The organism is Bacillus sp. FH (genome assembly GCF_052216825.1).
GTDB lineage: Bacteria > Bacillota > Bacilli > Bacillales > Bacillaceae_G > Bacillus_A > Bacillus_A paranthracis.
Window position 1 is genome coordinate 1,959,329 of the sequence record NZ_JBQOUU010000001.1, and the last position, 55,197, is coordinate 2,014,525.

General features: G+C 35.0%; 66 protein-coding genes, 3 pseudogenes and 2 riboswitches (2 of these 71 only partly in view). Of the genes and pseudogenes, 29 read left to right on the forward strand and 40 right to left on the reverse strand.

Annotated features, from left to right (window positions below):
* Positions 1 to 762: the 3' portion of a PepSY-associated TM helix domain-containing protein gene (locus tag ACTT1L_RS10400; RefSeq protein ID WP_442821896.1), read on the forward strand. Its footprint begins 540 nt before the window's first position; the window shows 762 of its 1,302 coding nt (coding positions 541–1,302); the start codon falls outside the window, past its left edge; the stop codon is at positions 760 to 762.
* 36 nt (positions 763 to 798) lie between these two features.
* Here the strand turns inward: ACTT1L_RS10400 and ACTT1L_RS10405 are convergent, their stop codons facing one another.
* The 3 genes from ACTT1L_RS10405 to ACTT1L_RS10415 are packed head-to-tail and all read right to left on the reverse strand — an operon-like array spanning position 799 to position 2,979.
* Positions 799 to 1,032, reverse strand: coding sequence for a hypothetical protein (locus ACTT1L_RS10405; protein WP_001998481.1), 234 nt, complete (start codon positions 1,030 to 1,032; stop codon positions 799 to 801).
* A 41-nt stretch (positions 1,033 to 1,073) separates the two neighbouring features.
* On the reverse strand, positions 1,074 to 2,138 hold the full coding sequence (locus tag ACTT1L_RS10410) for a tetraprenyl-beta-curcumene synthase family protein (RefSeq protein WP_001102457.1): 1,065 nt from the start codon (positions 2,136 to 2,138) through the stop codon (positions 1,074 to 1,076).
* Between the two features lie 37 nt (positions 2,139 to 2,175).
* On the reverse strand, positions 2,176 to 2,979 hold the full coding sequence (locus ACTT1L_RS10415; protein WP_442821897.1) for an alpha/beta hydrolase: 804 nt from the start codon (positions 2,977 to 2,979) through the stop codon (positions 2,176 to 2,178).
* Between the two features lie 74 nt (positions 2,980 to 3,053).
* Between ACTT1L_RS10415 and ACTT1L_RS10420 the strand changes: the two genes are divergently transcribed.
* The 3 genes from ACTT1L_RS10420 (at position 3,054) to ACTT1L_RS10430 (ending at position 5,398) form a co-directional block, all read left to right on the forward strand.
* A complete protein-coding gene (locus ACTT1L_RS10420) occupies positions 3,054 to 3,566 on the forward strand; it encodes a gamma carbonic anhydrase (protein WP_000640211.1) in 513 nt (170 codons plus the stop codon).
* A gap of 143 nt (positions 3,567 to 3,709) precedes the next feature.
* The gene (locus tag ACTT1L_RS10425) at positions 3,710 to 4,243 is read left to right on the forward strand and encodes a phosphatase PAP2 family protein (protein WP_000868600.1); all 534 of its coding nucleotides are present in this window, start codon (positions 3,710 to 3,712) and stop codon (positions 4,241 to 4,243) included.
* A 12-nt stretch (positions 4,244 to 4,255) separates the two neighbouring features.
* Positions 4,256 to 5,398, forward strand: coding sequence for a glycosyltransferase family 4 protein (locus ACTT1L_RS10430; RefSeq protein WP_074542747.1), 1,143 nt, complete (start codon positions 4,256 to 4,258; stop codon positions 5,396 to 5,398).
* A 433-nt stretch (positions 5,399 to 5,831) separates the two neighbouring features.
* Here ACTT1L_RS10430 and ACTT1L_RS10435 read toward each other — a convergent pair whose 3' ends face one another.
* Both ACTT1L_RS10435 and ACTT1L_RS10440 read right to left on the reverse strand, forming a co-directional pair.
* The gene (locus ACTT1L_RS10435; RefSeq protein WP_076873760.1) at positions 5,832 to 6,434 is read right to left on the reverse strand and encodes a molybdenum cofactor guanylyltransferase; all 603 of its coding nucleotides are present in this window, start codon (positions 6,432 to 6,434) and stop codon (positions 5,832 to 5,834) included.
* Positions 6,431 to 6,940 carry a MogA/MoaB family molybdenum cofactor biosynthesis protein gene (locus ACTT1L_RS10440; RefSeq protein ID WP_000117140.1) on the reverse strand — a complete coding sequence of 170 codons (510 nt, stop codon included), beginning with the start codon at positions 6,938 to 6,940 and terminating at the stop codon, positions 6,431 to 6,433. The genes ACTT1L_RS10435 and ACTT1L_RS10440 overlap by 4 nt, the downstream gene beginning before the upstream one ends.
* Before the next feature lie 239 nt (positions 6,941 to 7,179).
* On the opposite strand from ACTT1L_RS10440, the gene ACTT1L_RS10445 reads away from it, so the two are divergent.
* Complete coding sequence (locus ACTT1L_RS10445; RefSeq protein ID WP_000424795.1) at positions 7,180 to 7,359, forward strand: hypothetical protein; 180 nt, start codon at positions 7,180 to 7,182, stop codon at positions 7,357 to 7,359.
* A 6-nt stretch (positions 7,360 to 7,365) separates the two neighbouring features.
* Positions 7,366 to 7,545 carry a hypothetical protein gene (locus ACTT1L_RS10450; protein ID WP_061185182.1) on the forward strand — a complete coding sequence of 60 codons (180 nt, stop codon included), beginning with the start codon at positions 7,366 to 7,368 and terminating at the stop codon, positions 7,543 to 7,545.
* A gap of 41 nt (positions 7,546 to 7,586) precedes the next feature.
* Here the strand turns inward: ACTT1L_RS10450 and metK are convergent, their stop codons facing one another.
* Positions 7,587 to 8,786 carry a methionine adenosyltransferase gene (metK, locus tag ACTT1L_RS10455; protein WP_000163125.1) on the reverse strand — a complete coding sequence of 400 codons (1,200 nt, stop codon included), beginning with the start codon at positions 8,784 to 8,786 and terminating at the stop codon, positions 7,587 to 7,589.
* Between the two features lie 169 nt (positions 8,787 to 8,955).
* A riboswitch (SAM riboswitch) is annotated at positions 8,956 to 9,077 on the reverse strand.
* A 228-nt stretch (positions 9,078 to 9,305) separates the two neighbouring features.
* Between metK and pckA the strand changes: the two genes are divergently transcribed.
* Positions 9,306 to 10,892, forward strand: coding sequence for a phosphoenolpyruvate carboxykinase (ATP) (gene pckA, locus ACTT1L_RS10460; protein WP_000108804.1), 1,587 nt, complete (start codon positions 9,306 to 9,308; stop codon positions 10,890 to 10,892).
* Positions 10,893 to 11,182: 290 nt separating this feature from the next.
* Positions 11,183 to 11,380 carry a hypothetical protein gene (locus ACTT1L_RS10465; protein WP_000788116.1) on the forward strand — a complete coding sequence of 66 codons (198 nt, stop codon included), beginning with the start codon at positions 11,183 to 11,185 and terminating at the stop codon, positions 11,378 to 11,380.
* A 234-nt stretch (positions 11,381 to 11,614) separates the two neighbouring features.
* Here ACTT1L_RS10465 and ACTT1L_RS10470 read toward each other — a convergent pair whose 3' ends face one another.
* Positions 11,615 to 11,998, reverse strand: a complete 384-nt coding sequence (locus ACTT1L_RS10470; protein WP_000624930.1) for an ATP synthase subunit I — start codon at positions 11,996 to 11,998, stop codon at positions 11,615 to 11,617.
* Between the two features lie 278 nt (positions 11,999 to 12,276).
* Here ACTT1L_RS10470 and ACTT1L_RS10475 point away from each other — a divergent pair, with 278 nt between their 5' ends.
* Entirely contained in the window at positions 12,277 to 12,498 is a 222-nt protein-coding gene (locus ACTT1L_RS10475; protein WP_000639042.1) for a hypothetical protein, read from the forward strand.
* A gap of 28 nt (positions 12,499 to 12,526) precedes the next feature.
* Here ACTT1L_RS10475 and ACTT1L_RS10480 read toward each other — a convergent pair whose 3' ends face one another.
* Together ACTT1L_RS10480 and ACTT1L_RS10485 are read right to left on the reverse strand one after the other, a co-directional pair.
* Entirely contained in the window at positions 12,527 to 13,432 is a 906-nt protein-coding gene (locus ACTT1L_RS10480) for a DMT family transporter (protein WP_001255398.1), read from the reverse strand.
* 299 nt (positions 13,433 to 13,731) lie between these two features.
* The gene (locus ACTT1L_RS10485) at positions 13,732 to 14,055 is read right to left on the reverse strand and encodes an iron-sulfur cluster biosynthesis family protein (RefSeq protein WP_000289578.1); all 324 of its coding nucleotides are present in this window, start codon (positions 14,053 to 14,055) and stop codon (positions 13,732 to 13,734) included.
* A gap of 123 nt (positions 14,056 to 14,178) precedes the next feature.
* On the opposite strand from ACTT1L_RS10485, the gene ACTT1L_RS10490 reads away from it, so the two are divergent.
* Positions 14,179 to 14,352, forward strand: coding sequence for a hypothetical protein (locus ACTT1L_RS10490; RefSeq protein ID WP_000916136.1), 174 nt, complete (start codon positions 14,179 to 14,181; stop codon positions 14,350 to 14,352).
* A gap of 24 nt (positions 14,353 to 14,376) precedes the next feature.
* On the forward strand, positions 14,377 to 15,297 hold the full coding sequence (locus tag ACTT1L_RS10495) for a Nif3-like dinuclear metal center hexameric protein (RefSeq protein WP_074542750.1): 921 nt from the start codon (positions 14,377 to 14,379) through the stop codon (positions 15,295 to 15,297).
* A 21-nt stretch (positions 15,298 to 15,318) separates the two neighbouring features.
* Here ACTT1L_RS10495 and ACTT1L_RS10500 read toward each other — a convergent pair whose 3' ends face one another.
* Together ACTT1L_RS10500 and ACTT1L_RS10505 are read right to left on the reverse strand one after the other, a co-directional pair.
* On the reverse strand, positions 15,319 to 15,945 hold the full coding sequence (locus tag ACTT1L_RS10500) for an HAD family hydrolase (protein WP_000676034.1): 627 nt from the start codon (positions 15,943 to 15,945) through the stop codon (positions 15,319 to 15,321).
* A 14-nt stretch (positions 15,946 to 15,959) separates the two neighbouring features.
* Positions 15,960 to 16,721: a DeoR/GlpR family DNA-binding transcription regulator gene (locus ACTT1L_RS10505; RefSeq protein WP_048551248.1), complete on the reverse strand. Its 762-nt coding sequence runs from the start codon at positions 16,719 to 16,721 to the stop codon at positions 15,960 to 15,962.
* A gap of 108 nt (positions 16,722 to 16,829) precedes the next feature.
* Between ACTT1L_RS10505 and ACTT1L_RS10510 the strand changes: the two genes are divergently transcribed.
* Positions 16,830 to 17,480, forward strand: a complete 651-nt coding sequence (locus ACTT1L_RS10510) for an HAD family hydrolase (RefSeq protein ID WP_000946538.1) — start codon at positions 16,830 to 16,832, stop codon at positions 17,478 to 17,480.
* 416 nt (positions 17,481 to 17,896) lie between these two features.
* Here the strand turns inward: ACTT1L_RS10510 and ACTT1L_RS10515 are convergent, their stop codons facing one another.
* Positions 17,897 to 19,117: an ATP-binding protein gene (locus tag ACTT1L_RS10515; protein WP_220779591.1), complete on the reverse strand. Its 1,221-nt coding sequence runs from the start codon at positions 19,115 to 19,117 to the stop codon at positions 17,897 to 17,899.
* On the reverse strand, positions 19,114 to 20,367 hold the full coding sequence (locus ACTT1L_RS10520; RefSeq protein WP_000664875.1) for an ATP-binding protein: 1,254 nt from the start codon (positions 20,365 to 20,367) through the stop codon (positions 19,114 to 19,116). Before ACTT1L_RS10520 ends, ACTT1L_RS10515 begins: the two co-directional genes overlap by 4 nt.
* Positions 20,368 to 20,635: 268 nt before the next feature.
* Between ACTT1L_RS10520 and ACTT1L_RS10525 the strand changes: the two genes are divergently transcribed.
* The gene (locus ACTT1L_RS10525) at positions 20,636 to 21,445 is read left to right on the forward strand and encodes an alpha/beta fold hydrolase (protein ID WP_000498295.1); all 810 of its coding nucleotides are present in this window, start codon (positions 20,636 to 20,638) and stop codon (positions 21,443 to 21,445) included.
* Between the two features lie 357 nt (positions 21,446 to 21,802).
* On the opposite strand, the gene ACTT1L_RS10530 is transcribed toward ACTT1L_RS10525, so the two are convergent.
* A complete protein-coding gene (locus tag ACTT1L_RS10530) occupies positions 21,803 to 23,872 on the reverse strand; it encodes an LTA synthase family protein (protein WP_000873612.1) in 2,070 nt (689 codons plus the stop codon).
* A 290-nt stretch (positions 23,873 to 24,162) separates the two neighbouring features.
* Between ACTT1L_RS10530 and ACTT1L_RS10535 the strand changes: the two genes are divergently transcribed.
* Positions 24,163 to 25,416 carry a glycosyltransferase family 39 protein gene (locus ACTT1L_RS10535; RefSeq protein WP_000956217.1) on the forward strand — a complete coding sequence of 418 codons (1,254 nt, stop codon included), beginning with the start codon at positions 24,163 to 24,165 and terminating at the stop codon, positions 25,414 to 25,416.
* A gap of 82 nt (positions 25,417 to 25,498) precedes the next feature.
* Here ACTT1L_RS10535 and ACTT1L_RS10540 read toward each other — a convergent pair.
* The 3 genes and pseudogenes from ACTT1L_RS10540 to ACTT1L_RS10550 all read right to left on the reverse strand — a co-directional run.
* Positions 25,499 to 25,573 (reverse strand): annotated as a pseudogene (locus tag ACTT1L_RS10540) (YwbE family protein); the annotation flags it as partial.
* Positions 25,574 to 25,679: 106 nt separating this feature from the next.
* Positions 25,680 to 25,910, reverse strand: a complete 231-nt coding sequence (locus tag ACTT1L_RS10545) for a hypothetical protein (protein ID WP_000227427.1) — start codon at positions 25,908 to 25,910, stop codon at positions 25,680 to 25,682.
* An 11-nt stretch (positions 25,911 to 25,921) separates the two neighbouring features.
* Positions 25,922 to 26,218, reverse strand: a complete 297-nt coding sequence (locus ACTT1L_RS10550) for a DUF3986 family protein (protein WP_000455572.1) — start codon at positions 26,216 to 26,218, stop codon at positions 25,922 to 25,924.
* Positions 26,219 to 26,338: 120 nt separating this feature from the next.
* Between ACTT1L_RS10550 and ACTT1L_RS10555 the strand changes: the two genes are divergently transcribed.
* The 3 genes from ACTT1L_RS10555 to ACTT1L_RS10565 are packed head-to-tail and all read left to right on the forward strand — an operon-like array spanning position 26,339 to position 28,921.
* On the forward strand, positions 26,339 to 27,346 hold the full coding sequence (locus ACTT1L_RS10555) for an ABC transporter substrate-binding protein (protein ID WP_000733213.1): 1,008 nt from the start codon (positions 26,339 to 26,341) through the stop codon (positions 27,344 to 27,346).
* Positions 27,347 to 27,357: 11 nt separating this feature from the next.
* Positions 27,358 to 28,122, forward strand: coding sequence for an ABC transporter ATP-binding protein (locus ACTT1L_RS10560; RefSeq protein WP_000009050.1), 765 nt, complete (start codon positions 27,358 to 27,360; stop codon positions 28,120 to 28,122).
* Positions 28,115 to 28,921, forward strand: coding sequence for an ABC transporter permease (locus ACTT1L_RS10565; RefSeq protein WP_073541066.1), 807 nt, complete (start codon positions 28,115 to 28,117; stop codon positions 28,919 to 28,921). Before ACTT1L_RS10560 ends, ACTT1L_RS10565 begins: the two co-directional genes overlap by 8 nt.
* Before the next feature lie 34 nt (positions 28,922 to 28,955).
* Here the strand turns inward: ACTT1L_RS10565 and ACTT1L_RS10570 are convergent, their stop codons facing one another.
* From ACTT1L_RS10570 to ACTT1L_RS10590, 5 genes are all read right to left on the reverse strand, one after another.
* Positions 28,956 to 29,183 (reverse strand): hypothetical protein, encoded by a 228-nt coding sequence (locus ACTT1L_RS10570; RefSeq protein ID WP_000849109.1) that lies wholly within the window; start codon positions 29,181 to 29,183, stop codon positions 28,956 to 28,958.
* 214 nt (positions 29,184 to 29,397) lie between these two features.
* Positions 29,398 to 30,513 (reverse strand): recombinase family protein, encoded by a 1,116-nt coding sequence (locus ACTT1L_RS10575; protein WP_242302491.1) that lies wholly within the window; start codon positions 30,511 to 30,513, stop codon positions 29,398 to 29,400.
* A 254-nt stretch (positions 30,514 to 30,767) separates the two neighbouring features.
* On the reverse strand, positions 30,768 to 31,304 hold the full coding sequence (locus ACTT1L_RS10580) for a DUF3267 domain-containing protein (protein ID WP_257811269.1): 537 nt from the start codon (positions 31,302 to 31,304) through the stop codon (positions 30,768 to 30,770).
* A gap of 108 nt (positions 31,305 to 31,412) precedes the next feature.
* Positions 31,413 to 31,892, reverse strand: coding sequence for an antimutator 8-oxo-(dGTP/GTP)ase (gene mutTA / locus ACTT1L_RS10585; protein WP_000276388.1), 480 nt, complete (start codon positions 31,890 to 31,892; stop codon positions 31,413 to 31,415).
* An 84-nt stretch (positions 31,893 to 31,976) separates the two neighbouring features.
* Complete coding sequence (locus ACTT1L_RS10590; RefSeq protein WP_000435818.1) at positions 31,977 to 32,294, reverse strand: hypothetical protein; 318 nt, start codon at positions 32,292 to 32,294, stop codon at positions 31,977 to 31,979.
* Between the two features lie 83 nt (positions 32,295 to 32,377).
* Between ACTT1L_RS10590 and ytzI the strand changes: the two genes are divergently transcribed.
* The 3 genes and pseudogenes from ytzI (at position 32,378) to ACTT1L_RS10605 (ending at position 32,960) form a co-directional block, all read left to right on the forward strand.
* A complete protein-coding gene (gene ytzI, locus ACTT1L_RS10595; protein ID WP_000472802.1) occupies positions 32,378 to 32,527 on the forward strand; it encodes a YtzI protein in 150 nt (49 codons plus the stop codon).
* Positions 32,520 to 32,715: pseudogene (locus ACTT1L_RS10600) on the forward strand (hypothetical protein). The gene ytzI and the pseudogene ACTT1L_RS10600 overlap by 8 nt, the downstream one beginning before the upstream one ends.
* A gap of 14 nt (positions 32,716 to 32,729) precedes the next feature.
* Positions 32,730 to 32,960, forward strand: coding sequence for a YczI family protein (locus tag ACTT1L_RS10605; protein WP_442821898.1), 231 nt, complete (start codon positions 32,730 to 32,732; stop codon positions 32,958 to 32,960).
* Positions 32,961 to 33,442: 482 nt separating this feature from the next.
* On the opposite strand, the gene luxS is transcribed toward ACTT1L_RS10605, so the two are convergent.
* Positions 33,443 to 33,916, reverse strand: coding sequence for an S-ribosylhomocysteine lyase LuxS (luxS, locus tag ACTT1L_RS10610; RefSeq protein ID WP_001141369.1), 474 nt, complete (start codon positions 33,914 to 33,916; stop codon positions 33,443 to 33,445).
* A 128-nt stretch (positions 33,917 to 34,044) separates the two neighbouring features.
* On the opposite strand from luxS, the gene yidD reads away from it, so the two are divergent.
* Positions 34,045 to 34,281: a membrane protein insertion efficiency factor YidD gene (gene yidD, locus ACTT1L_RS10615; protein ID WP_000809333.1), complete on the forward strand. Its 237-nt coding sequence runs from the start codon at positions 34,045 to 34,047 to the stop codon at positions 34,279 to 34,281.
* On the opposite strand, the gene ACTT1L_RS10620 is transcribed toward yidD, so the two are convergent.
* Positions 34,278 to 34,841 (reverse strand): beta-class carbonic anhydrase, encoded by a 564-nt coding sequence (locus tag ACTT1L_RS10620; protein ID WP_000838159.1) that lies wholly within the window; start codon positions 34,839 to 34,841, stop codon positions 34,278 to 34,280. The genes yidD and ACTT1L_RS10620 overlap by 4 nt on opposite strands.
* 224 nt (positions 34,842 to 35,065) lie before the next feature.
* Here ACTT1L_RS10620 and cydA point away from each other — a divergent pair, with 224 nt between their 5' ends.
* Positions 35,066 to 36,415 (forward strand): cytochrome ubiquinol oxidase subunit I, encoded by a 1,350-nt coding sequence (gene cydA / locus ACTT1L_RS10625; RefSeq protein ID WP_071743412.1) that lies wholly within the window; start codon positions 35,066 to 35,068, stop codon positions 36,413 to 36,415.
* Positions 36,405 to 37,433 carry a cytochrome d ubiquinol oxidase subunit II gene (cydB, locus tag ACTT1L_RS10630; RefSeq protein ID WP_071743410.1) on the forward strand — a complete coding sequence of 343 codons (1,029 nt, stop codon included), beginning with the start codon at positions 36,405 to 36,407 and terminating at the stop codon, positions 37,431 to 37,433. Before cydA ends, cydB begins: the two co-directional genes overlap by 11 nt.
* 166 nt (positions 37,434 to 37,599) lie before the next feature.
* On the opposite strand, the gene ACTT1L_RS10635 is transcribed toward cydB, so the two are convergent.
* Both ACTT1L_RS10635 and ACTT1L_RS10640 read right to left on the reverse strand, forming a co-directional pair.
* On the reverse strand, positions 37,600 to 37,833 hold the full coding sequence (locus ACTT1L_RS10635) for a spore germination protein (RefSeq protein WP_001998505.1): 234 nt from the start codon (positions 37,831 to 37,833) through the stop codon (positions 37,600 to 37,602).
* Between the two features lie 84 nt (positions 37,834 to 37,917).
* Entirely contained in the window at positions 37,918 to 38,730 is an 813-nt protein-coding gene (locus tag ACTT1L_RS10640; protein WP_071743409.1) for an S-layer homology domain-containing protein, read from the reverse strand.
* Positions 38,731 to 39,439: 709 nt separating this feature from the next.
* On the opposite strand from ACTT1L_RS10640, the gene ACTT1L_RS10645 reads away from it, so the two are divergent.
* Together ACTT1L_RS10645 and ACTT1L_RS10650 are read left to right on the forward strand one after the other, a co-directional pair.
* The gene (locus ACTT1L_RS10645; RefSeq protein ID WP_000007818.1) at positions 39,440 to 40,474 is read left to right on the forward strand and encodes a YdcF family protein; all 1,035 of its coding nucleotides are present in this window, start codon (positions 39,440 to 39,442) and stop codon (positions 40,472 to 40,474) included.
* Positions 40,475 to 40,661: 187 nt separating this feature from the next.
* Complete coding sequence (locus tag ACTT1L_RS10650; RefSeq protein ID WP_000411240.1) at positions 40,662 to 41,534, forward strand: YitT family protein; 873 nt, start codon at positions 40,662 to 40,664, stop codon at positions 41,532 to 41,534.
* Between the two features lie 169 nt (positions 41,535 to 41,703).
* On the opposite strand, the gene ACTT1L_RS10655 is transcribed toward ACTT1L_RS10650, so the two are convergent.
* The 5 genes from ACTT1L_RS10655 to ACTT1L_RS10675 form a co-directional block, all read right to left on the reverse strand.
* Complete coding sequence (locus ACTT1L_RS10655) at positions 41,704 to 41,922, reverse strand: hypothetical protein (protein WP_000180109.1); 219 nt, start codon at positions 41,920 to 41,922, stop codon at positions 41,704 to 41,706.
* A 98-nt stretch (positions 41,923 to 42,020) separates the two neighbouring features.
* Complete coding sequence (locus ACTT1L_RS10660; RefSeq protein ID WP_442821899.1) at positions 42,021 to 42,836, reverse strand: DUF4247 domain-containing protein; 816 nt, start codon at positions 42,834 to 42,836, stop codon at positions 42,021 to 42,023.
* A 12-nt stretch (positions 42,837 to 42,848) separates the two neighbouring features.
* Entirely contained in the window at positions 42,849 to 43,355 is a 507-nt protein-coding gene (locus ACTT1L_RS10665; protein ID WP_442821900.1) for a DUF4178 domain-containing protein, read from the reverse strand.
* Positions 43,356 to 43,376: 21 nt separating this feature from the next.
* Positions 43,377 to 43,781, reverse strand: coding sequence for a DUF350 domain-containing protein (locus ACTT1L_RS10670; RefSeq protein WP_000220322.1), 405 nt, complete (start codon positions 43,779 to 43,781; stop codon positions 43,377 to 43,379).
* An 80-nt stretch (positions 43,782 to 43,861) separates the two neighbouring features.
* Positions 43,862 to 44,527, reverse strand: coding sequence for a PspA/IM30 family protein (locus ACTT1L_RS10675; protein ID WP_000110284.1), 666 nt, complete (start codon positions 44,525 to 44,527; stop codon positions 43,862 to 43,864).
* A gap of 403 nt (positions 44,528 to 44,930) precedes the next feature.
* On the opposite strand from ACTT1L_RS10675, the gene ACTT1L_RS10680 reads away from it, so the two are divergent.
* Entirely contained in the window at positions 44,931 to 45,509 is a 579-nt protein-coding gene (locus tag ACTT1L_RS10680; RefSeq protein WP_046198253.1) for a lipoprotein BA_5634 family protein, read from the forward strand.
* Positions 45,510 to 45,541: 32 nt separating this feature from the next.
* Here ACTT1L_RS10680 and ACTT1L_RS10685 read toward each other — a convergent pair whose 3' ends face one another.
* From ACTT1L_RS10685 to ACTT1L_RS10695, 3 genes are read right to left on the reverse strand one after another with little or no spacing between them, the layout of a single operon-like run.
* Positions 45,542 to 45,709, reverse strand: a complete 168-nt coding sequence (locus ACTT1L_RS10685) for a FeoB-associated Cys-rich membrane protein (protein WP_000989595.1) — start codon at positions 45,707 to 45,709, stop codon at positions 45,542 to 45,544.
* Between the two features lie 16 nt (positions 45,710 to 45,725).
* The gene (feoB, locus tag ACTT1L_RS10690) at positions 45,726 to 47,714 is read right to left on the reverse strand and encodes a ferrous iron transport protein B (RefSeq protein ID WP_071743402.1); all 1,989 of its coding nucleotides are present in this window, start codon (positions 47,712 to 47,714) and stop codon (positions 45,726 to 45,728) included.
* Positions 47,711 to 47,938, reverse strand: a complete 228-nt coding sequence (locus tag ACTT1L_RS10695) for a FeoA family protein (RefSeq protein ID WP_000060519.1) — start codon at positions 47,936 to 47,938, stop codon at positions 47,711 to 47,713. The genes feoB and ACTT1L_RS10695 overlap by 4 nt, the downstream gene beginning before the upstream one ends.
* Before the next feature lie 194 nt (positions 47,939 to 48,132).
* Positions 48,133 to 48,234, forward strand: a riboswitch (TPP riboswitch).
* An 85-nt stretch (positions 48,235 to 48,319) separates the two neighbouring features.
* Here ACTT1L_RS10695 and thiT point away from each other — a divergent pair.
* Positions 48,320 to 48,988, forward strand: coding sequence for an energy-coupled thiamine transporter ThiT (gene thiT, locus ACTT1L_RS10700; RefSeq protein WP_087953082.1), 669 nt, complete (start codon positions 48,320 to 48,322; stop codon positions 48,986 to 48,988).
* 207 nt (positions 48,989 to 49,195) lie between these two features.
* Here the strand turns inward: thiT and ACTT1L_RS10705 are convergent, their stop codons facing one another.
* The 6 genes and pseudogenes from ACTT1L_RS10705 to ACTT1L_RS10730 all read right to left on the reverse strand — a co-directional run bounded on the left by ACTT1L_RS10705 (position 49,196) and on the right by ACTT1L_RS10730 (position 53,886).
* The gene (locus ACTT1L_RS10705; protein WP_442821901.1) at positions 49,196 to 51,049 is read right to left on the reverse strand and encodes a sensor histidine kinase; all 1,854 of its coding nucleotides are present in this window, start codon (positions 51,047 to 51,049) and stop codon (positions 49,196 to 49,198) included.
* Positions 51,046 to 51,735 (reverse strand): response regulator transcription factor, encoded by a 690-nt coding sequence (locus ACTT1L_RS10710; protein ID WP_061131994.1) that lies wholly within the window; start codon positions 51,733 to 51,735, stop codon positions 51,046 to 51,048. The genes ACTT1L_RS10705 and ACTT1L_RS10710 overlap by 4 nt, the downstream gene beginning before the upstream one ends.
* Positions 51,736 to 51,772: 37 nt before the next feature.
* Positions 51,773 to 52,393: a class D sortase gene (locus ACTT1L_RS10715; protein ID WP_242303127.1), complete on the reverse strand. Its 621-nt coding sequence runs from the start codon at positions 52,391 to 52,393 to the stop codon at positions 51,773 to 51,775.
* A gap of 89 nt (positions 52,394 to 52,482) precedes the next feature.
* Positions 52,483 to 52,975, reverse strand: a pseudogene (locus tag ACTT1L_RS10720) (LPXTG cell wall anchor domain-containing protein).
* A gap of 178 nt (positions 52,976 to 53,153) precedes the next feature.
* The gene (locus ACTT1L_RS10725) at positions 53,154 to 53,486 is read right to left on the reverse strand and encodes a hypothetical protein (RefSeq protein WP_000415594.1); all 333 of its coding nucleotides are present in this window, start codon (positions 53,484 to 53,486) and stop codon (positions 53,154 to 53,156) included.
* Between the two features lie 184 nt (positions 53,487 to 53,670).
* Complete coding sequence (locus ACTT1L_RS10730; RefSeq protein WP_003267904.1) at positions 53,671 to 53,886, reverse strand: hypothetical protein; 216 nt, start codon at positions 53,884 to 53,886, stop codon at positions 53,671 to 53,673.
* A gap of 161 nt (positions 53,887 to 54,047) precedes the next feature.
* Here ACTT1L_RS10730 and hpt point away from each other — a divergent pair, with 161 nt between their 5' ends.
* Positions 54,048 to 54,575, forward strand: a complete 528-nt coding sequence (hpt, locus tag ACTT1L_RS10735; protein ID WP_001019304.1) for a hypoxanthine phosphoribosyltransferase — start codon at positions 54,048 to 54,050, stop codon at positions 54,573 to 54,575.
* A 175-nt stretch (positions 54,576 to 54,750) separates the two neighbouring features.
* A protein-coding gene (locus ACTT1L_RS10740) for a diacylglycerol/lipid kinase family protein (RefSeq protein WP_442821902.1) crosses the window boundary here: on the forward strand, positions 54,751 to 55,197 show its start. Its footprint extends 456 nt past the window's final position; the window shows 447 of its 903 coding nt (coding positions 1–447); it begins with the start codon at positions 54,751 to 54,753; its stop codon lies off the right edge, out of view.

A 55,197-nucleotide genomic window follows, 5' to 3' on the forward strand; every position in this document is an offset into this window, starting at 1 on the left:
AAACGACGTCATTCTATTATCGGTATTATATTTACAATTCCTCTCGTTTTGTTAGTTGCATCTGGGTTGCCATGGTCAGGATTTATGGGTAACCAAATTTATAAAATTGCATCGTCAAATGAATCACTCGGATATCCAAAATTGTATATGGCACCTCCTGAATCGAAGGTAAAAGAATTGCCGTGGGCAACTAGAAAAGAAGCACCTCCTGAATCGAATTCGAATGAGCCAAAAGCAATTTCTGTCGATGAATTGCGAAACGGAATTAAAATAAAGAAACCATATGTTATTTCACTACCAGCTGATCCAAAAGGTGTGTTCACTGTTTCGAAATCGAGCGGTTCTGGTATTACAGGTATGCATGTTGCACCAAATGAAGAAATAACAGCTTATTTTGATCAATATAGCGGAGAGCTCATTTCCAAAACGGACTATCGTGATTATGGATTACTTGCGCAATGGTTCACTTACGGTATCCCGCTTCACGAAGGTCATTTATTCGGATGGCCAAATAAAATATTATGCTTACTAACGACATTATCTTTATTACTTCTTATTTATTACGGAATAAAAATGTGGTTAGCAAGAAAGCCGAAAGGAAAATTAGCAGCACCGCCAAAGCAAAGAGATAAGAAAAGCATAATCGTTTTCTTTATCATGATGGTTATACTAGGCGCTGTCATGCCTTTATTCGGACTATCTGTTTTAGCTATTTTTGTGATTGAACTTCTTATATATGTATTTTCAAAAATACGCTCATAGTAAAAAAGCATTTGTACTCCCTTGTACAAATGCTTTTTATTTACTATTTTCTTTTTTTCTATCACTTATTAAAAAGACAATATCTACTATAATAATCAATACAATAATAACTTGAGCTACATAATCCATCGTTGTAGGACCACCGGCTTTATTCATCATCATATACATTCCAGTTACAAATGAAATGGAGAGTAGCACGAGTAATGTTATTTCAATATGGTTATACAGCTTTTGAAACAATTGCTTCATTTCTGTCACCACCTTTACCATATTATAACAAAAAAACCACTCTACATGAGTGGTTTTCTTTATCACTGCGCCGTTTTCTTTCGGTACATCTTCCCGTTCCAATAGAAGAATCGTGAAGTGAGACCACCGTATTTTACAATGCGCCTTGCCATTTTGTGCATATTCTTTTGTGCTGATACTTTTTGGTCTGATAAATAAATACCAAGTAATCCTCGGCTTATGAGACGATGAAACTTCGCATGAGGCAAATCACCAATGCTCTTCTCTGCTTCTTCTACAAAATGTTTCATACGATCTAATATCACTTGCTCGTTTTCATAATAACTACAGAAATTCAAATCCCCGCCGATGCGGTCTTCTTCTTGATCAATGAAATAATCAAGTAAGATATGAAGTCCTTGTACGTAAGGAAAATATCCTTGTCTAATTTTCGCAATATCTTCATCATGTAATTCATCATGAAAGGCATATGCGACAAGACAGAAGATTCCAAGCGTAGAACCGGCACATGCTGAAAATTCAAACCAACTCATCTCCGGTAAGTTTTCTTTATGTGCTTCAAACCATGTTTGTAATCTTGGTTCTCTTTCTTCTAATTTCACATGTTTATGAATTTGCAGATCACAATAATAACAAGCAAGTTCATGAAGAATAGGAGCAATTTTGTCATAGTGCTTCGTTTTCTTTAAAACATCTTGGCATGTTTCAACAAGTTCATCTAAATAACCACCATCATCTTGATCATCACGATAGCGATAATAATTACCGCCACCTTCTACTTCAGGTGATAATGCCATTAACATAGATTCATGCAGTGCGGCAAAATCATTCGGATCAAGTGATGTACTGCGATCACATAAATTATCTAAGTAGTCACTAATCGTTTGATATGCGACGATAAAACGAATACATTCCTCACGGTGTTCATTTGCTAATAGTGCTAAAATGCCACCGCCTTCGCAATGAAACGTTTTATGCTCAATACTTGCGATTGCCTGACTATGAAGCTCATCATTCGGAATATGGTAGGCACGCTCTTTCCACATCGCTAGCTCATGGTGTACAACCGGAAACACATCACGGTATACTTTCGCCATGAGCGTTATGGGATTACTCGGTACGTTCACTTCTTCCTTCATCTCCTCTATTCAATGTACAAATAATTTACTTATTTGTTTCTATTATGTTATTGATGCGTATTTCAGTAAATGACTGAATATAATTCAAAATTTCATCACGCTCATACTCATTTAATAACTCATGATAACAATTCGGCCATTCTTTAAAAGCCTTATCACTTATTTTAACATTATTAAACCAAGTGCGGACACGTATTTTATCTACAAGTTTATCCTCACATGCTTGCATTAGCAAGAGCGGAACATCTGGAAAATCATCTATTTTTTTATGAGCGATTTCAATAGACTTAATCAATTCACTATACCAACGTACTGATACTTTGCGCAAGAACAATGAATCGTTCTCCATCGCATCTCTCACCTCATGATTACGCGTTGACATTTCCACTGTAAGATTCGTTGCAAATTGTAACTTCGGAGCGATAATATTTAATATTTTTGAGGCAGCTTGAAGCGGTGCAGAAGGTCCAGCTAATACACCTAAACATGGCGAACTTAAAATAATGCCGTCTACATCTTCTCTCTTCGTCTCTTGCATCATACGAATGACGATAAGACCACCCATACTATGACCAAATAGAAAAATAGGTAATCGATACTTTCTTGCCTCTTTCACCCATAATTTAACTTCCTCTATGTATTCATCAAACGAATCAATATGTCCTCTATTTCTTGAAGTCGTTCCATGTGACGGAAGGTCCCCCATCACGACGTGATAGCCGATATGATTCCACATTTCCGCAACAGCTTCATAACGTCCGTGATATTCCATTGCGCCGTGCACAATAACGATGACAGCCTTTGCTTGCTCAGCTTCATAATTCCACATACGGCTCTCCTCCATTTCACTCTTTCTCATAATTTGATACACTGAAACTAGTCTCTAGGAAAGGAAGGCTTTACATGATATATCCTTACAAAGAAAAAAATCCGAAAATTGCGAGTAGTGCTTTTATCGCTGACTACGTAACCATTACTGGTGATGTGACAATTGGCGAGGAATCAAGTATTTGGTTTAATACAGTCATACGTGGTGATGTGTCACCGACAATTATTGGAGACCGAGTAAATGTACAAGACCAATGTACACTCCACCAAAGCCCGCAATATCCTCTTATTTTAGAAGATGACGTAACAATTGGGCATCAAGTGATTTTACATAGCTGCCATATTAAGAAAGATGCTTTAATTGGAATGGGATCTATTATATTAGATGGTGCTGAAATTGGCGAAGGAGCCTTTATCGGTGCTGGAAGCCTCGTTTCACAAGGAAAGAAAATCCCGCCGAATACATTAGCTTTCGGTCGTCCAGCGAAAGTCGTTCGTGAGTTAACAGAAGAAGACCGTAAAGACATGGAGCGAATTCGCACGCAATACGTTGAAAAAGGCCAATATTATAAATCACTACAAAAATGATTTTACAGCTGCCATAATACTGGCAGTTTTTTTATATAAAATCTAACTTTTTCTTTACAAAACATTATTACTCCCTCAACAAAATCTTATTAAAATAAAAGCTAATATCTCCATATATATGTAGATGAGGGAGGAGAATTTTCATGAAGGTCAGTGGATTATATAAAATAGAATGTTACATTTTCAGAGGAATTAACCGCTACTTTGATCAAAAAACGTTAAATCTCTTTTTCAGCAATATTACTCATATCGGTGGCGCGACTTTCTCTATCGCACTCACACTGTTCTTTTTAATTTTCGCAAGTGGAACTTTGCATCAAGCTGCAATTGCAACTGCTATTTCGCTAGCAATTAGCCATATTCCTGTGCAAATATTAAAAAGATGGTATCCACGAAAACGTCCTTATTTAACAATTCAGGATGCAAAATATCCAGTCCATCCATTACAAGACCACTCTTTCCCGTCTGGTCATACAACAGCCGTTTTCTCTGTCTTTATTCCATTTATTTGCTATAATCCAAGCTTACTTATTTTCCTATTACCGTTAGCATTATGCGTCGGTATTTCTCGCATTTATTTAGGGCTTCACTATCCATCTGATGTATTCGTCGGTATGTGTCTCGGCACTTGCTCTGGCATCATCTCTTTTTATCAATTCATCCCACTTTTCACATAAAGGAGTGATATGATGAGAGTCGCCATTTTTACCGATACTTTTACGCCACAAGTGAACGGGGTTGCGAAAACGTTAGAGCGGTTAACACGATATTTTCAGAAAGAAAAAATCGCCTATTCTGTTTTCGCCCCTCAGCATACAGCTGAAGATAATTTCGTAGCGAATGTGAACAAGATGAGAAGTATCCCGTTAACAATATTATATCCAGAATGTCGCTTTTCTTTTCCTACTCCGCGCATTAAGCGAGAACTTCTTTCCTTTAAACCTGACATAATTCACATTGCTACACCTTTCAACATGGGACTTTGTGGATTGTATTATGCGAAAAAGTTAAACATCCCAGTTGTCGGTTCTTATCATACTGATTTCGATGCTTATTTGCGCTATTACAAAATCGAATTTCTCTCCAATATGCTTTGGAACTATTTAAAATGGTTTCATAGTCATATGCAAAAAAATTTTGTCCCTTCTCCTGAAACATTACATCAATTAAAACATAAAGGCTTTCAGGCCCTCTCTATTTGGGGGCGGGGTGTAGATTGCACACTCTTTCATCCAGCTTACAATACAGAAGTATTCCGGAAAAAATATAATATTACAGCGAAGTATGTCCTTTCCTATGTTGGACGGATTGCTCCTGAGAAAGATATTGATACGTTGCAAAATCTTATCGTTAAATCAGCGCATACTCGAAACGATATTCATTGGCTTATAGCAGGAGACGGTCCTCTAGCAACAAGTCTTCGTGAAGCTGTTCCGAAAACAAATGTCACGTTTACTGGCTATTTACAAGGCGGGGATTTAGCTGAAGCATATGCTTGTTCTAACATGATGGTATTTCCATCAGCCACTGAAACATTCGGAAATGTTGTACTTGAATCGCTTGCATGCGGCACACCTGTCATCGGTGCAAATAGTGGCGGGGTTAAAAATATTATTACAGATGGAAAAACGGGAGTTCTTTGCCCGCCCAAAAATGAGGACGCATTTCTATCATCCATTTATTTTTTATTGCAAAATGAAGAAAAATTGGAGCAGATGGGAGTAGCAGCTTTATCTTATGCGAAATCAAAAAGCTGGGATGAGATCTTTCGTGGCTTGCTTAACGAATATGAGGAAGTACTTCAGCATAACGCATCAGAGTTACTTGCTTAAACAGAAAAACTCCCTTCAAAAAACGAAGGGAGTTTATTATACAATTGTAAAATTTACTTAAATAAAGTGAAACTTTAATCAGTGGGGGTTTTCTTCATCCCCCACTGATTATCAGCCCTCACCAATCGGACTTTTATGGGCAGTTGATCCCCCACCTAACTTCTTTGCTTTTCCTGAATGTTGAGGTGGGGATCTTACTGCCCATTAAAGTCGGATAAATGATACACAAGGTGAAATATTATATTATTTCTATATTCATTATAACAAAAACAAACATAAACAAATAGACTTGTAATAAAAACCCATAAAAATTAATATATGGTTATACAGTATTTTAACTGTATAGTGATTTTAAGAATTCCCCTTAAAATCAACTTACTCACATACCTTTATACAGTAATTGTTCCCCAATTTCTGTATACAAAAAAACCTTTCATTCATTTGAAAGGTCTTTTTGAGCCTGCACATATTCTTCTTTCGTATTCACATTTATAAACCAATCCGCATTTGCTTGTATATCTTCACCAGCAATATATTTCACATTACATTGTGATAAAAGCTGACCCATACTTCTTTTTTCTTCTTGAAGCAAAGTATAAATCTTTTCTTTCACGCGGTTATGGTACGCTGCAAGTAGCGGTTGTTTCCTTCCATTAATAATAGGTACAACTGCATCATACTCATTGCTTGTTTGCTCCAGTAAAATGGTAAACCACTCATGCGAAACATTTGGCGCATCACATGGCATAATAGCATACCAATCTGCTTCTATATATTCCATACCTGATACAATTCCAGCAAGTGGCCCGTTCCCTTTATAGTGCGGAATATCTTCTATAACAGGAACTTGTACGAGTTTCTCTACTCGCTCTTTTATATCAGAATGACTAATGACTACAACTTCTTGGAGCGTACTTGTCATCACTTTCAAAATATGCTCAATAAAAGTACTATCTTGCCAGCTCGCTAACGCTTTTGGTTCACCGAATCGACTCGACATACCTCCTGCCAATACAATTCCAGCATACTTACTCATTGGCGATGCAACTCAAATGTAATATGACCTAATTCTGGTAAAATTAATTTATTCATCGCAAGGCGAACTGCTCCGCTAGATCCTGGCATCGAGAAGACTACTTTGCGCCCAATTGTGCCGCCGATCGCTCTACTTAACATTGCGCTGCTTCCGATATCTTCTAAATAACTAATCATGCGGAACAACTCACCAAATCCGACAATTTCTTTATGTAATAACGCTGATACTGCTTCAATCGTTACATCACGCTTCGTGATACCAGTACCGCCATTTGTTAACACGACATCAACATCTTCCCTATGATAACCAGCTAACACTGCTTGCTGAATACTTTCTTTATCATCTTTCACAATTTCATAAGAAGTCACTGTATGGCCTGCTTCTTTTAACAATGTATGTAATAGTTGCCCGCTCTTATCTGTCTCTTCTGTACGTGTATCGGAAATCGTTACAATCTTGCAGCGCACTTCTTTTGGCGCTTGTTTTTTATGTTCGGTTACGCTCATTTTTTCATCTTTCCTTCCTTAAAGACTTTTCTTCATTTTATCATACATATGTTTACACAATTATGTATGAAGCCAACAATACACCATGATACAATATAAATATACTAACCCACAAAAAGGAAACTGCACTTTCTTATACTCCTTAGACTACATACCTTTAGCTACTCTTTATATTTTCTACATACATAGAATTCAATTTTAAAACTTGTACTAAAAAATAAATTGGAGGTCTACCTATTATGGAACTATACAAAAAATTAACAACAACATTCATCCTCTTATTTATCGCTTCCATCACTGTCGGCTTTTCTCTAAAAGGCGCAATTCCATACGCTACATTAGTAAGTATTATATGCGCCACGCTATTTTTACTAAGCAGTGCATTTTGCGCGGGCAAAGCACGTCAAATGAAAGGTTGATTTCACATGTTTCAAAAAAAGCCAACTGTTTGTAAATCATGCCAAAAAGAAATGCAAACATATGAAAAAGCATGGATTCATATGCCGCTTCCGGCAAATGGCATGACGAATATGAAAAAGTATATTGAGCTAGATGGAGAAGTATATTGCAAATCATGCATTCAAATTGTAAATAAAACGAAATAAAAAAAGCTTTGCGCTCACCGCGCAAAGCTTTTTTTCATATATTATAGACCAGCTTGCTCTTTTAAAGCTGCAGCTTTGTCTGTACGTTCCCATGATAGATCTACATCAGTACGTCCGAAGTGGCCGTAAGCTGCTGTTTGTTTGTAAATTGGGCGACGTAAGTCTAGCATTTTAATAATACCAGCTGGGCGAAGATCGAAGTTGTTACGAACTAGTTCTACTAATACGTCTTCAGATACTTTACCAGTGCCGAATGTATCAACTGAAATTGATACTGGTTGTGCTACACCGATTGCGTATGCAAGTTGTACTTCTGCTTTCTCAGCAAGACCAGCTGCTACGATGTTTTTCGCAACATAACGAGCTGCATATGCTGCAGAACGGTCAACTTTCGTTGCATCTTTACCAGAGAATGCACCGCCACCGTGGCGAGCGTATCCACCGTAAGTATCAACGATGATTTTACGTCCTGTTAAACCAGCATCACCTTGTGGTCCACCAATTACGAAGCGGCCAGTTGGGTTAATGAAGAATTTTGTTTCTCCATCGATTAATTCTGCTGGTACTACAGCTTTAATTACGTGCTCTTTTAAATCGCGATCGATTTCTTCCCATGTAACATCTGGGTGATGTTGTGTAGAAATTACGATAGTATCAACACGTACTGGTTTACCATTTTCATCATACTCAACTGTAACTTGCGTTTTTCCATCCGGACGTAGGTATGATAATGTATCATTTTTACGTACTTCAGTTAAACGGCGAGCTAATTTGTGAGCAAGCGAGATTGGAAGTGGCATTAACTCTTGTGTTTCATTACATGCGAAACCAAACATTAAACCTTGGTCTCCTGCACCAATTGCCTCAATCTCAGCGTCAGTCATTTGACCTTCGCGTGCTTCTAGCGCTTGGTCAACACCCATAGCGATGTCAGCAGATTGCTCATCGATAGATGTTAAAACTGCACAAGTTTCTGCATCGAATCCATATTTTGCGCGTGTGTAACCAATGCCTTGAATTGTTTCACGAACGATTTTTGGAATATCTACGTAAGTAGAAGTCGTAATTTCCCCCGCTACCAATACTAAACCAGTTGTTACAGTTGTTTCACAAGCTACACGTGCATTTGCGTCTTTTGATAAGATCGCATCTAAAATTGAATCAGAAATTTGGTCACAAATTTTATCTGGATGTCCTTCAGTTACAGACTCAGATGTGAACAGATGACGTTTTTTTGTCATGTGGTAAACCTCCCTACAGTAATTGTATATATTGTACGGAACTCATCCTTAATTTGCCACAGATTGCGACATACATTTATTCTCCCACACAAGCATACAGAAAAACCTTTCCTACATAATAGAGAGGAAAGGTTTAATTTGCTACTTGCATACTGCTTTTTGCCCTTCGCTCTTATCGTTCGAGACCTGTAGCCTCGCACAGGTTTTAGCACCTATTCACTTGTGTTTACCAATACAAGTGAGGTTGCTGGGCTTCATCGGGCCTGTCCCTCCGCCAGCTCGGGATAAGAGAGTATCCGTCCCAACCTATACTAAAGAAATGATATTCATTTGTCAATTAATATTCACATTTTCGTGAAAGTTTTTCTCAATGCGCCTAAAATGAAATATTAATAAGGAAATAATGTATTCACACAAACAAAAAGAAATAAATAGTATACATTATTTATATAATTGTGTTATACTCTTGTTGGGGATTACGAGAAATATTTCATTAAATGAAAAGGATGGTATATAAATATGAGTACTGTGAATGTCCAAATTGGTTTACACGAATTATTGAACGGAAGCAATGCACAGATTCAACTAAGTGTTCCGCAATTAGTGGAAAAAGTATTAATGCGAAATGAAGGGAAATTAACTTCGACTGGTGCCGTTTCTGCTTCAACTGGAAAATATACAGGACGTTCTCCTAAAGATAAATTTATTGTGAAAGAAGCATCGGTTGCTGACAAAATTGCTTGGGGAGCAGTGAACCAACCGATTTCTGAAGAACATTTTAATAAATTATATACGAAAGTTTTAGAATACTTAAAAGAGAAAGAAGAGTTATTCGTCTTCAAAGGATTTGCAGGCGCTGACCGCAATTACCGCCTACCAATTCAAGTTATTAATGAATATGCATGGCACAATTTATTTGTACATCAACTATTCATTCGTCCAACTGAAGAAGAATTAACAACTCATGAATCAGAGTTCACAATTGTTTCTGCACCGAATTTCAAAGCTGATCCAGCTGTTGACGGTACAAACTCTGAAGCATTCATTATGGTTTCATTCGAAAAACGTATCGTACTAATTGGTGGTACAGAATACGCTGGAGAAATGAAAAAATCAATCTTCTCTATTATGAACTTCTTATTACCTGAACAAGATATCCTTTCTATGCATTGCTCTGCAAACGTAGGTGAAGAAGGCGATGTAGCATTATTCTTCGGTTTATCTGGAACAGGTAAAACAACATTATCTGCTGATCCAAACCGTAAATTAATCGGTGATGATGAGCACGGTTGGTCTGATAACGGTGTATTCAATATTGAAGGCGGTTGCTACGCGAAATGTGTAAACCTTTCTCACGAGAAAGAACCACAAATTTTCGATGCAATCACATTTGGATCTGTTTTAGAAAACGTTATCATTAATGACCAAACGCGTATCGCAGACTATAACGATACTACTTTAACAGAAAATACTCGTGCTGCATACCCTATGCATGCGATTGACAATATCGTACTGCCAAGTGTTGCAGGACACCCAAATACAATTATCTTCTTAACTGCTGATGCATCTGGCGTATTGCCTCCAATCAGTAAGTTATCAAAAGAACAAGCTATGTATCACTTCTTAAGTGGTTACACTAGTAAACTAGCAGGAACAGAGCGCGGTGTTACATCTCCGCAAGCAACATTCTCAACTTGCTTCGGTTCACCATTCTTACCACTTGATGCATCTCGCTATGCTGAAATGCTTGGTGAAAAAATTGAGAAACACGATGCGAAAGTATTCTTAGTAAACACTGGCTGGACTGGTGGCGAATACGGCGTTGGTAAACGTATGAACTTAGGTTACACTCGTGCAATGATTCAAGCAGCATTAAGCGGTGAACTTGCGAAAACTGAAACAGCTAAACATGACATCTTCGGTCTTGAAGTTCCACTTCACGTACCAGGTGTACCTGACGAAGTGTTAATGCCTGAACAAACTTGGGCTGATAAAGCTGCTTATAAAGCAAAAGCAATCGAACTTGCAAATGAATTCAAAGCTAACTTCAAAAAGTTCGACAGCGTATCTGAAGACATTATTAACTTAGGCGGCCCAATCGCTTAAGCGCAAACTTTCTGTTGGAATAACCCTTTACTCATATGAATAAGTGTCGTGTAACCGTAAAGTTTCGCGTACTCACCGACAAAACCCAATGCGGCTTAACGGTTACACACACTTACATAAAAAAGAAGCTTACGTTTTTTACGTAAGCTTCTTTCTATATCTTATATAAAGTAAAACGTTACTCTCTTCATCTGTGACTTCGTTTGTTAATTTACAGAATTTTCACTTTATATTTACTTATTTTTAGTTTTTCATGATATAATTTACATATATAGGAAGGGGTGAAACCTATGAAAAATTTTTCTCGTACAGGAAAAATTTTATTCAGTTATGGAGCGATTCAAATGTTTTGGGGACTTGTAATGCTTAACGTTAATTTATTTGAGCATACAAGTGAAACGATAAAATATATTATTCTAATTACCGGAATAGTTTTTTGTATTATATCCAACTTTTTTAAAGAACATAAAAGTCATACTAATACGTAATTTCATGTTAACTTATCGGAAGCAAAAACCTGTATTTTATGCAATGTTTCGCTTCCTGTTGTACTATTCATCGCTGGATTCCTTATTCTAGGGTAAATTCATTTTTACACATACAACTTACGGATTCGAACATATAAATTACATCCCTCTAGTTTCACAACGTATGGAGCTAAAAAAGGATTTAAACGCTTCTATCCCTCGCTAGATCCTCTATTCCATCTAAAAAGAGGCTTTTTATCTTTTTGTTAGTTCCTTTTCATCTTTCATACTATAATAACCTAAGTTCACAACGATTAAAAAATAACCGCCCATAATCCCTACTGCAAATGCCCACATTACCATATGGTGCTCAATTTCGTACATAATAATAGCGCCTAAAATAGCAGCCGCAAAACGATTAAACATACCGAGCGTCGGCGCTTTCGTTTTCTTTACGATACTATCTCCAAGCTTCTCAATTCGTCTCCCTAAAAGCCAAACGCAATACATACTTACGATAAGTCCAATTCCTGCACCTAAAAAATGTGCTGAAAACGGCGTTACCATCCAGCCTAGTAAAAGAATACCTAGTATATAATACGATTGAATTTTAAACGACCTTAATGACATACTAATCATGATGTTCTCCTCTTCCGTAATTTTTATCTATCCAACAATAAATTTTTTCAAGTCTATACTACTTACATTCATTTCACTCAAATTAAAAACAACATAAACGGTATGTTTATGTTGTTTAAATATTTTTAGAAAATAATATTATACAAGATTTCAAAGATCATCCCCCCATAATTTGTGACGTTTTTTCAAACATTTTTCGTCCATTTATGAAAAAATTGATATCAATCTATGAACATACGGATATGATGTAATAAGTACACAAATAAAGGGGGCGTCTAATGATTTATTTTTTAATGGCTCTCATTCACCTCATTATCCCTGCACTTATTGGACTTTCATTATATTGGTACACGAAAAACCATAGTATTTTCTACGCTGTCCTCGGTGTCCTTCTTCCGGGTATTATTCTTATTACACTCTTCCGTATTCCATTTTTAAACTTAATTCCACTTATTACTGCGATCTTATTTCTCATCTTCTTACCAAAAATAAAAAAATAGGAAAGCAGATCATAGGTGATCTGTTTTCCTATTTTGATATAGGTTCCCCCGCAGTAGAATGCACTTTTACTTTCTCCGATTTCACAAACCATAAACCGAAGAAAATAATAATTCCACCGATTATTTGTTGAAACGATACGTATTCATTTGCCCATACAGCTGCAAATAAAACAGCTACAAGTGGCGTTATATACATATATACCATCGTATGTGATGCTCCAATTTTTTGAACGCCTACATACCACATTACTAAACCAAATACTGTTACAAAGAAAATAGAATATAGTAAAGCGAATAGTGTTATTCCATGTGTAATATGAAATGGCATTATAAATACGTATGGTCCACTTAAAAGCAAGAGTGGAATCGCGCCAACTAGTGCTGACCATGCGGTAACACGTAGCGCTGAATATTTTTTAATTAATGGACCAGCTAAAACAGGATAAAGCCCCCAACATATTGATGTAATGAGTCCAATCCCATTCCCGTAAAAAGAACTAGCCAGTGAATGCCCTGCTACTAAAACTAAGGCTGCACCACAAAAGGCAATAATCGAACCGATAAGCTTTCGAGAAGAAAACTTTTCTTGTTTTAAGATAATCGCAAATACAGTTGTAAAAATAGGTGAAATAGAAATGAGTAAAGAGGCATTTGTAGCGGATGTATATTTAACAGTTTCCATAAATAACGTTTGATACAGTACAATACCTACAACGCTAACGATGATTAATCTAGGTATATCTTTTCTCTCCATATAAACCGACTTTTCAATAAAAAATGTAAGGAGTAACATAAGCGGTGCCGCCGATATCATCCGAAGTGCAGTAAACTCAATTGCTGTAAATTCTAAAAGTCCATATTTCGCAATCGTAAAATTAATCCCCCAAATAATAACGACTGCTAAAATTAATAACTCAATTCCCCATCTTCTCATGCGTATCCCCTCCGCAAATAAAATTATACAGAAAATTCAATCATATGTACATTTCATTATGTGAAAAAAATCTTTTTATTGTATGAAACGTTTGGGGGCATGAAATTATATCAGCGATTTTCTGAATATATCAGCGCAACTCTGATTATATCGGCGATTTTCAAAATATATCGGCGCAACTCGAATTATATCAGCGATTTTTTAAATATATCGACTTATCAACAAAAAACGACAAGAATAGCGACTTATACAATAAAAAAGGTGGTTCCAAAATACGTTTTGGAACCACCTTTTCTTTACTACACTCGAACGTGTAACTTCATATTTGGATTATAAAATTGGCTCGGGCTCTTCAGCTGAAACGTCCCTCCACCTTCATGCCAATCAACTGTTAATTTATCATCCATAAATACAAGCTTTGTGCGATCTGCGATAAAATTCATTGTGCTAGATTCGATATCCACATCGCGCTCATCTTTTTCTGCTACAGCTACTAAATCGATAATTCCGCTCATTACACAACCGCAACCTTCATTATCGTAAAATAACTTTATATATTTCGCTTCATTTGGAATCGTATCCACAATCTTTTTATATGCTGCTTCTGTTACAGTAACGTACATACTCTAATCTTCATCCTCTCTTCTCGTATCCTTCATATATTGTACCACCATTTTTCTTTAAAAATATATACAGAAAATTACGAACAATATACAATGTATGTAGTAAAGGAGGTTGTATCACTCATGCTCAAATTACTGCGATACCCCATCTTCCTAGGTCTACTCGGTAGCTTTTTTATTTCTAGCGGTATGATATTACAACATATACTTCCTTATTCTCCTTCTATTGGTTGGATTTTAGGTTTTATTTGTTTCCTAACCGCTTCTTATTTCGCTGTGAAGAACAAAAACATCTAATTAGTTCAAGGAGGATAACATAACATGCCAGCTTTAAAAGAAATAGAACAATCACTCAATCATTTGTTCCAAATCAAAAAATATGGAAAAGATAGTGCCTTTAGTCGATTTATCCCATCCGTATATGATCCTATCCACTTTCCGTGGCAACAATTTTTCGAAACCAATTTTGTAGAGCTATTTAACGGTCTTATGATACGAGGAGCTGAAACTGTAAATAACGTATTTTTAGCTGTTTTTCCTACAAATGATGTTCTTGAAACATTCATTTCACAGTCCACATCTGGTGATTTACTTTTTATGCACCACCCACTTGTAATGGAATGCGGTGATCCGCTTGGAAAATCAGGTCGTGGTTTTATTCCAATACCTGAAAAATATTTGCAAGCAATAAAAGAAAAACAACTTTCTATATATACATGTCACGGACCAATGGATATTCATCAAACGCATGGAACGAGCATTTCAATTGCAAAAGTCTTAGATGCTCACGTAGTTGACGGCTTTGCATATGAAGGCCCCGAACAAGAGCCAGTTGGCCTTATTTGTGAAATGGATGAAACATCCACAGAAGCACTCCAAAAACGTCTAAAAAATCTCTTCCATATTCCTTATACAGACTTCGAAGGTAAACAACATGATTCTATCAAAAAAATTGCAATTATTGCAGGATGTGGTGATGTCGTGTCTCTCATGAAAGAAGCAGAAGCAAAAGGTGCGGAAGCATATATTACTGGGGAAATCCATTGCCATATCGACAATGATTACGGTAAACAGAAATACTCGCTCATTATGGATTACGTAAAAGAAACGAATATGTCACTCATCGGTGTATCACACTCTGCCTCTGAATATTTAGTGAAAGAAACATTGATATATAATTGGTTTAAAGAAAATTTTGAAGTGGATGTTACTTTGATTCCACAGGAAAAATGGTGGTTATAAATTTTTAAAGAGATAGCTAAATTAGCTATCTCTTTTTACTAAACTTAAAATTTCATGAGGCGTTTGAAAAATATAATCAGCCTCTTCGAATCCTTTCCTTGTCTTTGCTCCCCACAAGGCTAAACCAAATTTTGCTCCCGCTTGTTTTGCGCATTGTAAGTCATATACTGAGTCACCTATGTATATCGCTTCTTGTGCCTCTATATTCAATCTTTTTAGACATGTCACAAGTGGCTCTGGATGTGGTTTATGTTTCATTGTATCTTCCACACAAATAGAGTGTTCAAAATATGAATGTAATCCAAATGGCTGGAAATCATCGATAAACTCTTGACGTGTTTTTGAAGTCACAATACCAGTTCGAATCTTATATGAAGATACTATTTCAATCACTTCCGCAATTCCTTTAAATACTGTAATTTCATTCTTAAAATCTGCCATATTACGTATCCATTTCTCATGAACTGCTTTCATATTTTCCACACCAATTTCTTGTAACGTAGCCATACCAGGAATACCTAATGCAAAATGTAGCTTTTCTAATGAATAATTCATCCCTTCATCTCGCAACGTTCTCTGTAATGAATATAAAACTGCTTTTTCCGTATCTAACATCGTTCCGTCAATATCAAATATAATCCCCTTCATTTTTACGTCCCCCTTTACTTCACTCCAACGATTAGCTCAATTCCATATTCTTTCACTACTCTTTCTAAATCGCCAGGTATAGCATCATTCGTAATAATTGTATCTATCGATTCTAATGACAGCGCCTTAAAGTTTTGACGTTGATTCATTTTTGTCTCATCAGCAAGTAAAAACACTTCATTTGTTTGTTTAACAATTTGACGCTTAAAATGAATATCTTCCTCATACGCATAATAGACACCATCTTCTGTAAGACCGGGTGATCCAATAAAAACCTTATCAAAATGATAATCTTTTAGTTTCTCCATTGCAGAAAAACCCGTCATATAACGTGAGTGTTTATTTAATTCTCCACCTAAAATATGAATATTTACATTCTCCATATCCATTAAATGATTTACTGTATCAATTGAATTTGTAACAACCGTTATGTTACTTGCTGTCAAAAATGAAGCCATACAGTTAACAGTTGTTGAAACATCAAGATAAATCACTTCATTATCTTCTACAAAAGAAGCAGCTCGCTTTCCAATAGATATCTTATATTCAATTTCTTTTTCCTCACGATTTACATAATCCGATATTTTATGGTGGAAAGATGATAAAGCTACACCACCATGGGTTCGCACTATTGTTGTTTCATTTGTTAACTTTACAATATCTCTTCTTGCTGTATCTCTGGAGACTTGAAATAGCTCACACATTATCTTCAAACTCATCGTCCTATGTTCATTCAAATACTCCATTATTTTTATTAAACGTTCCTCTTGATTCATACTCTCACCCATTTTTATTTACTTTTAAGTACTTTTAAGTTATTTTAAGTATATCACAACATAAATCCTTAAATAAACCTTAAAATAACTTAAAACAGGAGTGAGAAAATGCTACGTACAATTATTTTTGATTTTGATGGCACACTAGCTGATACTTTACCTTTATGTTATTACTCGTTTCAAAACGTTTTTTGGCAATTTGATAATAAAGAAATTACTGAAGCAGAGATTCTTTCTATGTTTGGCCCAAGTGAAATTGGTATTATTCATGAGAACTTACTCTCTGAAGAAAAAGAAGTAGCAGTTGAAAGATACTATGAATGTTATGAAGAAAAGCATCATGATTACGTAGAGCGAAATCATGAAATAGTAGACCTTTTAATACATTTAAAAAAACAAGGGTTTCAGTTAGCTATCGTAACTGGAAAAGCAAGAAGAAGCCTGGACATTTCTCTAAAAGCATTAGGATTAGTTTCTTTCTTCGACTGTATAGTAGCTGGAGATGATGTAATGAAGCCAAAACCTGATCCTGAAGGTATTCTTCTTGTATTAAATACATTACATGTAAATGCAAACGAAGCAATTTTTATTGGGGATAGTGATGCTGACATACTTGCTGGAAAACAGGCAGATGTACGAACGATTGGCGTACAATGGTTACCAAACTATCAATCTGCTACATTTACTGTACAACCAGATTATTTTATTAAGAAAACAGATGATTTTCTCATCTCATTAAATACTACATTTTCAAAATAAGTAGTCTACTACTGACAAAATTACTGGATCGGGGTAACTTCAAGTATTTAATCCTACTTCAGCTGTAGGTCCAGCTACTGTAACTTGGAGTAGCATTACAACCGGAAACCTCGTTTCGAGAGGAGATGCTATATCCCTTTATATTAATCCTGGAATTACTACCAGTGCTGTATATTCTGTTTTTCTAATCACAAATATTTAGTTCTCTCTTAAAAATAATTTATTCAACAGAAAAAGCCTCAATAATTTAGGTCAACAACTAACAAACTCACTCTATATTACCACCATAAAAATACCCATATCTTAGATTCGTAATTATACATAATGCACCAATAGTGTAAACACTTCCGGATTTTTATTCACAAAAAAGGGAAATCACTCTCAAATAAATGATTTCCCTTTTTAAAATATATTTTTTATTGTATCGGCAACATAACCTTCACCGTCGTTCCAACCCCAACTTCACTTTCAAAACTCATTTTACCGTTGTGGTCTTTAATAATTTTTTCTGTAACTACTAAGCCTAAACCTGTTCCCGTTTCTTTCGTTGTGTAAAAGGCTTCATTTAGCTTCGGGATTTTGTCTTTTGGAATGCCGCAACCTTCATCCTTAACTTGAACAATGATTGCATCTTCTACAGTCACTTTAATCGTAATCGTTCCGCCAACTGACATTGCTTCAATCGCATTTTTAATTAAATTAAAAAATACTTGTTTTAATCGTTTTTCATCGCATGTAATCGATGGTATGTCTTTACTATAAATACCTTGTATGTGCACACCTTGATTTAAAGCAGGCTTCCCCATAACTCGAATAACATAAGCGATAATTTCTTCTATATTATGAACTTCTGATTCTATTGATTTAGATTTCTCAAATCCACTAAGTTCTGTAGCGATTGTATGAATTCGTTCTACTTCTTGTTTCATAATATCACTATATATTTTATCCTCTGGATATTTAATCGCTTGCTTATTCACAAATTTATCTAAATTGGCTAAAGGTCTTTTAATTTTGGAACCAATAACTGTAGCCATTTTCCCAACAGTTGCTAACTTTTCTGTTTGTTGTATTTCTTTATTCATCATCTCAAGCGTACGAACGTAAGATTGGAACCTTACAAACATAATCCAACATATGATAGTAAATACGCTATATAATGCCATCGGGATTAAAACGAGTGATGAGTGAATCATGATTCCTATAAGAGCATATTTTCCAACAAGTATGCTCGGAACTAACCAAAAATATCTTTTATTCACAAAAAGTGGGGCAAATAAAATAAAAAACCCTTCTACTATATTCCCACCATCAAACTCAGTATCACTACCGTAGTAAATCATAATATTATGGATAAAATCTAATATATTATACCCAATTAGAATAATATACTTTACTGCAAATGGATTTTTCCATTTCATAAAGTATATTCCAATGCAAAATAAAACCACCATCAGAAAATAAAGCCATAAACCTAAACCATCTTCAAATTGTCCTACTCCTTCTTGCTCTCCTCCTATTAAAGGTACAATAAATTCGTAGGCAAGATCGTATACAAAAAATATAATGAAAAATAAACTTAAATATATTTTCAGCGCCTTCATTTCTTCATTTTTAAATATACCGTCTTTATTCATATGGTAACTCCTAGCTTTTCTCTCAATTGGATTTCATTATTTCCACACTTTTTTGGAAGAATAATATCTATTCTCGTTCCCTTATCTCTTTCACTTGAAATATGTAACGTACCAAGGTGTTCGTTGACAATTCGATCTGCTACCGTAAGTCCCAAACCAATTTTATCTTGTTTTGTTGTATAAAAAGCTTCTGTAACACGAGCCACATTCTCTTTCTTAATACCGTAACCATTATCGATTACACTTAGCATTACATAATCTTGTCCTTTATTTTCTAACCGTAACTCTAATGTGCCACCTTGCTCCATCGCCTCCAGAGCATTTTTTATGACATATAGAAAAACTCCTCGCATTTTCCGCTCATCACATTCAATTTCTATCATCTTTTCTTCGATATTAGAAATAAGCTGGATACTAGATTCATTCATTTTTTCTCGAAGAATTGCTACTGCTTGTAATACAATTTCACCTATATTATGTTTCTTATAAATAGAAGGTTTACATGTAGCAACTTCCATCAATTCACTTATCATATTATTCATATTTTCTATTTCAAAAATCATCTGTTTATAAATAGGGTCCTCTTCATGCTTCTCTCGTTGTAATTGCGTAAACCCTTTCAATGAAGCAAGTGGATTTTTAATTTCATGTCCCACTGTCGCTGCCATCTTTCCGATTACTGCTAATTTTTGTGATTCACTAGCAATCTTAATACTTTCCTTTACCGCTGAAAGGTATTGTATAAATCGATTTAAAATGATGTATGCTGCTATTAATACAAGTGTATACATAATGAGGAACATAAATCCTTTTACTTCTTTTAATACAAATAAGTAAATTACATATTTCCCTACAATAGTTGAAAGTACAAACACAAAATATTTTTTATTTAAAAATATAGGTACAAAGAAGATAAGAATAATTTCTACTATATTTCCCCCATCAAATGCCGCCTCATTATAAAGCATATACGAAAATATGTTAGCAATTTCTATTCCTATGTATGCAAATACACATGCATATTTCACAAAATTCACTTTCTCTTTTTTTATTAAATATACATTTACACCGAGTATTGCAGTTCCGCAAATAACTTGCCATAGTATGCTATGTCCCTTATCCGTTAGTGATTTATTTTCTAATACGATTGCATAGAAAATTTGGTATGAAACAACAATGACGTATAGCACCCACAAAAAGATTTTGGCATTCCTTTCTTCTTCTTTATATGATAGAAAACTTTCCTTCACTTCAACACCCCTTCAACATAATATCTCTAAGAATACCATTTATTATAATAAATGATTTCCTTATACAAACAAAGATAAATCGAACATTTGAGGAAAATCATCCCAAAATCGTGATATTTTCAGACGATATGCAATCATAAAAATTATAAACAATAATACGTATATTATGTGGGAGAGATTTTATATAAGCGGCAAAAAATGAAGGAAAGCTTAGTGTCTTAATAGAACAAAATCATACGCTCCTCGCGTATGAATAGGAGGCTCATTCATGTTTGTTACCGTTGAAAAAGATGTGCATATTTTTGTGCAAGACGTTAATCCCGGTCCCGGTAGTAAAACCGTGTTCTTCGTCCATGGCTGGCCTTTAAATCATCAAATGTACCAATATCAGCTCAACGTGTTACCACAACACGGTTTCCGCTGCATCGCTATGGATATACGCGGAAATGGACAATCTGATAAACCATGGACTGGTTACACATACAATCGTTTAGCAGACGATATCGCCATCGTTTTAGAAGCACTTCAAGTCGAAAATGCTACATTAATTGGTTTCTCAGTAGGTGGTGCTCTTTCTATTCGGTACATGTCTCGCTATAATGGTCATCGTATTTCTAAACTTGTATTAGTCGATGCCGTTTCCCCCTCTTTCGTTAAAAATCAAGAATCTCCCTATGGTGTCCCAAAAGAACAAGCAGACACTCTCATTAATCAAATGTATGCCAATATGCCTAAATTTTTAAATGATGTATCTTTATCATTTTTTAATAGAAACTTAGGATCTGCTACGCTAGAATGGTTTTCTTATCTCGGTATGCAGTCTGCTTCTTATGCTCTCATCAAAATATTGCAAGCAGCCGCAAATGAAGATGTAACGAAAGACTTAAGTAAAATTAACGTGCCAACAAAAATATTCCACGGTATTCATGATCAACTTATCCCATACAAAAGCGCTGAACTTACGCAAAAGCGTATTAAAAATTCTCAGTTACATCCTCTCACAAATAGTGGTCACGGCTCTCCAATTGATCAAGCGGATGAATTAAACGAAGAACTTATAAAGTTTTTGCATTCATAAAAAACTATGCCAAATGTATCGATAGGAACGTAGTTTTTAAAAAGGTTAAAATTCACACATTTCTCACAAATCATTCGATAAAACGGTTACATTTTCATTTATACTAAATGTACAGGTAATACTCCCTAAACCCAGCTTGTCTGGTTACCCCGTTAAATACTATAAAAAAGAACTTGTATCGTTATACAAGTTCTTTTTGTTTCTTTTATCCCGCTTTAACGGGCAGTAAGACCCCCACCTCAAAATTCAGCAAAGCAAAGAAGTTAGGTGGGGGTCGGGCTACCCATAAAAGTCCGATTGGTGAAGGCTAATAATCAGTGGGGGATGAAGAAAACCCCCACTGATTAAAGTTTCACTTTATTTAAAGAGGATATCTTTACTATATTGATTTCCAACAAGTAAATCATACTGAAGCATTTTATATTGCTCTAACATTTCTTTTTGTTTCTTTGTTAAATCATTGATTACTTCTCCATTTTTATCAACTTTTAATTCATCTCTAAGCACCGGTATTTCCTTGTAAAATCCCGATAAAAATTGATAAAATAAAGATTTATTTAATCCTGCATAATCAAAAATAAGATTAGAAAAATAAATTGGACTTACTACACCTAAATTATCATTTGGCATATCAAAGTTTGCGTACATTAATAGCGGCGTTTGGGCCATCGCTAAACGTTCGCTCGGTGTTTTTTCATTCGTTATATACCCATTCTCTTTATAAAAAGATTTATTTGTTCCTAATGATGGAAGATGATCTCCAAAGAATACTAATAATGTAGGTCTATCTAAATTATCTAGTTGCTCTATTAAATATTGAAGGGCCTCATCTGAACGTCTTAACCCTTCTGTATACGTTTCTAATTCTCCCTTTGATTCTTCATTTTCTAGCCCGCTAATTTCTATTAGGTTTTCACCAAATCGGCCCTCTGTAAATGGAAAATGATTTTGCATCGTAACTGCATGAATAAATGTAGGTTGTTTTTGTTTCTCTAACTCAGCAATTATCTCTTTACTCATCGCTAAATCACTAATATAATCTCCATCAACATCTACATTTTCCATCGTATCCGCTGCATTAAATTTATCAAATCCTAACACCTTATATACATCATCACGTTTAAAGAATGTGCGACCAAATGAATGAATTGCACTTGTGTAATACCCTTCTTTTTTCAACGCCGTAGGGATTGATGGAATTTCTTTCTTATTTGTAATAACCTGCTGATATGGTATAGAACCTGGCTTTAACAAACTCATTGAATAACTCGTTAATGCCTCAAATTCAACGTTCGCCGTATTTCCCCCAAATGTAGGAGAAATAGTTTGTCCACCAGGAAAGTTTTCTATATAATGATGTAAATTTGGTACAGGATCTTCACTAAAAGAAAGGTTAGTTGCTTTCGTCGGATCCCAAAACGATTCACTCATTACAAAAATAATATTCGGTTTCTCTTTTTTCTTTTGGCTCCCTATATTTCCACTATATTGTTTTTTTATATCGTTTGCTATTTGAAGCATATTTTCTTTAGAATAATTTTTTGGTTTTTCCATAACTGTTGTATCTAAATTGCTAATAAACCCAAGTACAAAACCATTTGAAGCATAGTTCTCATTTTGATCCCACAAAACAAAATCTACACCTGATTTTTGAAATACTTTATTCATAAATGTGTTCGCAAAATTACCGTACGCATATAGAACAAAAATAGATCCTACTACTAATAAGGCTCTTATTCCTAGATGAGTCTTTACATTTTGAATATACCTTCTCATATATATCCCTGCTACAATACAAGCCACAATACTTAAGATAATGACAAAAATATAACTCCAGCTAAAATAGTCCATCACCATCGGTATAACAGATTGCATATGCATAATTTGTGTGAAATCAGAAGGATACAGCGGATCACCTCTAAAAATAAGCTTTAAATAATTCACAATACCTAAAATGACTAACGTACAGCTCGTTAAAATCATACTTAGAAAAACCTTGCCTATTAAATTATAAACAAGAATGTATATTGCATAAATTACTACAAAACTTAATATAAACTGCATGTTATACAAGTAAATCCAATTCATTGCCTCTATGAAACTCATATTAACTTGCATGACAATATAAAATAACGCTACTGTATGAGCTAGTAAAAATAATACAAAATGCACTCGTAGGGATGCCCTAAGTGTAGACATCTCTTTTTTATTAAAATGTGAAATATAAAATGTTATGCCCCATATGAAAATCATCATAACAATTAAAACAAGATTTTGATTTAAATGAGCTTTCATTATGTCTAAATTAAAAACCTTTAAAAGCATAAACAGCATAGTTATTACTAATAAAGTCACCATACTACTTATAATGCTAGAAATTAATATATTTCTTTTTGGAAGATCAAAAAGTGTAGAACCATACTTCAATTCATTCCCTCGTTTCTATGTCTTAATTTCCCCCGCATCGAAAGAACTATTTCTATTAAAATAACATATATGACATATTTCGTCTGCATAGTTGATTCTATCATAAATGTATTGTCTTAATATTCCCTTAGTAAACAGTTAAATTATGGCATACAAATTACTCATTCTTGAAAAACTTAATTTCAGCATTCCACTTTATGATATAATAACTATGTTTTGGAAATCCTTAATACTATTAAAGATTTCACATGAAAATACGAAAGAATTAATAAAAAAGGAGTTGCTCATTTTTGCTTACTAAGTTTAAGAGTTTGCCTAAAGCGGTATATGCAATTTTGGCGCTTTCTTTCCTGTTGCACGTTTTTTGTTTAGTAAAACAGCCAGGATTAGATGGAGAGTTAGTCAAAGTAACATATGGTGCAAATGATGCCTTTAACTATTCGTTAACAGCTGAACAACTATTAAAACATGGTGTATTTGGTTATGTGTATTTAGAACCTAGTGAAGTTCCAGGGAAAAATGCATATATCACACCAGGTCAGCCATTACTATTAGCTGGCGCTATGATTATTTCTGATATTACATCAATTCCTTACTATTACGTAGCAACTGTTATTAACATGATTATGAACCTATGCACAGTGCTATTAGTATTCTTAATAGGAAAAGAATTGTTCGAAAAAAACATTTATGGAATTGTTGCAAGTATTTTATATGCTATTTATCCAAGTAACTATACATACTTCCGTACATTGCTAACAGAAGTTCCATCCATATTCTTATTAGCGTTATGTGTATATGTATTTGTTCTCGCATGGAAATACAATAAAGTGAAATTCCATATATGGTTTGGAATTGTCGTTTCAATTTTACTTATGTTCCGTCCAAATCCAGCTCCAATGATGCTCATTCCTGTTCTTGTTGTGTTATTTACATATGGATTTAAAGACTCCATTCGAATCGGATTGTTATGGTTTATCGGACCTTTCTTTATTATTGGTGCATGGGTTGTTCGTAACTATTTAGCACTCAACCAATTTATTTTATTCTCAACCCAAGGTGCTGATCCACTAATTGCGGGTGCTGATCCATTTAATAAAATTGGATATGAAAATATAGTAAATGAAATGAGAGCCAAAGGCTTAGATGACAAAGGGGCATACGCAAAAGAATTAATCAAGAACGGCTTTAAGACGGACTTCACTTATTGGTTCTCTTGGTTCACTGTCGGTAAAACAATTGAATTATTCAAAACAGCTCCTGCTGTAGACCAATACCGTATTCACAACTTTATGCAACTATGTCATAGAGTGTTTATCATCGGTACATTCTTGAGCAGCTTCTGCTTCATGCTAAATTCATTTAAACATAAACGCGTTATGATGCTAGTAGCAAGTTCTATTATTTACATTATCTTCTCAAACTTATTCTTAGCAATTAATCGCTATGGATTTTTCATTAATCCTCTTATGTGCTTAATTCTTGCATACGGATTAATTCACATTGTGCAGAAGCTTCCATTCTTCCGCACGAACCAAGCATAATAAGAAAGAGGTCGTCCAACGGTGGACGACCTCTTTCTTATTACCCCACACTTTGCACACAGCCAATTTGTCCATTCTGTAATCACACTTTAATTCCGTATGTATATGTTTCTGTATTTGTCAAAATATCTTTCACAATACTACTCACTATTTCACTTATAAATGCAAGTTTTTTACAACTATTACTATAACGAAAAGAACCCGCCACAAGACAGGTTCTTTTCGTTATTTTATGATAAAAGAAAAAATCATTAGCATGTGTATTATATAAAAGGAAACAGCCATATTTTCCATACGATACATACGAGTACAATAACTACAAAATCAAAAAAATCTAATCTCGGACCCTTTTTCATATTCATCTCTAGCCACATATGAATCCATTTTGTTTTTGTATATTTTTGGATGTTTTTCTTTGCAAATCGGTAAATGAGCACTTGCATAATAAAAAATCCCACTACAAAAATGAATAAGAAAATGAGAAAATCGACCACAAAATTCCTCCTTATTTTTGCAGCGATTTTTCTACTATATGATTTTTCAAAACCCACTCTTCAAATTGAGCACTTCCAAATTCCCAACTAAGATCACGAGCATGTACAGAAAAAACGTAATAGCCAGCATATTCGTCCATAAATTTACCCGTCTCGATCCCATCTTTCTGAAGACCATATGCTCCAAAATTAAAATATACATCCCACACGTCTTCATTCTTCCGTTTATAAGCAATCGATTCCATATCACATTCTGTTCCAAAATAGTCAAGATGTAAATGTACGCTATCATCATATTCGTACTCCATTTTATCACCCCTTATATTTGTACTTCTTTATCCCCCAAAAAATTCCTGCTATCTACACTCACATGTGGGCACTTACCTACATATCATGCTTGTAGAGTGACTTCTAGGAGGTGTTATATAGTGAAAAAATTAATAGCTGTTTTTTGTATCATGTTACTAGCTGTCTTCACACTTGTTGCTTGCAGTAGTAAAAAAGAAGATACGAAAGAACAAACTCAAAATGTTCGAGTCGGCGAAGTTACCCACTCTCTCTTCTATGCCCCGTTATATGTCGGGATTGAAAAAGGATTTTTTAAAGATGAGGGATTACATGTTGACCTCCAAACAACAGCTGGAGGAGATAAAACGATGACTGCCTTATTATCTGGCGGGATTGATATTGCTCTCGTCGGTTCTGAAACGTCCATTTACGTTCATCAACAAGGCGCAAAAGACCCCGTCATTAACTTCGCACAACTTACACAAACAGATGGAACATTTTTAGTTTCGCGTAAAAAATTAGACTCTTTTAATTGGAATGACGTAAAAGGTGTTACGTTTTTAGGACAGCGTAAAGGCGGTATGCCGCAAATGGTTGGAGAATACGTTTTAAAGAAAAATGGCATTGATCCTCACAAAGATACAAATTTAATCCAAAACATCGAATTTGCTAATATTGCAAATGCCTACGCATCTGGTACGGGAGAATTTGTCCAGCTCTTTGAACCGACTGCAAGTATATTTGAAAAAGAAGGTAAAGGTTATATCGTCGCTTCGTTCGGAAATGAATCTGGTACTGTTCCGTATACATCGTTCATGGCAAAGGAAAGTTTCTTAAAGAAAGATAAAGCTGCTGCTGAAAAATTCACACGGGCGCTCTATAAAGCACAACAATGGGTTGATACTCATAGCCCAGAAGAAATTGCTGATGCCGTTTCTCCGTTATTTAAAGACACTTCAAAAGACATTACAGTAAAAGTAATTGAACGGTATAAAAAGCAACATTCTTATGCGACAAATCCGCTATTAGATGCTGAAGAATGGAAACAGCTCCAAACGATTATGAAAGACGCTGGCGAATTACAAAAAGAAGTTCCATATGAAGCGCTCGTCAATACGAAAATTGCCGAAAGCGTTATTAAGAAATAGAGGCGAAGTGTATGAGTTTTTTACAAATACGTAACGTTTCTCACTGCTTTTTCGCAAAAGAGAATGCCAAATTGATTCTTGAAGATATGAGTTTACAAGTGGAAGAAGGCGAATTCATTTCGATACTCGGTCCAAGTGGTTGTGGCAAAACGACACTCCTCTCCATTATTGCCGGGCTGCTTGATCCAATTGAAGGTATCGTCTTTTTAGATGGTGAGCCCATTACAACGAAAACTTCATCTATGGGATATATGTTGCAGCAAGACTACTTGTTCCCTTGGAAGACAATTGAAGAAAATATTATGCTTGGACTTCATATCCGAAACATTTACGATGAACAGACGAAAGAACATACTTTACAGCTTTTAAAGCAAGTCGGTCTACATGATGTAGAGCAGCAATACCCTCGTGAACTATCCGGTGGTATGCGTCAACGTGCCGCCCTCGTTCGAACGTTAGCGACCGATCCAAAAATTTTATTGCTAGATGAACCTTTTTCGGCGCTCGATTATCAAACGAAATTGAAACTAGAAAATCTCGTTTTCAGCTTACTACACAAATATAAGAAAACTTCACTACTCGTGACGCATGATATTGAAGAAGCAATTGCGATGAGTGATCGTATTTATTTACTACAAGCGAATCCTGGAAAAATTGCAAAAACATTTATCGTCCCAGAAAGTATCCGTTCCTTATCACCGTTAGAATCACGCCATCACCATGACTTCCCATCCCTCTTCCAAAATATATGGAAGGAGCTGGAGCGTCTTGGATAATATAAAGCAACTACATGAACAGTTTCGGAAAAAAGAACGCAGGCGCGCATGGTTAGCACGCTCTTTGCAACTTTTACTGCTCATTCTTCTCTTTGCACTATGGGAGATAGCTAGCAAAAAAGAATGGATTGACCCTTTACTCTTTAGCTCTCCTTCAAGCATTTGGGATCTCTTCCTTAATAAATGGATGGACGGTTCGCTTTGGGTCCACATATGGACGACATTACTTGAAACGGGAGTAGGTTTCATTCTTGGAACAGTGCTCGGAGCCATTATCGCTACTTTCCTTTGGTGGCTACCACTTCTCGCCCGCGTACTTGATCCATATCTCGTCGTCCTAAACGCCATGCCAAAAGTAGCACTTGGTCCGATTATCATTGTAATCTTCGGCCCAAATATTTCTTCGTCAATTGCAATGGGAGTAATCATTTCTATCATCATTACCATTCTCGTTATTTACAGCGCATTTCAAGAAGTCGATTCTAACTATATAAAAGTGATGGACACATTTGGCGCAAATAAATGGCAATGTTATAAACAAGTCGTTCTCCCTGCATCTTTCCCAGCCATTATTTCAACGTTAAAAGTGAACGTTGGATTATCGTGGGTCGGTGTTATATTCGGCGAACTTCTCGTCTCTAAACAAGGTCTTGGCTACTTAATTAGCTACGGATTCCAAGTATTTAATTTCACACTTGTCTTACTAAGCGTACTACTCACATGCGTCCTCGCAACACTTATGTATGTGTTTGTTGAGGCATTTGAAAAACTTCTAATTGGGAAACGAAAAAGAAGCTGACTTAGAGCGATAGACTATAGTCAGCTTCTTTCTTTTACTTTTTATCACACATCTTTGTTTCATTTTTAACATTTCCATCCGCAACCGTAACTGTATGGAAACAATCTTTCACACGTACTGTAACGACATTATCTTTTCGATCTATCACATGATAATCATTAAACTTTTTATCCAATGCACTACGAATTTGCTCCCCTTCAAAAATCGGAAAACCGTGAGACATTACCCAAATGAGACCAGCGACAGCAAGAATCGTTTTCATACGTTTCATTACCTCCTCGAGAGTAAACTTATAGTCCCTATAACACGCGCATTATAATTGTGTCTAAATTGTGACATTTTTATACTAATTCTATTTTATAATGGTAGTTCCTTCTTCTTTTTAATGAAAATACATAATTTTCAATTTTATCAACATAAAAAACGTAAAGAACTACAATTCTTTACGTTTTCTTAGCTAACATATATAACCCGCATTAGTTTCCACTTCGTTGTTCTATCGTTTTCGAAACATCATATAATCCTGCCAACACTTCCGCCCTCATTTTTACAAGCTCAGGGAATTGATAGAAAAAGGCAATTTTTTTATACTTTAACTCCGATCCTTCTTTCACCTTTTTTGAATCTTGCAAAATAAATGCTGTAAATGTATCTGCAATATCTTCTGCTACATTTGTCGTTCCATACTGTGAGACAAACTCATCATGTTTTTCTTTAAAAAATTCAATTTGCGTTTCTTCACTTTCTTCTACTTTCTTTTCTGTCCACTCCTGCTCAATAGGCTTCCAGAAAGAATTATAAAATTGATTAATATAAGAGTTTTCCTTCGCACATCCCTCTTGTAAGAAAAGATTGCCGCATTTATTTCGGTACGTCGAAATATCTTTATCCTCTTCAAAATCCTTTACATAGTTTTCATCTACTGGTATTTGCTTATGCCCGAGCGTCAATACATGAGCCGTCTCATGAATTAATGTTTTCATCACTTCATCAATATTTACCGCAGAATCAAGCGTATCTAAGCTAAGAGTCCAATCTTTCGGATTCTCTATACTAGGCATAACGTGAGCAACAACACCGTCATAACCATCCGTTATTAAATCAAATTCTGTTATATTCCCGCGATATTTAGCTGGAATGAGCGTGCGATACATATCCCACAAGTCTTCATGATACCCTCTATCTTGACGTTGTTGCAGTACTTCTTCTTTCGCTTCTTTATCTTCAGCAAATACTTTATTTAAACGTTTCCGTTCTATTTTTTCAAAATAAGGATCTACAATTTCATCGCCATCAATATAATAAGAAGCTAAAAAGAAATAATTTTCATCATCATCTTCTTTTTTCTGCTCTGCCTCTTTCATATCTGCACTTTCATGCTCTTCTATTTCATAATCTTCTACTGCTTCAAGCTCAGATAATCCATCTATTTTTTCATATACTTTTTGAAGTTTCTTATCTCCTATTTCCACGCATTCTTCGTCTGTTTTACACACTTCTTTTTCTTTCACACTCTTCATAGAACTTTCGCACCCTGCTAGTAAGCCGATTACAACGATAACCCCTACTAACTTGCCATACAGTCTCTTCATACAATCCTCCATTATTCCATTCTACAAAATATCATAATCATTTTTTAACGAATATGCGATAATGAATTATAAAAAATGTAAGGAGGTTTCCTATGATTCGGGCAGTCTTATTCTAAAAAATTATATCAGCGATTTTTGAAATATATCGACTGTAACTCAAATTATATCGGCGATTTTCACAATATATCGACTTACCGACAAAAACTGACAAATAAAAAAGAAGCCGTCGTTTAAAAACGCCTCCTCTTCCTTTATTACTCATATACTGTAAACTGCGGTTTACTCGGATGATCTTTAACTAGCGCATCATCTGGAAACTTTGAAACTTTTTGATATAAGGCAATGTCACCCATGCAACCTGCTGTTAGTAGAATTCCTAAAAATGAGAGTGGCTCCAGATTCATAGCTAACCCCAATACAATTGGCAAAATTCCAGTCGGTAAAAACGGCAGCATTAACACTTTCTTCATTTGCTTTACTGTAATTTCTTTTTTAGAATGAGCGTATGCAGCACCTAATTTCCAATTGACGCCCCATGTTAGTTCACTCCACGGAACACCTCCGATATAACGAAATCCAATTAAATGTATTGCCTCATGAATACAAACGAAAACAATCATTCCAATAATCAAAAGAAACATAACGGGCAATGTAAATTCAAATTGAACCCCGCCTGAAAGAAATATATGCAAATAACCAATTCCAAACGCCAACGCAAATATTATAAGTAATGAATAGATATTTAACTTAACCATCGAAACAGTAACAGTCGTTTCTTTTCTGTTATCCATCTTCCTCCTCCTAAAATGTAAATATATCTTTACAAAATTGTATAATATACCCAAAATGATGTAAAGATATATTTACATTTGATCTTATAAAAAAAGAAATCGGCCACTTTACTTCGTAAAACAGCCGATTTCTTCTATATGTTTCATCGTACGCGCCAATACATCGTCGCGCATTATAAAGCTAAATTTTCTATCCGTTTTAATGTTGTCAGGAATGTTTTTTAATAAAACAGACCCTTTCGTTTCTTCGTAATGCGTATGTTGTTCTACCGCACTAATTGTTGCAAAATAAATGTTTTTAATGATTATTTTGTCTTTTCCAGATACTTTATATTGTCCTAAGTAAGTTAAATCAGAAACTATGCCGCCGGTTTCTTCATGAACCTCTCGAACTGCCGCTTCTTCCGGTGTTTCCCCTAGTTCTACTTTTCCACCTGGAAATTCAAGACCGCGACGTAAATGATGCGTTAATAACCATTGATCCCCGTACCGGCATACAACCCAAACATGCTTTGGCTCAGGAGAAAATGGATAACGTTCAAACGATAATTGTACAGTGTTGTGGTAATAATCTTTAAATTTGTACATGCCATTACTCCCCTATTGATGGTTACAAGTTTTTCCTACCACAAATTGTAGCATATTCTCGCTTTTCTGCATAATATTATCCAATTATAATCCATTGATTATTCCCATTTGCGCGACTAATTCTTTCGTCTCATGATTTCCTAAATCGTAAATCATTTTATATGCTTTTTGTAGTTGTTCATCATATCGGTCATTATTTGAATCATGATGATACTCAACAAATGGAACGTGGGAGCGTACAAATGAACCTAAATCCTCTACATACGCTTGATCAAAGTACTCTCTTAACTCCGTAATTTCCTCATCATTTGCGGAAATCTCAAAATTATACGTATCCGCTGTCTTCACTTGTGAAATTTGACCGTTTGCTATTGATATATAATATGTTTTTTTCTGCTCCATGTAACACCCTTCTTTCATCCTTTTTATTTCTATTGTTTTCATCAATTACAAAATTATGTAAAATAAAGAAAAGGAGGGGTTCCATGTTTAAAATATTAATTATCGGTATTATAATCGTCCTAGTCATATTAGTACTCTCCGTCATGACGATTAATAAAGGCTACGCTTATAAACATTCCGTCGATAAACCAGAAGATAACCCGTATACAAAAAACAGCAAGAAGAATTCATAATACGCTTCGTATACCACTACTTATTTTAGGCCACATCATATCCAGTATTCGTTTACTAGCAGTTCAAAATAACTTTCTACCACTTTCACAATTTCTATTAGGAGCTTTACTACCCTTAAACAAATAAAGAAAAAGATTTAGGAACCGGATCTATTTGGATTTTCCTCATCATTAGCTATATAAAATAACAAGGGGGATATATATGCTAAAGGGATTACAGGTTATTTTTGCACTCATTGCATTATGTATAGTAATTTACGGATATTTTACTGGTAATAGAGAAATGATGCCTTATATGTTCATTTTCTTAGGATTAATGGCTTTCACTATAGGACTAGGAGAAATAAAACAAGACAGAAAATCTATTGGTATATTTGCTTTCATAGCTGGAGCTGGTGCTTTATTTCTTAGCTTCTCAGAACTATTCCGGTAAATAATCTATTTACATGCTAACTGGATTACGGATTGTTTTAGGACTTTTCACGCTTCTCATACTCTTTCTTTGCACATATATCCAGATTACCGATCATTTCTCACTTCTCCCATACGTACAATTTATTCTCAGTTGTTTCTTTATTCTTGTCGGAATTAACAAATTTATATCCGGACGAAAATCAATGAGCATTCCGTTTTTTTTCGTTTCTATTCTTACACTCTTCGTTCTCATATCAAACTACCTTCGCTACGTATAGAATGAAATCTTGAGCAATTTCGCATTTACAAGCACGTAATAAAATAGGGATGATTTTTTTGTCAGTTTTTGTCGGTAAGTCGATATCCAGTGTCGAAACGTCGATATATTAAAAAAATCGTTGATATATTTCAAGTTACGGTCGATATATTCGAAAAATCGTCGATATAATTTTATTTATTATCATGACAAAAAAAACTGCCCTTTTACAGGCAGTTTTCTTTCTATCCAAATACTTTCTCAAGTTCATCTTTATCTTGGCTTAACCAGAAGTTCATTAAGCGTTTTGCTCCTTCTAAATCGTGAAGCTTCGCTTGACCACATTGCGTTTCATTTGCAGCTGGAATTTCTGTAATTTGAACCGCATCTTTTAATGTTAGTTCTAATAAATCAATGATTTCTCGAACTGTCGGTGTTCCGCTTACTACAAGGTAATATCCTGTTTGGCAGCCCATTGGTGAAATATCGATAATATCGAAATGCGGATAACGATCAATATATTTACGTAAATTAAATGCTAATAAATGTTCTAACGTATGAATAACATCTGGTTTCATCGCTTGTTTATTCGGTTGGCAAAAACGAATATCAAATTTATTTACAATACCGTCACTACCTACATTGTGAACTCCGCAATGTCTTACATAAGGTGCCTTTACAATCGTATGATCTAATTCAAAGCTTTCTACTGATGGCATACAACATCTCTCCCGCTTTTAATTTAATTCCGTTATATCCAATATGATATAACGGAAATGCACATTAGTAAAGTATTATGTACAGTCGTGCTATAATACTTTAAGAATATGCTGAAAAGGAGATCGTTATGAAACAGATTTTTATTGGGATTATACGCTTTTATCAAAAGTTCATTTCTCCGATGACACCACCCACTTGCCGCTTTTATCCGACTTGTTCTCATTACGGATTAGAGGCGTTTCAAAAGCATGGTGCACTCAAAGGCTTTTGGCTTACTTGTAAGCGTATATTAAAATGTCACCCTTTCCACCCAGGAGGATTTGATCCTGTCCCAGATAAAAAGGATGACAAAGTACATTCTTAATTATCGTAACCATTCACAACTAAATCTAATTTTCCTGTATCAGGATCGATAACAAGACCGTGAACAGGTACTTCTTCCGGAAGTAATGGGTGGTTGCGAAGTACTGATACGCTATGTTCTACACTTTCTTCTACACTAGAGAAACCGCGCAAGAATTGTTCTAAATCAATTCCAGAATAACGAAGCATATCTAATTTCTCTTCTGTTATACCGCGCTCTTTCATTTTCTCAATCGTACTACTTGCTTGAATTTTTGCCATACCACAATCATGGTGACCAACTACACATACTTCATCAGCGCCAAGTTCGTATACAGCGACTAAAATACTACGCATAATACTTCCAAATGGATGTGAAATAACAGCGCCTGCTACTTTAATAATTTTCACATCGCCGTTACGCATATTCATCGCTTTCGGCAATAGTTCAACAAGTCTTGTATCCATACAAGAAATAATTACCATCTTTTTGTTTGGAAATTTCCCCGCTACAAACTCTTCATACTTTTTCTCTTCCACAAATTTCTCATTGTATTGCAAAATCTCTTCTAATGACTTCATAGTAAAAGGCCCTCTTTTCTCTCGTTTACACTACATAATTAGTGTACCAAAATATGAAAAACTCAAAAAGGATATCGCTTTATAGTAAAAATAAGATGTTTTCAGATAATCGACATAATTCTTTCAAAATATACACACAGCTTTGTAACAAGTCTCACATACTTTAAACGCATTTTCACTATAAACTGATTGTAGATAATGTAAAAAAGGAGTGAATATTTATTATGTCCGACGTTCTGTTACTGAGTCGTTTTCAATTTGCAATTACTGTTTTTTATCATTTTTTATTTGTACCTTTGACAATCGGACTTGTTATTTTAGTAGCGTGTATGGAGACTCAATACGCCCGCACATTGAATCCAACATACCGCAAAATGGCAAATTTCTGGGGTAAATTATTTACAATTAACTTCGTAATGGGGATTATAACCGGGATTACGATGGAATTCCAATTTGGAACAAACTGGTCTGAGTACTCCAAATATATGGGAGATATTTTCGGATCACCTCTCGCAATCGAAGCACTCGTTGCCTTCTTCTTAGAATCTACTTTCATGGGAATATGGTTATTCGGTAAAGACAAAATTTCACCAAAGTTCCGTGCCTTCTGTATGTGGATGGTTGCACTTGGAACAAATATTTCCGCCCTTTGGATTATTACAGCAAACGGCTTTATGCAAAACCCTGTTGGCTACGTCGTACGTAACGGCCGCGCTGAATTAAATGATTTCTGGGCACTCGTTACGAATCCATACGCTTGGAATATGTTCTTCCATACTGTAGTTAGTTGTTATATTGTTGGTGCTTTCTTCGTTATGGCAATTAGTGCCTATCACTTATTACGTAAAAATGAAGTTGAATTCTTCAAAAAATCATTTAAGTTTGGCTTAATGTTAGGCTTATTTGCCGCAACAATTACACCGTTTATGGGACATCAATCTGGTGTATCCGCGGCTAAATATCAACCTGCTAAAGGTGCTGCAATGGAAGCTGTTTGGGAAACTGGGAAAGGACAAGGCTTCTCGATTGTTCAAATTCCTGATGTGGAAAATGAAAAGAACTTTGAATTCCTTACGATTCCAAAGTTAGGAAGTTTCTTCTATACAAATTCATTTGATGGCGAAATTGTTGGTTTAAAAGATATTCCGAAAGAAGATCGTCCAAACGTTAACCTTGTGTACTATAGCTTCCGCTTAATGGTTGCACTTGGTATGTTCTTTATGGCATTAACTTGGTACGGTTTCTACTTAAACCGAAAAGGAAAACTGGAAAACTCAAAACGTTACTTAAAAATTACAATATGGTCTGTTTTACTACCATATATCGCAATTAATGCTGGTTGGATTGTTGCCGAAGTAGGTCGTCAACCATGGACAGTATATAAACTCATGCGTACCGCAGAATCTGTATCACCTATATCTGTCCCGCAAATTTGGTTCTCATTAATTAGTTTAATCTTGTTCTACACTTTACTTTTAATCGCAGACGTATACTTAATGCTGAAGTTCGCCAAAAAAGGACCAGCAGCATTAGAGGAACCTGCTACTGAGGGAGGCGTGGCTCATGTCTCATGATATGCTTGCGATTATCTGGTTTGGTTTATGGGGCGTGATTTGGACAGTTTACTTTATTCTTGATGGATACGCACTTGGTAACGGAATGATTTTTCCTTTCGTTACGAAAGACCGACAAGAACGAAATCAATTACAAGAAGCAATTGGCCCGTTCTGGGGCGGTAATGAAGTGTGGTTAATTACAGCTGGTGGCGCAACATTTGCTGCCTTCCCAGTCACATATGCAAATATGTTTAGTTATTTATATACACCGTTATTCTTAGTATTACTTGCACTATTTGCTCGTGCTGCTGGACTTGAGTTCATGCATAAAGATGATTCACCAATTTGGCAAAAAACTTGTAAATGGGCATTTGCAATTGGTAGTTTCTTAATTGCTTTCCTATTCGGTGTTACATTTGCTAATCTTTATTACGGACTACAAATTGGGAAAAATGGCTATGAAGGAAATTTACTTAGCTTACTAAATCATTACGGTATTTTAGGAGGGCTGTTCTTCACTACTATATTCGTCGTATCTGGTGCCCTTTGGGTTATGATTAAAACGACTGGTGAAGTATCTGACCGTGCTTATAAAATCGCAAGACCATTTTCAATGGCAGCTGCTATCATTTTAGCTATTTTCTATGTAGCAACTGCAAATCGTACAAATTTATTCCAAAACTTCACAGAGTACCCGGTACTATTCATTCTTCCAGTACTTGCAATGTTAATGAGTGTACTCGCACTTATTATGGTGTACAAACATAAAATCGGTCTTGCATTCACATTCGTTTGCTTAACAATCGCAATGTTTATGACAACTGGCTTTGCGGGTATGTTCCCAAGAATGTTACCATCTCGTATTAATGATGCTTATAGTACAACGTTATACAACGCAGCTGGTAGTCAATTAAACTTAAAAATTATGTTCTTCGTTGCAATGGTTATGGTACCAATTGTTATTGGATATCAACTTTGGAGTTACAGTATCTTTAAAAATAAAATTCATAAAGACTCTGCTAAAGGGTATCACTAAAATGAAAAAAGACACTTCGTTTGAAGTGTCTTTTTTATACGTATGATTTTCGATAAGATGTTATATTTCTAATCTAACAACTATAATACAGAAGAATCATTAACAGCTCACAGCTAGATTGTAGCACAGGACAAGTTCATCATTTTATGCAATTTTACATATTTCTCTATAAAGTAAACTGTATTCCTTGATCATTCACATCGCTATCCCCTACATCTGATGTACTAATCCCGCTAAATGTTTGTACTTTAATCCCCGTATTCGATGATCCCGATCCATTATAAGCTTTCGTTTTTTCAATCGGCTGCACGTTATATTTATCTCCTAAATTAATCGTTCCATTGCAGTTTTCAATAATAACGCCTTCCACAACTGACGGCATTTTGTCACCTACTTTCATTTCCTTACTTTCATTTTATGAAAAGCGCCTAAAAAAATAGCATGTTTCCATAAGAAAAAAGCACTCAGACTGAGTGCTTTTTTCTTATTTACCTTTTTTCTTTTTCTCACAAGCAATTCCATCGCCATCACGGTCTAAATGCTTACCATAATACGGGCTATCTCTTGTAATGTCATAATATCCCGCATCGTTTGCTTCTTTACAGTTCGCAAAACGTTTCGGATCTGGCTTTACTTCTGGTTTCGGTTCTGGTTTCGGCTGTGGTTGTTTTGCTCCTGGTCTTTCTTCAAATGGTAACGTTGCATTATATAAGAACTGAACGTATTGCTCACGACTTACATGCATTTTAGGTGCGAATGTACCATCACCAGTTCCAGCCGTAATATAATTTGATTTAATTGCAGTAATCGCAGGATTCGCCCATCCATTTCTATCTACATCCGGGAAATTATGATCCCCTCTAATTTGCAATTGGAATCCTCTTGTCAAAATTTGTGCCATTTCTTCACGAGTTAACGAATCTTTCGGTCTAAATTTTCCTGTGTTATCTCCAACAAATATACCCATCTCTGTTAAAGCAAGAATCTCTTTTTTAAACATAGTTGAACGATCCGTAATATCTTTATATGGATTGTTATACTGTTCTTTTACTGTCGGTTTTAAATGGCGGAACATAAGAGCTGCAACTTGCTCACGCGTTACATCATCACCAAATCCAAAAACCCCATTTCCGTATCCAGCAACAACGTTTTTATTTGCTAAATCCATAATTGCTTTATAAGACCAATGATCGTTTGGAACATCTTTAAAACCTGCGCTTGCCTCCGCTGTTCCAATTGAAGTAAATGCTGTAGTTGCAACAAGTGCACCTGTTAAAATTAATTTTTTAAATCTCATACTTAAGTCTCCTTCTCTTTCCATAATAACCATTTAACAATATAACAAATTATTCAAATGTACTTTATCATATTCTGTCGAACACAAAAAAGAATCCTGCAGGATTCTTTTTTGCTAAGCATGAATGGCAATTTTGGAGACAGTTGACTTCTTCAAAAATTTATTAGGGGTAATATTTTGAAAAAGAAAGCCTTTCATATGTAGGTTAACACTACTGGAATATATAGTAAATTGATAATATTTATACGGAAGATTGCTAATGTTTAGTATAGATACTTTCCACTATATCAACAGTGAAAAGCATCTACATGAAACAACAAAAAAGGCGCCTTCAAAGAAGATGCCTTTCATAAACAGACACTATAAAACAGAATTATTTATTGTTATACGATTGTTAGATACAAAAAGTAGAGGGAAATGTTTGTATTACATTCTGTTTTATAAAGTATGTCTACCACTTATATTTTAATCCTCTTCACTTGAAAATAAATATAATATGCATAATTACATACGAAAAAGAAAAGACACTCCATAGAGTGCCTCTTCAACCATTTTACTTTTAATATATCGCTTTACATACATTGTAACATATGTATCCATATATTTTATTGAGAAAATTCAAAATCCTTTTTTTTTCATTTTCAATTATAAAATCATGTAATATAAAAGGTATGTCAAATTCTTATACAAGTTGAGGTGTACTATATTTATGTCTTTCGGAATTATTCCTCTTATATTGTTTATTATTTTTCTTATCTCCTATTTAAAAGATCCACGAAAAATAATAAATGGGTTTTTATTTAATACTTTTATCTGTTTTTTCCTTCTGTTTTGTATACTTGTCTCTTGGAACTCAAGTAATACTATCCTAGGCTACATAATAGTCTTACCTATTTTAGCACTTATCGTTATGATTCCTTTTGGTATTGTTGCTTTAATGTTTGGACTATTTCTGAATGCGAGAATTTTAATGAAACGAGAAGGCCGACGTTTTACTAACTGTTTAACACTTATTGCTGCTTTAGGTATTTTATTCTGTATATTATTCCTTTTCATAAGTCCAGCAAGTTTCTTCTCATCACATTTCCAGCCTATTTTCGCTGGTATTTCTCTTATAACCGTATATTTCTTTATACACTTATCTAACTTCTTAAGCGCTTATTTTTTATATCAATTCAACAGACCAAGGCGTAATCAAGATTTCATTATCGTTCTCGGTAGCGGCTTAATTAATGATAAAGTACCACCTTTACTTGCAAGTCGTATTCATAAAGCAATCGACTTTTACTGGAAACAAGCCGCTGTGAATACGCCACCAACAATTATTTTCTCTGGTGGACAAGGTCCAGATGAAGGCCTTCCTGAAGCAGAAGCGATGCAAAAGTACGCTGTTGAAAAAGGAATTCCGCTTGAACATACAGTGCAAGAAAATCGCTCTGTAAACACATATCAAAATATGTTGTTCTCTAAAGAAATTATGGATTCTTTAAAACCAGACGGTAAGTATAAAAGTATTTTTACAACGAATAATTTCCACCTTTTCCGCGCTGGTATATATGCAAGACAAGCTGGTCTTAATAGCCAAGGAATTGGATCAAAGACAGCCTTTTATTATTGGCCTAATGCAATGATTCGTGAGTATGTTGCAATCGTTGTGATGGGACGTAAGCGCCATATGAAAATATGTGGAACTATTTTAGGCTTCGCTTTATTCCTATCCGTGCTTAGTTTTATCATTTCTTAATAGCATCCCATCCTTTGAAAGGATGGGATTTCTTATACTCATTTCAAAAATATTTTAAAGATAATATGGTCATAATATTCCCTGCATACATCCATTAAAGGAGAATTTTTTCAAATAAAATGTTAAAATAAAATTTAAGTGTGAATGACGTAACAAATAAGAAACTAGTTTGAAACGAGGAAATCATATGGAGAAAATTATCAAAAACAAGCCCAATAAGCTTAAAATCGCTTCAAAAGCTTTGATGATTATTATTGGGGCATTTATTACAGCGTACGGATTAGAGGCAGTATTAATTCCAAATAACGTATCAGACGGTGGTGTAACTGGTTTAAGTATCGTTAGCTCAAGATTGTTTGGATTACCATTAGGAGCTCTAATCGCAGTTATTAACATTCCTTTCGTTTGGTTAGGATATAAGCAAATCGGTAAAAGCTTTGCGATTTATTCTATTATCGGGATTGCTTCATTAGCAATAGGTACCGTTGTCATGCACGGAATACCAGCTATTATTGAAGGCGATACATTATTAGTTACAGTTGTTGGTGGTATTATCATCGGTTTTGGTATGGGACTAGCATTGCGTAATGGCGGGGCATTAGATGGAATCGATATGCTAGCTGTATTGCTTTCTCGTAAGTTACCATTTGGAACGAGTGACCTTATTTTATTCTTAAACATGTTCGTATTTATTTTCGTATCAACAGTATTCGGTCTTCAAGGAGCTATCCTTTCGGCAATTGCTTACTTTATTGCTTCGAAAGTGATTCATATCGTTGAAGTTGGTTTAAGTGGTTCGAAAGCATTTAAAATTATTACAAAAGAGCCTGAATTGATGGTAGAAACAATTCGTGATCGTTTAGGCCGAAGTGCAACATATAACGAAGTATACGGCGGTTATTCTAGAGAGAAATTCAAAGAAATTTCTTGTGTAATTAACCGTTTAGAAGAAAGTAAAATGAAAGAACTTATTAATGAAATCGATCCACACGCCTTTATTACAGTTTATGACGTAGCAGAAGTAAAAGGCGGTAACTTTAAGAAACGTGATATTCATTAATCATTATGAAAGAAGAGGGTGTGCCAATATGTTGGCACACCCTCTTCTGTTATTGTTGTCAATTTTTGTCGGTAAGTCGATATATTCTAATAATCGCTGATATATTTGGAGTTGCGGGCGATATATTCCAATAATCGCTGATATATTTGGAGTTGTGGTCGATATATTTTTACTCCCCCCATCTTCCCCCGCTCTTAATCCATGCCACGTATTTTTGAAAGGCTGGCACTTCTTGTTGGAAACGAAGCGGAACATATAGAAAAAGAGTACACGTACATAGTATCCATAGAATACCTACTACAAAGTGAAATTTCATCGTTGTGCTAATAAACAAACTTAAGAATAATACGAGGAACATCATTACACTAAATCTTTTATACATAGTCATACTATCCCCTCCTTATAACTTAATTGTACCAGTTACAAGGAATTAATTTCCAGAATAAAAAAAGACCGAAAAGCCACTTCCACTTTTCGGTCTCTACACTATCTTCTCTTCGTAATCTTTCCTGAACCACCGACCCTCGTTTTCGGAGGAGATGTATTCCTTGGTGGCGTTTTAATAGATGATTTCGGCTTCACATCTGATCCGCTCGAACCACCTGGTGTTTTCGTTATTTTCCCTTTGCTTCCAGTAGAAGGCGGAGGCGTGCTGCTTCCTTTTTTCGTAATACTTCCTGTATCTCCTACAGAAGATTTCGAATCTACATTATCGCCACGCTTAATGATAGACCCTTTCCCTTCCTTCGTAATTGGAGGCGAGGTTTTCTTTTCTTCTTTCGTAGGCGGTCTCTCTGGAATAACTGGTTTATGATTTTGTCTGTCATTATATCCGCGATAATCACCGTACGATGATTTTCGTGAACCGAATATATCATTTAATATACTACCCATAATATATCCTTGCAGGAAGGACGGTTGGTAATTTTGACGGACAAACTCTTTATTACTTATTTCAATTAACGTATCAGATGGCTTCTCTTTATCCTTTTGCAGATTATAAATCTTATCAGAATAAACGAGGAACATTTGATTTTCGTCTTCTTTAGATGCTTGCTTCGGTTCTCTTTCATTCATGAGTTCCTTCGCGACTTCAGGAACTGACCGATTGGCGGCCCTATACACGTAAGATTCTTGTTTACCTTCTTTTGCGACAGATTCAAGTGGATAGCGGTCTTGAATCGACTTTGTCTGTCCGCCTTGGCAACCTGATAAGGCATATCCAGCAACAACAAGTAATGTAACGATAGCAAGTATAGGGATCACGAACGATTTAATCATGGTAAACAATCGGTTTGACATGATTACGCCCCCTTACGTTGCTCTTATAATTTGTACATCAGCAGGAATAATTGCTTCTCCCTCATACATCATTGTGCGACCATTTTGCCATTCAATACGTAATAATTTTCGATTATCCGATTGGAACTCCCATACATACTGTTCTTCTGAAGCTGAGAATGGTGTTTTCCCCATCACAACAACACGTCCGTTATATTGCTCTTCCATATGGTACTCTGTATCATCCATCTCAATTGTCGTCGGAATTTCATCAATCGAATCTAAACGACCATCAATTGGTTTATATAATTTGTAATACGTATTTTCACGATCTTCAATTTTTAAATAACAAATATCTTTCCCGTCTTGCAGTGTTAAAACAATTTCTTTACGAGAATGCATACTCGTTTTCCCAATTAATTCATACATGACTAATGAAACTTCAACCATATCGCCAGGAGCTAACGTTAACAAACTTTTCTCTGGTTTCGGCGGTTCTGGGCTTTTCATTATATTTTTAATTCGTTTAAATAAACTCATGAGCTACCCCTCCTTCTCTCTTTATAAACAAGCACCTAAAATAAGTGCACCCACAATATGTAATGATCCGGCCAACATCGCGTGCGCAACACTGCCTTCTTTCGTACCTTCTTCTAAATCTAAACCAGCCATTTTCTTTAACACAAATTCGATAAACATTTCTACCACTAATAAAATAACGAAAGAAACTGCTGATGCAAGTAGTGCTTGCCATAAGTCATTTGCTTTCGTTATCGATTGAGATAAAATGTACCCTTGTGCGAATAATTTCATAACGAAACGAGTTGTTACAGCTGTATTCCCATTTTTTATTTCTTTTAAATCATTGTATTTTGTAAAAATCGAATCAACCCACATAATTGCAAATAAAAGTACTGCACTCGCTCCAGTCCATACAAGCATGGCTAATACATTTGTCCATGTCATTGCAAAACCTCCTCTAAAAAGTAATAGAAAACCGACATGAATTTGTTTAGACATGTCGGTTCATTTGTCTCTATTCTATATTATTTCTCATACTGCTTCATAATACGAGCTAATTCATCGTCAACAGCAGAGTTTTTGTTTAAGCTTGCGAATTCATCATCTAATGATTTTTCTTTTTTGTACACTTCACCGCTTGCTTCTGCTTCAGCCTCTAATTGAAGAGCTTTCTCTTCCATACGGCTTAAACCAGCTTTCGCTGAGTTTGAATCAAATCCAGACATCGCCTGATTAATATTCTTTTGTGCTTTCGCCGCATTTACACGTGCTACAAGTGTCTCACGTTTATTTTTCAGCTCAGTTAATTGCTTGCGCATTTCTTCTAGCTTCAGGCGAAGATTATCAGCAGCAACTTTATTTTGCTCATAGCTTGCTTTATATTCATTCATCTTTTGCTCTGCGCTTTGTTTTTCTTCAAGAGCACGGCGCGCAAGATCTAAGTTGTTAGCTTGAACAGCCATATGAGCTTGCTCTTCACGTTTTTTCACAAGTGCTTCTTGCTCTTCAAATAATATTTTGAATTTCTTCTCAAGTGCGATTTGAGCTGCTACACTTTTCTCAGCTTCTTGTACATCCGCTTGCATATCGCGTAAATATTGATCCGTCATCTTAACTGGATCTTCCGCTTTTTCAATTAATGAATATACATTCGACATTGTTAAATCTCTTAATCGTTTAAATACAGACATCTAAATTCCTCCTATGATATACCTCATATTTCAAATTCACTACTTGGAAAACTGAAAAATCTCCCTTTACAGTAAAGAATATTCATTTTTAAAGCCTATGTGTTTATTATAACAAAACTAATATGTCCTTACATGTTATTTCCAAAATACATCCATTATAATATGACATTCTATATATAACATTGTATTTCTAATATATTCTCATTATCCCTCTTTGAAATTAACTTACTTTTGTGCGATTTCACTAAATTACATAAGTGTAATGTTACTGTAAGCTAACTCGATAGTTGCGTCTCCCTATTTCTTATATACTAATACCAGAAGCAACAAACAAGCTTCTCATCATTTCAAAACTAATACAAAAATTGTATTTACTATAAAACATATAAAAGGAGAAATCATCATGAAAAAATTAGTAGGAATCGGTTTAGCAGCAGCAATTTCACTTGGAGCATTATCAGGTTGTTCTTTATTAGGAGAGAAAGCGAACGGTTTTGTACTTTATGGATCAGAAGAACAAGTTCAGCAAATTACAGATAAAAACAAAAAAGAAGTGAAAGAAAAAGACTTCTATAAAATGAAAATGACAACATTAGAAGGTAAAAAAGTTCTTGTCATGGATAAGAAAACTGGTGAAGAACTGGTGAAGAAAGAATTACTTAACAAAGTGGATGCAAAAGACAACACGAAGCCACTTGATAAATTACCAGCTGTAACAGCAGAACAAGGTGTATTATTTGCTAAAGAAAAAGTAGAAAATGCTACACTTGATGGAGCAAAATTAAAATATGAAGGCAACACAATTATCGGAAGTGGCCGTGCATATGCCGACATGTTCGCAATTGTTGATGATGCAACTTACGGAAATGTAAAAGGTGAAGAAAAATCTGTAGGTGTATTAAAATTTGATAAAGATCCAAGTAAAGAATTCCCTGGAAAGAATGGTGTAGAATCATCACAACTTGTAAAAATTAAAAAGTAAAAAAAGCTTTGCGACATTCGCAAAGCTTTTTTCTATTTATGAGCAATTTGCTCCATATCCGGACTACAAGTATTCGACTGACATGACTTATTTAAAGAACATGCCGCGCATTTTCCTTTTTTACTTCTCTTTACAAAATTAACTAACGTGTATGCTGCATAACCAAAAATGATAGCTCCAATTATAATATTGACCATCATCACAATACATCTCCTTCTAGAATCCGAGTAGGGATCCAACTTGGTATATAATGAGCGTTAATACATAAGCAACTACGAGTGGATACACGACTGAGAAAATCGTCCATTTCGCTGATCCTGTTTCACGTTTAATAACAGCTACCGTCGCTAAACACGGAACATATAATAAAATAAAGAACATAAATGCATAAGCTGATAATGCTGTATAATGTGCTCCCATTACATTTCCAAGCACATCTTCTTTCACCGCATAAATAATGGCCATTGTAGAAACGACAACTTCCTTCGCTAAAAATCCTGTTAAAAGGGAAGCTGCAGCTTGCCACGTTCCAAAACCAAGCGGTGCAAATAGTGGTGCGATAAATCCACCAATCATTGCTAAGAAACTGTCTCCCATATCAACACCAAATCCTGATGGCCCTGCATAATTTAATAGCCAAATGACAACAGAACCACCAAAGATAAATGTACCTGCTTTACGAACAAATCCTTTCCCTTTCTCCCACGTACTTAGCCATAACGTTTTCGCTTGCGGCACGCGGTAAGGCGGTAGTTCAATAACGAAAATAGATTTTTCCGCTTTTAAAATGGTAAGAGACATAATTTTTGTAACTAATAACGCAAGGACAATCCCTGCAACATATAGGGAGAACACAACAGTTGCCTGACTATGAGGGAAGAATACTCCCGCAAATAACGCATATACAGGTAAACGTGCCGAACAAGACATAAATGGTGTTACAAGAACTGTAAGTAAACGTTCTTTTTCTTGTTCAATCGTTCTCGCTGCCATAATACCTGGAACATTACATCCAAAACCGATAATCATCGGAATAAACGCTTTTCCGTTTAAACCGAAGAACTCCATAATTCTATCCATAACAACTGCAATTCGCGCCATATATCCTGAGTCTTCTAATAATGAAATGAAAAAGAATAGTGCAAAGATTTGTGGAACGAATACTAATACGGCACCAACACCAGCAATAATACCTTCCGTAACGAGTGCTTGAATAAAATCAGAAGCTCCAACACTTGTAAGCCCAGCTGTCACCCAATCCGTAAGCTGTCCAGCAAAAAACTCATCTAACATATCCGATAAAGGTGTCCCAATCCACGTAAACGTAACCTGAAAAATAAAAAACATAACTGCTAAAAAGATTGGAAGTCCTAAAATTTTATGTGTAATTAATCTATCAATTTTTTCTGAAAAAGGAATTTTTCCTTCTTTCTCATGCTTCATAACATTTGTTTTTAACTTTTCAATATACGCTTCACGAGTTTTGTAAATGTGCTCTTCCAACGTACAATCAAGTTTTTCTTCTAAGCGAGATCGAATGGCTATGAGTTCCTTATAGATTGGTAATGCTTTCATTTCTTTTTCTACTACTTCGTTATTACTTAAAAATTGAAGAGCTAACCATCTCGGATGCTCATAATTCGCTTTCTCTAAAAGAGAAATTACTTCTCCAATTCCTTCATCCATTCGTACACCATATGAAATAATGAATGGCTTTTTCTCGTTTTTGTCATTTTCTTTAAGAGTCGCAAGTAATTCTTCACAGCCTTTTCCACTTCTTGCAACGACAGGAACGACTGTTACACCTAATAGTTCTGATAATCGTTTTACATCAATGACAATTCCTCTTTGCTTCGCCACATCAATCATATTTAAACCAATTGAGACCGGCTTACCAAATTCAAGTAATTGCAACGTTAAATGCATATTTCGTTCGAACTGCGAAGAATCTACAATATTTAACATATGCTGAAATTCTTCTGTTAATAGAAAGTTTGTTACAACACCTTCATCACGCGAAACTGGATTTAAATCATACACACCTGGTAAATCAATTAATGTTCCTTGCTTATCTTTTAATTTACCAACCTTCTTTTCTACTGTTACACCGCTCCAGTTTCCTACGTATTCATAAGAACCAGTAAGCGCATTAAATAATGATGTCTTTCCTGTATTCGGATTCCCTAGCAAAGCTACCTTATTCACGCTAATTCCACCTTTATCATTTTCGCGTCACAATGACGAATGCTAATTAACTGTCCACGACACTCCAATGTACAAGGACCTTTGAACATCGCTTTCTGCTTCATACGAAGTTCGCTTCCTTCAGAAAGACCAAAAGCAGCCAGTCTTCTCTTTAATAATTGATCTAACGACTGAACGCTTTTTACTAACACTTTCTCACCAATTTTAATATCTACTAAGCTCATAACCTTCCCCCTCAGAAGAGAATGATAATTATTTTCAAAGAAATTATAGCATACTCTATTTCTCTTGTACTATACCCTTTTGCTTCATATTTATTAACATTTCACTACAATTCTATTTCAATTATTGTCATACTGTATTCGTTTGCCATTCTCATCCATTTCGCTTACAATAAACAATAGCAAATAAAGAATCTCGTTATCACAGGGGGAGCCATGCCGCTGAGAGGGAACACTTCGTTCCGACCCTTCGAACCTGTTAGTTAATGCTAACGCAGGGATTGTGCAAACGTCCGAAATACATACCTCTTTTTTATTTACGTATTTCGTATCCTCCTATGATAATGTTCTTTTTTGTACAACTTGGATTTAGGGGGAGACAACATGCGTAACACCAATTTACAAGCGATGATCGAATCTGCTATTCTTGCAGCCTTCGCTCTGGTCATCGACATTTTACCATTATCAATCAAACTTCCAACAGGCGGTTCCATTTCATTTGCTATGATTCCTATTTTTATTATCGCATACCGCTGGGGCTTTAAATCAGCTTTCTTAGGTGGTTTAGTTTGGGGACTATTACAAATTGTCGTGGGAGATGCTTACATTTTAACACCTATTCAAGCATTCATTGAGTACTTCATTGCCTTTGCTTTTATTGGATTTGCTGGCTTATTCTATCGTCCAATTCAAAAAGCACTTTTAACGTCTAATGAAAATAACTTAGAACAATCAAATTTAGGTAGCCGTAAAGACAAACCTTCATCAAAACAAAATGAAGGTAAGAAAGTTCTTGGTTATATTATTCTTGCTACATTTATCGGTAGCTTTGCTCGCTACTTCTGTCACTTTATTGCCGGTATTATTTTCTGGGGACAATATGCGCCGAAAGGTCAATCAGCTGTGCTTTATTCATTAATCGTAAATGGTAGTACAATGATTGGGTCTTATATTTTGTGTACCGTTTTACTTATATTTTTATTCCTTACTTCACCACGCTTATTCAAGAGCATCAATGCTTATCAAATAAATGCAAACAAAAAGGGCGCTTAATGAGCGCTCTTTTTTCATATCGTAATATCAATTAAAAATACAATAAATGCACAAAAGAAAATAAATACCATTATACTTAGCCAATTGCTATGCACGGTTCATCTACTCCTTACATAACCTCATTTTCTAAACAAATTATACTGATTAAAGATAAAGATTAGATAAAGATAATATGAAAATAAATTAAAAAAGCATAGATCATATTGTCTACGCTTTTTTCAATAAGTAGAAATAAAATAATACACCATCTTCTGTATTCTTTACTCCATATTCAACTTCATGCAGTTCTAAAATATTTTTTGAAATGGCAAGCCCGAGCCCTGTTCCACTTTGCGAACGCTGACGAGCTGCATCCACGCGATAAAAACGATCCCAAATTTTATCTAATTGTTCTTCTTCAATATGAGTACCTTTATTTTCGATACATACTTTTATACGATTTTTTTCATCTATTGTAGAAATAATAATATCTTCTTTATTTGGTGTATAACGTATGGCATTCGTAATGAAATTCACGATCACTTGTTCAATCCGGCCTTGATTTGCGACTACTTCAAATGGACCTATATTTTTATGAACACGAAGCTCTTTTTTCTCTATTTCTACAGAAAGGTGTTCACATATATCTTCCATTACTGTATCGATATAAAATGAATCCATTTTCATTTTATATGTGCCTGACTCAAATTTAGCTAACTCCAGCATATCCAAAATTAATGTATCCATTTTGTCTACTTCTCGTTCCATCGCTTGAAAATAATACTCCTTTTTATGCTCAGCTACTCCATCTTTTAAAATAGAAATACAGCTTTTCATAATACTCAGCGGTGTTTTTAGTTCATGCGAAACACCAGAAATGAATTCTTTCCGCGTATTTTCTAATTTTCTTTCCTTTTCAATATCTTGTTCTAGCTGTCCAATATGTGAATGGAGCTTATTGGATAATACATTAATATTTTTCGATAAATCCCCAATTTCATCTTTTGAAGTAATCGGTATTTGTTCTGTGAAATCTAAATGCGCTATTTTCTTCGTTGTATCATTTATTTTTAATAACGGCTTTGCGATTTGTTTAGAGTAATAGAACGAAGCTAGAAAAATGAGAACGACTACAAATGCAATGATGTAAATGTAGTAATCTTGCACCATTTGTACAGCTTCATCTACAGGCTGTAAAGAAGCCATCGCATATATATATGTTACGGATCCGTCTTTTTCTTTTATTGGTTTCACTAATAATTTATATTTAATATCATTTTTTTCATAGTCCATTGTTTGTGTAGTAGATTGTATGGGCTTGCTCTCTTTTAATAATAAATCCGTTTGAAATTCTTTTATGTTATCTAAAAAGATGCTATTTTTATAAATTTGATTTACAAGACCTTTTACATCGGGAAATTGGACTTTCGTAACACGCCCTCTTATGTAAACATCTGATTCTTGGGCAGCTGGCTCCTGAACGACCGGCTGCTTTTCCTTACCAACTTGTTCTTCAGCTACTTTCTTTTTCTCCTGATCTAATTTACTCATTTTTTCCTTAAACGCTTTTTCTAACGGTTTATTAGATCCGCTTAAATTTTGCTTACCTAACGTGAAAGAGAATGGAATATAACTATCATCTTTTTTCACGCTAGAAAAATAAATTTCTTGTCCTAAAAATGGATCTGATGATTTATTATCAATCTCTTCTATATTGACGAGATTGTATAAGGGAATTTTGAATATTTGTTGTCCAAAGCTCTTTTGTTGCCTACGATCTATCGTTACCTCAAAATAAAAATCATCCGCATGTTTTAAATTCCCATTTTGATCTAATGTCGTAATCCACGTATTATTTTCTCTTAAAAAGTCTTGCTCTAGCTTCTGAATTCCTTCTGCACTTCCTGCATAGTTCAAATAATTCTTTTCGAAGGAATTTAAATTCACTTTAATGTCTTCTACTTTTCGATTCGCGTAATATTGTTTAAAAAATATCGTTTGTCCAATAAAAATCGTCGCTAAAATTAACATACATAATGCTGTTGTGAGAGTAAATAACTTTAGTACAATTCCCTTTCTCATACATTCCCCTCAAATTTATAACCCGTTCGTACTACAGTTGTAATGTACTTTGCTTTCTCTCCTAATTTATTTCTTAAATTACGAATATGACTATTAACCGTTCGATCGTCACCAGCAAATTCATATCCCCAAATTTTTGAAATGAGTTGTTCTCGTGTTAAAACAATCCCCTGATTTTTCATCAAGTACGCTAATATTTCAAATTCTGTATGAGTTAAATTAATGTCTGTTTTATCTACCGTAACAGTACGCGATGGAAAATGGACATGAATACCATGAATTGATAATATATCATCTTCATTCTCTAAAAGTTGTTTTGTTATTTTTCTACTTTCTAACAACCGTTTTGCTCTTGCTAATAAAATTGGTGGACTATACGGCTTCGTCACATAGTCATCTGCCCCAAGTTCAAAACCAAGTAACGTATCATCTTCATCAACACGTGCCGTCAGCATAATGATAGGAACCTCGGATGTTTTACGGATTCTTCGGCAAACAGACCATCCATCAAGTTCCGGCAACATAATATCTAAAATAACTAAATCAACCTCTTCTTCCTCAAATACAACTAAAGCTTCTTTCCCGTCCCTTGCTTCAAACACTACATATTGCTCACTTAAAAAATAATCTTTTAATATTTCACGCAAAATATCTTCATCTTCTACAATTAAAATGTTTTTTGCCATAACTTATATCCCCCTCTCGCTTTCAGAAACTATAATTTCATTTTGAATAACTAGCAGTTAACTTCGCCTCGATAATATATCTATCTGGCGCATCCCCTATATAATTAAATGGATAGCAAGTCGTGAGTGTTAGTATCGGTTCTTCTTTTTTTATAATAACAGTACGATCATCCGCATGGGTAATCCATATTTTTTGAATTTCATATGTGTAAGTTTTATTATCATACTCTAACATAAGAGTGTCTCTTTCTTTTAACTCTCCTAAATCTGTAAAGACAGTATCTCGATGTCCACTTAGTACAGTATGTCCCCCTCCAGATGGCGTTGTCGTTACGTCACTAACGAACATTCCAACTCCTTTTTTCAAAGTTGTATCATCCGCTCCCCAATATATAGAAAATTTCTTCTTTAATTTCGGTATATGTAACATCGCTACCTTTTCTCCTTCTTTATGTTCTGTTTGGGAAGAAGGCACTTGAGAAGTTACGGGGGTTTCATGTGAAAGTTGATTATGTTGTATATTGTTAAGACTCTTTATTTCTTCTTCTGTCAGTTGCTGAGCAGAGTTTTTTCCTTTATACCATTCCATAGCGTAATATGATCCCATAAATAGTCCTATAGCCATCAATATGATACCGATATAATTGAGTAACTTCATGTTTCATCCCTCCATGCCAAAAATGGTAGGAATAACCTACCATTTTTAATATATGAAATTATCCCATTCTTTATAGGAGAATATTTTATTTACGCCTTAACTTTATTGCGACGATTCAAACCAAATAATGTCCCTACCCCTACAAAGCATGCGCTTAGTGCCATCATTGCTACATTATTAGAAGCTGTGTTTGGTAATTTTTCACCTTGTACAACTGGCTTTGCTACTTCTTTTTTTGCTACATCATTTTTTTTGCTGTTCCTTAATTGCGGCTTCTTTTTTTGCCATATCACTTTTTAACTGTTCTTGCGCTATTCTCTTTTTCTCTTCTTCACTTTTTTTCTCAGCTTTTATTGCTTCCTCTTTTTTAGCCATATCATTTTTTTCTTGTACTTGTGCCGCTTGCTTTTTCTCCGCATCACTCTTTTGCTGTATCTTAATCGCTTCTTCTTTTTTAGCTTTATCTTGCTGCTGTTGCGTTGCTTCTTCCTTCGTTACTGTTCCAGTATCCGCGCTTGCTACTGAAGAATGTCCTACTGTTAAAAGTGCCATTGTACAGATTGATAATAGTTTCTTTTTCATTTCATTTCTCTCCTTTTATACGTTTTACATCACTTCGCATCGGATGTATCACTAGAATAAACAAGAGATATAAATATAAAATGCAGATGAAATATATTTCATTTAAAGATTTCATTGTAGAAAAAGAAAAAAACATCGCAATATATACGATGTTTTTTCGGGTGTGTGTCTCAATTATTTACATGTTACTTTCGCGTGATTTAGAAGTAGAACGGGCCGGAGCGATAACTAATTGTCTCGGCTCAGTTTTCTTTAAGTGATTTTTGACGTTACACTTACGACGTTGAACAACCCACGCTTTAATAGGGTTTGTCAAAATAATCTTTTGCTCTTCGTTAGGGGTCTCTTCTTCAAACCTACAACTTTCGCTCCATTTATTCCATTTCATTGTAAACTTAGAAGAAGAATGATCGTCTTCTCGATCAAACAAGTGCAAAAAATCCATTTCGCCAGCTAGCATCACGGTGTTACTAGTTGCTAAAAAAGAAAAGGTCGTCCAACGTTTCTCCATGCCCTCCTACTCCTTTTTCACATATAGAGTGCCTAAAACTTAATTTACCTAAAATATGCTTGCCTTTTACCTTACACCCATAGTTTATCCAAAACACTACTATGCAACTATCGATTTGTCTTACAACTACCTTACATTTTTGTAAGAAACAAAAAAACCTTCACTATGCCTATGTGAAGGTCTCTTATTTCTTATCTATATGATCTTTCATATCATCAAGTCCAGCTTCTTGTAGCTGCGACATCATACCATGAGAAATTGCACCTAATACTAAAGTCATTCCAATTAGTGAAATCCGAATCACTGGTACATCAATTATATAAGCCAACAGGCCAAGAACAATTGTTAATAGCAATGCTTTTATAAATGTTGCACTTGTATACTCTTTCTTTTTCATCATAATCACCCTTTATGGAAGCGTTTTCTTAATATAATCAGTATATCATATCATCTGACTATTTTGTGGGTATTTTTGTAAAAAACTTATATCTTCTTTGACTTTTTCCTTTCTATCCTTTACAGTCGAAATGTTCGCAAGTTTTACACTGTAGGAGGACTCCAATGAATATTGAAATAAAAGACACTTTAATTTCTGAAGAACAATTACAAGAAAAAGTAAAAGAACTAGCACTTCAAATCGAACGTGATTTTGAAGGAGAAGAAATTGTAGTAATCGCTGTATTAAAAGGATCTTTCGTATTTGCTGCTGATTTAATTCGTCACATTAAAAACGATGTAACAATCGACTTTATTTCTGCATCTAGCTACGGAAATCAAACAGAAACAACTGGCAAAGTAAAACTATTAAAAGATATCGATGTAAACATTACTGGCAAAAACGTAATTGTCGTAGAAGACATTATCGATTCTGGCTTAACACTTCACTTCTTAAAAGACCACTTCTTTATGCATAAACCAAAAGCGTTAAAATTCTGTACGCTACTTGATAAACCTGAGCGTCGTAAAGTGGACTTAAAAGCTGAATATGTTGGCTTCCAAATTCCAGACGAATTTATCGTTGGCTACGGCATCGACTGCGCAGAAAAATATCGTAACTTACCATTTATTGCTTCGGTTGTAACGGAATAATCATATAACTTAAAAAAACGATAGTACATGAAATTTATATCGGCGATTTTTTCAATATATCGACTTACCGACAATAACCGACAATCTTAGCACCCTATTAATAGGAAGAAGCTGTTCTGAAATACATCGGAACAGCTCCTTCTTTCCATTACAAAAAAACAGGGAGAGATGAAAAATGACAAAGACAAAATTTGAAAAAGTACTCCTCATCGTAAATCCAAAAGCTGGACAAGGCGACTTACATACAAATTTAACGAAAATCGTACCACCTCTTGCCGCAGCTTTTCCTGACTTACATATCCTTCATACGAAAAAGCAAGGTGATGCAACGAAATATTGCCAAGAGTTTGCTAGTAAAGTAGATTTAATTATCGTCTTTGGTGGTGACGGAACAGTATTTGAATGCACAAACGGCTTAGCACCTCTTGAAACTAGACCTACACTTGCAATCATTCCAGGCGGAACTTGCAATGACTTCTCTCGCACACTCGGCGTTCCGCAAAACATTGCAGAAGCAGCAAAGCTGATCACAAAGGAACACGTAAAATCAGTTGACGTTGCAAAAGCAAACGGACAACATTTTTTAAACTTCTGGGGGATTGGTCTCGTATCTGAAGTATCA

What these genes read in the sequence shown, in the direction of transcription:
- ACTT1L_RS10635 (WP_001998505.1), bottom strand. Translation starts at nt 37,833, where the DNA reads ATGAAAGTAGGTGACAAAATGCCGTCAGTTGTGGAAGGCGTTATTATT.
- ACTT1L_RS10525 (WP_000498295.1), top strand. Translation starts at nt 20,636, where the DNA reads ATGTTTGTTACCGTTGAAAAAGATGTGCATATTTTTGTGCAAGACGTT.
- ACTT1L_RS10500 (WP_000676034.1), bottom strand. Translation starts at nt 15,945, where the DNA reads ATGAAGGGGATTATATTTGATATTGACGGAACGATGTTAGATACGGAA.
- ACTT1L_RS10730 (WP_003267904.1), bottom strand. Translation starts at nt 53,886, where the DNA reads ATGATGAAAAAGAAAGAGTATACAAGTGCAACATTTATAAAAGCATTG.
- ACTT1L_RS10450 (WP_061185182.1), top strand. Translation starts at nt 7,366, where the DNA reads ATGTTTCAAAAAAAGCCAACTGTTTGTAAATCATGCCAAAAAGAAATG.
- ACTT1L_RS10510 (WP_000946538.1), top strand. Translation starts at nt 16,830, where the DNA reads ATGCTACGTACAATTATTTTTGATTTTGATGGCACACTAGCTGATACT.
- ACTT1L_RS10675 (WP_000110284.1), bottom strand. Translation starts at nt 44,527, where the DNA reads ATGTCTGTATTTAAACGATTAAGAGATTTAACAATGTCGAATGTATAT.
- ACTT1L_RS10435 (WP_076873760.1), bottom strand. Translation starts at nt 6,434, where the DNA reads ATGAGTAAGTATGCTGGAATTGTATTGGCAGGAGGTATGTCGAGTCGA.
- ACTT1L_RS10705 (WP_442821901.1), bottom strand. Translation starts at nt 51,049, where the DNA reads ATGAGAAAGGGAATTGTACTAAAGTTATTTACTCTCACAACAGCATTA.
- luxS (WP_001141369.1), bottom strand. Translation starts at nt 33,916, where the DNA reads ATGCCATCAGTAGAAAGCTTTGAATTAGATCATACGATTGTAAAGGCA.
- ACTT1L_RS10415 (WP_442821897.1), bottom strand. Translation starts at nt 2,979, where the DNA reads ATGTGGAATTATGAAGCTGAGCAAGCAAAGGCTGTCATCGTTATTGTG.
- ACTT1L_RS10560 (WP_000009050.1), top strand. Translation starts at nt 27,358, where the DNA reads ATGAGTTTTTTACAAATACGTAACGTTTCTCACTGCTTTTTCGCAAAA.
- ACTT1L_RS10470 (WP_000624930.1), bottom strand. Translation starts at nt 11,998, where the DNA reads ATGATTAGTATGTCATTAAGGTCGTTTAAAATTCAATCGTATTATATA.
- pckA (WP_000108804.1), top strand. Translation starts at nt 9,306, where the DNA reads ATGAGTACTGTGAATGTCCAAATTGGTTTACACGAATTATTGAACGGA.
- ACTT1L_RS10590 (WP_000435818.1), bottom strand. Translation starts at nt 32,294, where the DNA reads ATGGAGCAGAAAAAAACATATTATATATCAATAGCAAACGGTCAAATT.
- ACTT1L_RS10575 (WP_242302491.1), bottom strand. Translation starts at nt 30,513, where the DNA reads ATGAAGAGACTGTATGGCAAGTTAGTAGGGGTTATCGTTGTAATCGGC.
- ACTT1L_RS10445 (WP_000424795.1), top strand. Translation starts at nt 7,180, where the DNA reads ATGGAACTATACAAAAAATTAACAACAACATTCATCCTCTTATTTATC.
- ACTT1L_RS10685 (WP_000989595.1), bottom strand. Translation starts at nt 45,709, where the DNA reads ATGATGGTCAATATTATAATTGGAGCTATCATTTTTGGTTATGCAGCA.
- ACTT1L_RS10725 (WP_000415594.1), bottom strand. Translation starts at nt 53,486, where the DNA reads ATGGAGAAACGTTGGACGACCTTTTCTTTTTTAGCAACTAGTAACACC.
- mutTA (WP_000276388.1), bottom strand. Translation starts at nt 31,892, where the DNA reads ATGTACAAATTTAAAGATTATTACCACAACACTGTACAATTATCGTTT.
- ACTT1L_RS10465 (WP_000788116.1), top strand. Translation starts at nt 11,183, where the DNA reads ATGAAAAATTTTTCTCGTACAGGAAAAATTTTATTCAGTTATGGAGCG.
- ACTT1L_RS10715 (WP_242303127.1), bottom strand. Translation starts at nt 52,393, where the DNA reads ATGAAGTTACTCAATTATATCGGTATCATATTGATGGCTATAGGACTA.
- ACTT1L_RS10665 (WP_442821900.1), bottom strand. Translation starts at nt 43,355, where the DNA reads ATGAGTTTATTTAAACGAATTAAAAATATAATGAAAAGCCCAGAACCG.
- ACTT1L_RS10550 (WP_000455572.1), bottom strand. Translation starts at nt 26,218, where the DNA reads ATGGAGTACGAATATGATGATAGCGTACATTTACATCTTGACTATTTT.
- ytzI (WP_000472802.1), top strand. Translation starts at nt 32,378, where the DNA reads ATGTTTAAAATATTAATTATCGGTATTATAATCGTCCTAGTCATATTA.
- ACTT1L_RS10405 (WP_001998481.1), bottom strand. Translation starts at nt 1,032, where the DNA reads ATGGTAAAGGTGGTGACAGAAATGAAGCAATTGTTTCAAAAGCTGTAT.
- cydB (WP_071743410.1), top strand. Translation starts at nt 36,405, where the DNA reads ATGTCTCATGATATGCTTGCGATTATCTGGTTTGGTTTATGGGGCGTG.
- ACTT1L_RS10680 (WP_046198253.1), top strand. Translation starts at nt 44,931, where the DNA reads ATGAAAAAATTAGTAGGAATCGGTTTAGCAGCAGCAATTTCACTTGGA.
- ACTT1L_RS10475 (WP_000639042.1), top strand. Translation starts at nt 12,277, where the DNA reads ATGATTTATTTTTTAATGGCTCTCATTCACCTCATTATCCCTGCACTT.
- ACTT1L_RS10515 (WP_220779591.1), bottom strand. Translation starts at nt 19,117, where the DNA reads ATGAATAAAGACGGTATATTTAAAAATGAAGAAATGAAGGCGCTGAAA.
- ACTT1L_RS10650 (WP_000411240.1), top strand. Translation starts at nt 40,662, where the DNA reads ATGGAGAAAATTATCAAAAACAAGCCCAATAAGCTTAAAATCGCTTCA.
- ACTT1L_RS10645 (WP_000007818.1), top strand. Translation starts at nt 39,440, where the DNA reads ATGTCTTTCGGAATTATTCCTCTTATATTGTTTATTATTTTTCTTATC.
- ACTT1L_RS10655 (WP_000180109.1), bottom strand. Translation starts at nt 41,922, where the DNA reads ATGACTATGTATAAAAGATTTAGTGTAATGATGTTCCTCGTATTATTC.
- ACTT1L_RS10570 (WP_000849109.1), bottom strand. Translation starts at nt 29,183, where the DNA reads ATGAAAACGATTCTTGCTGTCGCTGGTCTCATTTGGGTAATGTCTCAC.
- metK (WP_000163125.1), bottom strand. Translation starts at nt 8,786, where the DNA reads ATGACAAAAAAACGTCATCTGTTCACATCTGAGTCTGTAACTGAAGGA.
- ACTT1L_RS10420 (WP_000640211.1), top strand. Translation starts at nt 3,054, where the DNA reads ATGATATATCCTTACAAAGAAAAAAATCCGAAAATTGCGAGTAGTGCT.
- yidD (WP_000809333.1), top strand. Translation starts at nt 34,045, where the DNA reads ATGAAACAGATTTTTATTGGGATTATACGCTTTTATCAAAAGTTCATT.
- ACTT1L_RS10695 (WP_000060519.1), bottom strand. Translation starts at nt 47,938, where the DNA reads ATGAGCTTAGTAGATATTAAAATTGGTGAGAAAGTGTTAGTAAAAAGC.
- ACTT1L_RS10480 (WP_001255398.1), bottom strand. Translation starts at nt 13,432, where the DNA reads ATGAGAAGATGGGGAATTGAGTTATTAATTTTAGCAGTCGTTATTATT.
- ACTT1L_RS10490 (WP_000916136.1), top strand. Translation starts at nt 14,179, where the DNA reads ATGCTCAAATTACTGCGATACCCCATCTTCCTAGGTCTACTCGGTAGC.
- ACTT1L_RS10485 (WP_000289578.1), bottom strand. Translation starts at nt 14,055, where the DNA reads ATGTACGTTACTGTAACAGAAGCAGCATATAAAAAGATTGTGGATACG.
- ACTT1L_RS10580 (WP_257811269.1), bottom strand. Translation starts at nt 31,304, where the DNA reads ATGGATAACAGAAAAGAAACGACTGTTACTGTTTCGATGGTTAAGTTA.
- ACTT1L_RS10620 (WP_000838159.1), bottom strand. Translation starts at nt 34,841, where the DNA reads ATGAAGTCATTAGAAGAGATTTTGCAATACAATGAGAAATTTGTGGAA.
- thiT (WP_087953082.1), top strand. Translation starts at nt 48,320, where the DNA reads ATGCGTAACACCAATTTACAAGCGATGATCGAATCTGCTATTCTTGCA.
- ACTT1L_RS10495 (WP_074542750.1), top strand. Translation starts at nt 14,377, where the DNA reads ATGCCAGCTTTAAAAGAAATAGAACAATCACTCAATCATTTGTTCCAA.
- ACTT1L_RS10505 (WP_048551248.1), bottom strand. Translation starts at nt 16,721, where the DNA reads ATGAATCAAGAGGAACGTTTAATAAAAATAATGGAGTATTTGAATGAA.
- ACTT1L_RS10670 (WP_000220322.1), bottom strand. Translation starts at nt 43,781, where the DNA reads ATGACATGGACAAATGTATTAGCCATGCTTGTATGGACTGGAGCGAGT.
- ACTT1L_RS10425 (WP_000868600.1), top strand. Translation starts at nt 3,710, where the DNA reads ATGAAGGTCAGTGGATTATATAAAATAGAATGTTACATTTTCAGAGGA.
- ACTT1L_RS10440 (WP_000117140.1), bottom strand. Translation starts at nt 6,940, where the DNA reads ATGAGCGTAACCGAACATAAAAAACAAGCGCCAAAAGAAGTGCGCTGC.
- ACTT1L_RS10660 (WP_442821899.1), bottom strand. Translation starts at nt 42,836, where the DNA reads ATGTCAAACCGATTGTTTACCATGATTAAATCGTTCGTGATCCCTATA.
- ACTT1L_RS10710 (WP_061131994.1), bottom strand. Translation starts at nt 51,735, where the DNA reads ATGGCAAAAAACATTTTAATTGTAGAAGATGAAGATATTTTGCGTGAA.
- ACTT1L_RS10605 (WP_442821898.1), top strand. Translation starts at nt 32,730, where the DNA reads ATGCTAAAGGGATTACAGGTTATTTTTGCACTCATTGCATTATGTATA.
- hpt (WP_001019304.1), top strand. Translation starts at nt 54,048, where the DNA reads ATGAATATTGAAATAAAAGACACTTTAATTTCTGAAGAACAATTACAA.
- ACTT1L_RS10640 (WP_071743409.1), bottom strand. Translation starts at nt 38,730, where the DNA reads ATGAGATTTAAAAAATTAATTTTAACAGGTGCACTTGTTGCAACTACA.
- ACTT1L_RS10430 (WP_074542747.1), top strand. Translation starts at nt 4,256, where the DNA reads ATGAGAGTCGCCATTTTTACCGATACTTTTACGCCACAAGTGAACGGG.
- cydA (WP_071743412.1), top strand. Translation starts at nt 35,066, where the DNA reads ATGTCCGACGTTCTGTTACTGAGTCGTTTTCAATTTGCAATTACTGTT.